Source organism: Rhodococcus mengyinensis, assembly GCF_048381435.1.
In the GTDB taxonomy this organism is placed as follows: Bacteria; Actinomycetota; Actinomycetes; order Mycobacteriales; family Mycobacteriaceae; genus Rhodococcus_F; species Rhodococcus_F opacus_D.
Genome location: NZ_JBLWIT010000135.1, coordinates 112,106 through 166,969, shown reverse-complemented (window position 1 = coordinate 166,969; position 54,864 = coordinate 112,106). Strand labels below are relative to the sequence as shown.

Sequence of the window (54,864 nt, the reverse complement as noted above, 5' to 3'; positions counted from 1 at the left end):
ACGGGGAGCCGGGCGTCGCTGCGGCGGAACGCGACCGCCGACCACGCGGTGGCTGCGGCCGTGCACACGAGAACGGCGAGGTCGACGCGTCCCGCGCTGATCTCGGTCACGTACGCGCCGAACCGTCCGACCGACAGCTCGGACAATCCCAGGGCGTCGGCCTCCGCCGCCGTCATCGACAGCAGCACCGCCTCGGCGAGCATCCACGCACCGGCGACGGCGGTCGACAACCGCCACAGCCGTTGGTCCCGCACGAGGGGACGGCTGTCCGCGCGACTCCACCAGCCCAGTGCGGCGAGTCCGAGCACCGCCGAACCGAGCACCAGGCACAGCGCCCGGACGGCGCTCGACGGTGACGGGTCTTCCGGTTGCGCCAACGCCCAACCGCATGCGACCCCGACGAGCGATGTGGGTACGGCGAACAGCAGCCAGGACTGTCGCGCCGTACCCACCGTGCTCAGTTCTCGCCGCGAGGCTTGCGGAGCGCGAACCACAGTCCGCCGCCGAACACGAGCACACCGGCAACGATGAACGGCCACAGCGGAACTCCGCCGCTGCCGGATTCACCCGAGCTGTCCGCTGCGGCGCCGGGGGTGCCCGACCCCTCCTCGGTGAGGGTGAACGTGCGGGTTCCGCTCACCGGATGCCCGTCGGCGGACGTGACGCGGAACGCGACGGTGTACACACCGGCCGGTCCCAGTTCGCCGAGTTCGGCACTGACCGTGGGCCCCTCGACGGCGGGGTCACCCTTGGTCCACAGGTTGCCGTCGGGCCCCACCACGGTGAGGGACGCGAACGATTCCTGCAGCGCCTCGTTGAACGTGACGCTCACCCGTTCCGGGCCGGACGCGATCTCCGCGCCGTTCTCGGGGGTGGAGCTGATCACCACGGAATGGGCGAGCGCGGTGCCGGCCCCGAGCATGCTCGCGAGCATGGTCAGCAGTCCGACCGCGATCACCTTCACCGACGTGAAGGTGGTGCGTCTTGTCATGAGCGACGGCTCCGGACCATGGCACCGAGACCGAGGGCCGCACCGAGCGCGCCGAGGACCAGGCCGATGCCGCCCAGCCAGCGGGCGGTGTCGTCGGTGCCGGACGCGGTCGTCTCGGTCTCCTCGGACGTCGTGGCGCCACCCGCGTCGTGGCTGTGGTCTTCACCGCTCGCCGCGGCCAGTGTGAGCGTGGGTGCCGGCTTGTCGGGCTCCGCGCCGTCGGCACCGACCGCCTGATCCCAGTTGACGACCTCGCCGTCGCTGTACGTCTGGGCGGCCGGGAACGACACCTCGTCCTGCTCCGGCAGCGGTCCGGCGGACAGTTCGAACTGCTGGAACTGGCCGGGCGTCACACCGACACCGGGGTCGGCGGTCCACGTCACGGACTTCGCGAGCTTGGACGTCGGGTCCTTCTCGACGACGGACGTCCACCCCGGCAGCGGTGTGGTGCGGGCCGACTTCAGGTCGGGGAGCGTGACGGTCAGCTTGGTGGTGGACGCCGTCTCGGATTCGGTGGGAACGCGGAACGTCAGGACGGAGTAGCCGCCCTGCTCGGCGCCGGGGGCGACGACGGTCACGTGGGCGGCCGCGACACCGGCCGCGAGCAGCATGGCGCCACCGGCGGCACCGGCCGTGAAAAGGGCACGGGAAACGAGGGAATTCATCGAAGGTCCTTTGAGGGTCTGAACGGAGAAGAGGTGAGAGTCAGACCGGGACCGGGGGACCGCGACGCGAAATGCTCGCGCGCAGCAGGGCGACCACGGGATTCGCGGGACGCGCGGGGACGTGTGCCGTGGTCACCGCCGAGACGGGCTGCGGTGCGCCGCGGAGCACCACCCGCCAGACGTGCACGAGGGGGCCGTACAGACGCTCGGCATTCGCGACCAGCAGGGCGCAGATCGCGGTGGCGGCCGCGTGCGCGGCGAGCATCGGCACGGCCGGGACCACCGAGTGCACGTGCGAAATGAGCGTCAGTGCGAAGTGTCCGGCCACCTGGCCGACACCGAGGGCACCCATCAGCGCGAGCGGTCCGTGGAAGCGGGCGGGCAGTTGCGCGGTGACCGCACCGACACCGCTGCACGTGACGAGCAGCAGGGTCAGCGCGGCGGATTCGGGAAGGCCGCCCCCGCCGATGCCGTGCGCGGCGACCGCGAGAGCGGCCACGAGCGCGCCGACCGCCGAGCCCCGAAGGGTGGCGGTCGCGGCGGGGCGGGCAGGGGACATTGCGGTGGGTCGGGTCGTTCAGCGCACGCCGAGGCGGGCGAGGAGATCGGCTTCGACTCCGTCGAGTTCGGACGAGATGGCGTGATGAGCGGCCTTACGGCGGGCCTGCGGCATCTGCTCGGCCGCGCGGACGGCGGTGCTCAGATCACCGAGGCGCTCACGGATCGCGGCGGCGAACTTCTGCGTCTCCGCGTCGTCCGGCTTCTGCCCGAGGATCTCCGTGGTGGAGCTTTCGGCACCGGCGATGCGGGCGCTGAGCTTGGCGCCGTGCCCGGTGAAGTTGGCGAGCTGGTCGATGTCGACGCCCATCCGGTCGGCACGGCGGGCATCGATCTGCCCGCGCACGACCGTGGCGGCCCGGTAGGCGATCGGCAGCAGCACCGGCGTCAGCAGGCGTGCGACACCGAGGTACTTGCGGACGGCGGCGACCGTGAAACCCTTCTGGGCCGCGGCCTTCTCCTCGGCCTTCAGCGCAGCGATCTGAGCCTTCTCGACCTTCTTCAGTGACTTCAGCTCGGCAGCCTCGAGCTTGCGGCCGGCCTTGGCGGACTGCTTGTCGCGCTTCCGTTCGTTCTTCGCGCTCAGCTTCGCCTCCACTCCGGCCTTGTGCCTGAGTGCCTTGGCTTCCGCCTTGCGGGTGGCTCGGGACTTACGTTTCTTGAACAACCCCATCGAAAAGACCCCTTTTCCTGGTGTTTCAGCGCAGCCCACGCTACCAACTGCATCCGGTGCTTCGGGATCAGCCTAGGGGAGCACATAATCTTCGTCATCGTGTGTTCCCATATCGGTCAGCAATCAGAACCCGACGCCTCTCCCGGAAAGGCGTCGGGGACGGTGATCGATGCCAGCGCACTGACGCGGTGCCGCCACCGGGTGCACCTCGACGCGGCGTTCCCCGACCAACTCGCGGCCGCGCCCGAGGATCCGGGCGTCCGCCAGCGTCAGGATGCCGCCGCCGCCAAGCGTGAAGACGTCCGCCGGATCCTCACCGGCCACGCACCGGAACGGTGGGTGCAGATCGACACCGAGCAGAGCCTGCGCCTGCGGGCCGAGGACACCCTGGCCGCGTGCGAGGCGGGCGCCGACCGCATCTGGGGAGCCGTGCTCCCACTCGACCGGGACGCCGGCCGGCGGGCGCGCTGCGAGATCCTCATCCGTGACGAGGACCACGGCGGGTACATCCCCGTGATCGTCGTCAATCACAAGGTCACCGATCCCGGCCGCGGCGCGCTGACGTCGGACATGTTCGAGTGGCGACCGCAGGAGGACGCGACGCGGAAGCCTCGCAGCCAGGTCCGCGACCAGATGCGCGTCGCGCAGGTGTATCGGATGCTCGAGCGGCACGGGTTCGCGAGTCCGGCCCTGGTGGCCGGCGCGATCGGCTACGGCTCCGATGTCATCTTCGTGCACGACCTCACCACCATCCTCGACGACTACGACGAACGCTTCGCCGACCGGCTCGCCGTCGCCCGCGGGGAATCGGCGACCGTGCCGTCGAGGATCGGCGAATGCCGTTCCTGCCCGTGGTGGCCCGGGTGCGAGGAGCAGTTGACCCAGACACACGACGTGAGCCTGGTGGCCACCGGTTCCCGCGCCGACATGCTGCGCGACGCGGGCTGCCACACCATCGACGACCTCGCGGCGTGGGACCGCGAACCGCTCGAGGACTGGCCGCACGGCGCGTTCGAGGACGCCGTCGTCACCGCGAAGGCGTGGCTCGCGGGAGCACCGCTGGTGCGACGGTTCCCGGAGATCCGGGTGACCCGCGCGGACGTCGAGGTGGACGTCGACATGGAGAGCTACCAGGAACACGGCGCCTACCTGTGGGGCACGCTTCTCAACGTGGACGGGGTGTCGGCGTACCGGCCGTTCGTCAGCTGGGACCCAGTGCCGACGCAGGACGAGGCGCGGTCGTTCGCCGAATTCTGGACGTGGCTGATGGCCGAGCGGGAAGCGGCGGCGCTGAGCGGCAGAACCTTCGCCGCGTACTGCTATTCGAGGTCCGCGGAGGACAAATGGTTGCTGGACTCCGCCCGCCGGTTCGCCGGGACACCCGGCATCCCCACCGAGGCCGAGATCCGGGAATTCATCGACAGCCCACAATGGGTCGACATCTATCAGGCCATCAGCGACCAGTTCATCTGCCCGGGCGGCAAGGGCCTCAAGAAGATCGCCCCGGTCGCCGGATTCCGGTGGCGCGACGCCGACGCCAGCGGTGAAGCGTCGATGAGCTGGTACCGCGAAGCCGTCGGCTACGACGGCGAACCCGACCTCACCCAGCGCGAACGACTGCTGCAATACAACGAGGACGACGTCATCGCCACGAAAGTGCTGCGCGAATGGATGTCGGATCGGGCCGAGAAGGAGATCCCGCTCGCGTCCGACCTCTAGGCTGCAAAGCAGGCCCGATTCGGTAGGGGTGGTCAGGTGGAGGTGCCGAAGACATCCACGACGCTGCGGTTCGCTCTGCTCCTCACCGCCGCGGGCGGCTTCCTCGACGCCTACACCTACATCAGCCGCGGCGGCGTCTTCGCGAACGCCCAGACCGGCAACGTCATCCTCATGGCCATCGACCTGTCGGAGCGTCACTTCCACGCCGCCCGGGCCCACCTGTGGCCGATCCTCGCGTTCATCGTCGGTGTCGCGTTCGCACACCTGCTCAAGAGCGAACTCGCCCACAGCGTCTTCGACCACCCGATACGGATCGCCATGGTCGCGCAGATCGTCGTACTCGTCGCGGTCGCGTTCGTTCCCGCAAACGTCCCCAACGCGCTGGTCACCGTTCCCATTGCGTTCGTCGCGGCCATGCAGTTCGGCCTGTTCCGCACCATCGGGTCGCTGTCGTACATCGCCGTCGCCACCACCGGCAACCTCATGCGCTTCACCGAGTCGGCGTATGCCGGATTCATCGAGAAGGTCCCCGAATCGCGTCAGCACACCCGGGTGTACGCCGCCATCGTCAGCAGCTTCGCCGGTGGGGCCGTCGTCGGAGCATTCGCCACCCGCTACTTCGGCGGATCCGCCGCCTGGATCCCCGCCGCCCTCCTGTGCGGAGCCCTCGTGCTGTTCTACATCGACGACAGGCGGCGGCGCCGCCTGTGAGCGGTCGACGAGTGCCTGGACTCCTCAACCGCGCACGGGCGGCGAAGCCGGCTACTCGGAATTCGCGGGCCCGATCCACTCCGGATACTGCACGGCAACAGGCATGGTCGGCGGTTCGAACCCGGCAGGCGGCACGAGGTTGCCGGACGCATTCGGGGCGAACGCCGGGAACTGCTGCTGCCACCAGTCCGTGCAGCCCTGTGGAATGACATCACCATTCAGCCGACGCAGGTAATGGAGCTTGGTGATCTTCCAGCCCTCGAACACATTCCACGTCGGTACCCGATGCGCGCGGGGATCGTGCTCAGCGGCGTCGGTGTCAGGAACACCCGGCTGTCCGGGGTCGTCGGCAGTGCGCTCGAGTTCGACCCGGAACGCCATGTTGAGTGGATTGAGCGAGATATTCGTACCGTTCTGCGGGAAAAGGTAGTAATTGCACACCGTTGCCGCAAGTGTGGTCTCGGTGGACTCATAGGCACTGATATGCGCGAAGCTCGTTCCCGGAGCCTGCGAATCGTTCTCGGGTTCGAGTGCGGTCATGAAGGACTCGATGTCGGGATCACCATGATGAGCCTCGCCACCCACCGCTCTGCCGAAACCTGGATACGAGTTCTCGAGACCCACGAATGCCGTGTAGTCGCCGGCCTCGTAGCTTGCTCGTACCAATTCGGCGCCCCGGCCGAACAGGTCGATCCCCTGATCGGCTGACCAGACGTTGGAATACAGCACTTCTCGTCCTTGTGCGGCTGGTGCCGGTGCCGGTTCATTGCTCGGGTTCGTCCCGCATCCTGATGCGAGCATCAGCGTCGCCGCCGCTGACCACCCGATCCGCGCTCCGCGGTTACCCGTCATTGCGGACCACATCGTCGTACCCGTTTCGGATGCGCTCGCCATTGCCGTCAGCCGGATCTCCGAGATGGTTGAACATGTCTTGGTAACCATCTTTCATCCGCAGATCCAGGTCGGGATTCGACCTCACGTCATCCCACGACAGGAGATTTCCGGACCCGTCGAACGCCCATGGGTACTCCTGACGGAATGACTCGGGAAGAACGGGTGTCGCCCGCAGGATGTTGTAGTAGTCGCGGTAGAAGTCAGGAGCCTCCAGGGGAACGGATGGTGCCGGCCCCGGCGCTTTGCCGATGATGGCGTCCTTCAACGGGTCGCCGCCGGCGTCGATCATGGTGTTGATGAACTCCCCGCCGGGCAGTCGGTCCAGGCCTACGGAGCCGACGCTGGTGAGCGCACCGTAGGCCGCGGCCTTGCGGTCGTAGATGGCCTGCGCCTGCTCGGCCTTGTCGCTGTAGCTGTCCTCGGTCGAGAGGAGTAGCCCCCGGTCCATGAGGCCGTGGATTCGGCCGGCGGCGGAGAGGTCGCCACCGGCCAGGGGTGCCGACGGGTCGTGCGCGTACCGGCCCTCGGCGGCGAGGATTTCCTGCATCGAGGACTGTGTGAAATGTGTACCCGCCTCCGGGTCGGTGTTCATGACGGCGAAGACGTTCGCCGAGCCGCCGAAGTGGTTGTTGTCGGCCGGGTCTGCCCAAGTGCCGATGTCGAATCCGGGGTTCTCCGGTCTGCCGGCACCCGCGAGATCGCCGATGTACGGACTCATGCTGTGAGACACGGTCCGAAGGAGGTCCGCATTGATCTCCCCGACGGATTGCCCGTTGGTTCCGGGTATTCCCCTCAGCGTGTCCCAGTCGGTACTCATGTTCTCGGCGACGGCCGACATGATCTGCCCGCTGCGTGTGGCGGATACGACGTCGGCTCGATTGTCGGGGTCCTCGACTGTGGCCTCGGCGACGCCGAACTGGAACATCGAGGCTGCCGATTGCCCGTTGTCGGACCAGTTGTGCGTGAGGACGTCGCGAACCAGGTTCTGGCCGGTGTCGGGATGGGTGACAGCGTTCTCGACGGCGATCTTGTCGTCGCCGACGGCGGTGAAGATGCTTTCGGTGATCGCCGTGTTCTCGGTACCTCGACCGTCGACTGTGAAGTACTCGAACGTGTGGTTGGGGTTCTGCTCGTGCGCAACCTGGGCGTCGAGGTACTGGCGACCCACCTCCAGCAGGTGCTGATCGAGGCTGCTGCCGTTCTTGTATTGCGCATCGCCGGCCTGGACGATGTGCGCGATGGCCTGGTTGTCGGCGACACCGTTCAGTTCGACGCTGGCTGCGCCGGTGGATCCGACCATCTTGAAATCGCGGTTCACGAGGTCGTCGCGGGTCAGCGATTCGCGCATCTTGTCGGGTAGCAGGTTCAGGCCGCCGTTGGTCGGCACCTGCGAGTCGCCTGTGACGGTGGCGGTGACCTTGTCGTTCGACACGATCTGGAGTGGGTTCGCCAGGGCGCGCCCCGAATCCGGGGGCAGTTGGTCGATGATCTGCTGGATCTCCTGCGGGCTTTTTCCATCCAGCGACCGGCTGATCTGGTTCAGATACTCCATCTGAGACGCAGGGACTGTCGCGGTGTTGCCGGAGTTCACGGCGTCGAGTTGTCCGGGTGTCAGTTCCCCGGCCTCAATCAGCCGCCGGACCTGCTCTGGATCCATTCCGGCGGGATCGGACACGAGTTGCGTCCCGTCGGACGCGCCTTGATCGGAGCCCAGTGCCGCGGCTGAAGTGAAGGTGGCCCGTAATCCGTCGCGAGCCGAATTGAGCGCAGCCTTGACGCTCGCGTCGGCGGTCTCCGTCGCCGACGCCGCGTCGACGATCTCGCGTTGCCATCCGGTCATCTCGGTCACGCGATCGTTGTCGGGATCGGGGTTCGCGGGATCGGTGACGGTCAAGTCGTCGGCTACAAGGAAACCCGCAGACTCCGCGGCCGTGATCGCCATCCGTGCGCGCTGCAGGGGCGCGTCCACATCGTGGAAACCCTGTTTCGCGCGGTTGGCGAGAGCTTCGAGTTGATCCACCACCACAAGGGCTGTCGTCTTGTCGGCGTTCGCTCTGTTCTGGGCGGCCTCGGCGGTCTTACCCTCCCAGTAGGCGTCGTTGACCTTGGTCACGCCGTCGACGTATCGAGTGAAGAGATCTTCGACCTTGGTGCCGAGGGCGATCCAGGCGTCACCGATCTCGGTCAGCGTCGAGGGATTCCAGGATTCGATCTGGGTCCGGGTGATGCTCATGCGTCACCGCTCCAGTCGCCCGTTGCGTTCGTGTAGGCAGTAACGAATCGGTCGGCCGACGATTCGTCCTGGCTGCGGTACTCCTGCGCAACGTGGATCATCACGTCCCCGGTCTCGCCGAGTCTTTCCTTGATCGCTGGGACAAGCGCTCCATCAACGAGATCCGCCGAGATCCCGGCCGCCTCGATGACCGAGGACATCACGCCCCCCACGCTCGACATGAACGGTCCCGCCGCCGGGCCGGTTCTCAAACCGCTCGCCTCGTCGGCAAGCCCGTGCAAGGTTCCCCCCAGCTTTTCGAGCTCATCCAGATCAGCTTTCAACGTTCCCACGAAGCCCCCCTCGTCTGTTCGCGAATCGAGAGCAGCCTAGCGTCCCGTGCGTGCTCGACGAGTCCCTGGACTCCTCAACCGCGCACGGGTGGCGAAGCCGCAACTCCGAGGGAATAGGCGCCGACGATCTTCGGCGCGGATGTCTCGTAGAACCGGTCGAGGTCCTGGACGTCGAGTCCGGCGTTCGTCACGAGGGTGGGAATGTCGCGGGTGAGGTGGCACCCACCGGCGACGGCCTTCTGGATCGGTTCGAGCCGGCGCTGCCACCGCTGGACGTTGGCGTCCGGGGCGAGACCGTGCTCGACGAAATGCAGTGTGCCGCCAGGTTTCAGGACGCGTCGGACCTCCCGGAGTGCGGCGTCGACATCCGGGATGGTGCACATCGTCCACGTGGACAGCGCGGTGTCGAAACTGTTGTCCGGGAAGGGGAGTGACTGGCCGTCCAGACCGGACCGCTCGACCGGTGTCGTCGACGCCGCCAGCCGCTTGCCCGCCAGCTTCCAGCCGAGGTCGGCGGGTTCGACGGCGCTCACCGAATCGACGGCGGCCGGGTAGAACGGGACGTTGAGGCCCGATCCGAATCCGATCTCCACCACGCGCCCGTGCAGACCGGCGCAGACGCGTCGCCGCGTCGGCTCCGTGAACTTCATCCCGCAACTGATGTCGACGAGCCGCGGAACGATCCGGTCCGAGTAGAAACCCATGCCCACCTCCCAGCGAAGGGCGCTTCGCGCCCCGTGCGCCTTTGTGGTAGCTGGAGCAACCAAAAAGGCGCACGGGTGGCGGAGCCGCCTACCGCGGCGCCATGCGCAGAGCGCCGTCCATACGAATGGTCTCACCGTTGAGGTAGTCGTGTTCGACGATCATCTGGGCGAGCTGTGCATACTCTGCGGGCTGACCGAGGCGGGAGGGGAACGGCACGCCCGCTTCGAGGCCCTTGCGGTATTCGTCGGTGACGCCGGCGAGCATCGGGGTGTCGATGATGCCGGGGGCGATGGTGTTGACGCGGATGCCGAACTGCGCGAGGTCGCGGGCGGCCGGGACGGTCATGCCGTGCACGCCACCCTTGGACGCGGAGTACGCGATCTGCCCGATCTGGCCCTCGAACGCGGCGACGGATGCGGTGTTGATGATGACGCCGCGCTGCCCGGACTCGTCGACGGTGTCGGTCTTGGCGATGGCGTCGGCGGCGAGGCGCATGACGTTGAACGTGCCGAGCAGGTTGACCGTGATGACGGTGCGGAACAGTTCGAGGTCGTGGGGGCCCTTCTTCGACAGGATGCGCCCGGCCCAGCCGACGCCGGCGCAGTTGACGACGATGCGCAGCGGCAGACCCGACTCGACGATCTTCTCGATCGCGGCCTGGACCTCGTCACCGCTGGTGACGTCGGTGGCGAGGAGGGTCACGCCGTCGGGGACGTTGTCGCCGGCGCGCTCGATGGACTGCTGCAGGTCGAGTCCGAACACGGTGGCTCCGGCGTCGGCGAGACGCTTGGCGGTGGCGGCGCCGAGGCCCGAGGCCGCTCCGGTGACCAGTGCGGCGGTTCCCTGAATTTCCACAGTTCGCATCCTTACTTTCCCGGCGGCCTCCGTTGGCCGACCCTGGTGACCTGCACCATAACGCCCGCTCGGTGTGAGGGCAGCAGCGAGGGAAACGTGGTGGGCGGGGGACCGGGTAGTTTGTCTTCTCGCGCGGATCAGGGGACGCGCAGGACCGTAGGGGGACGGATGAGCGAGGACCGGCTCGAAGTGGATCGCGACGCGTTGGTGCGGTGCATCGCCGCGTGCGAGGTGTTGGCTGCCGACATGCAGGACCTGCGAGAGCGAGCGCATCGCGAACTCGCGCCCGGGAGCTTTGGTCTCGGCGAAACCCATCTGCGGTCGGCGGCAGACCTGGCAGCCCGGTTCCGGGCGACGGCGATCGGCGGCCAGGGCGTCCCCGTCGAGAACTCGGCGGTCGGGACGTTCGCGGCGCACGAGCGTTACGCGCTGGATCTGAAGGCGACGTTCGAAGCGGCGCTCGCCCGGTACGACGAGCAGGATGCGGCGACGGCACACCGCCTCGAGCAACTCTGACCACTCGCGTCAGTGAATGTGCGCCTGCCAGTCCGCCGGAACCCGAGGGGCGGGACCGGGGACGGTCTGGTCGATCGGATGATGTTGCGGCGGGGCAAGATCGGGGCCTTCGAAGGCAATCTCGGTGGCGTAGTTCCAGAACCAGTTCTCGCCCGGTTCGAAACTCCGCACGACGGGGTGCCCGGTGTCGGCGGCGTGCTTGGTGGCGTGCTGTTCCGGGGAGGAGTCGCAGCAACCGATATGGCCGCACTGCGCGCACCGGCGCAGGTGCACCCACCACCCGCCGTCGCTGTCGCACTCGGCGCACCCCTCTCCGCTCGGCGGCACGCTCGGGTCGATTCCCTCCAGCTCACCCATCTGAGGCTCCTTCCGCTGCTGCGACTTCGGGTTCGATCGGAATGCGGACCTGAAACCGGGTGTCGCCCGGTTCGGACTCCACGCGCAGGTCGCCGCGATGTTTCTTCACGACGATCCGCCACGAGATGTCGAGGCCGAGTCCGGTTCCCTCACCCACGGGTTTCGTCGTGAAGAACGGTTCGAAGATGCGCGACCGGATCTCTTCGGGCACACCCGGTCCGGTGTCGCCGATCTCGATGAGGGCCATGTCGCCGTCGCGGCGGGTGCGGACGGTGAGGGTGCCGTGGCCGTCCATGGCGGCGACGGCGTTGTCGATGAGGTTCGTCCACACCTGGTTGAGTTCCGCGGCGTACGCCGGGATCTGCGGCAGCGTCGGGTCGTACTCCTTCACCACCGTGACGGAGTCGCCGATCTTGCGGCCGAGCATCACCAGCGAGCTGTCGAGCAGTTCCCGCAGATCGACGCGCTGGTAGGGGGCACGGTCCATCTGCGAGTACTGTTTCGCTGCGTTCACCAGGGTGGAGACCCGGGCGGTCGAGTCGGCGATCTCGTTCATCAGCAGTTCGGTCTCGATGGTGTAGTTGAGCCAGCGGATCGCGCTCTCGACCATCGATTCGTCGTCGACGCTGGCGACGATCCGCTCGAGCCACGGCACGTCGAGACCTGCCTGCACGAACGTGGGCGCCAGGTCCCAGCCCCCGGAGACGCCGTGGTCGTCGAACCAGTCGCCGAGTTCGTCCTCGCGGTCGGACGCTTCGAGCGGGGTCAGCGTCGGCGCCTTCGCGACCAGTTCGGCTGTTTCCTCCTGCAACCGGATCAACGTGGCCAGCGCCTGCCGGTCGTACACGCCCGAGGCGATCACGCTCAGTTTCTGCCGCATGTGCGACACCCGGTCGCGCAGCGACGCCGTCGCCCGGACCGCGGCGGCCGCCGGGTTGTTGAGCTCGTGCGTGAGCCCCGCCGACAGCGACCCCAGCGCGAGGAGGCGTTCCCGCTGATCGACGACCTGCTTCGCGTTCTGGTTGCCGAAGAACAGCCCCTCCAGCAGGTGCACGGCCATCGGGAACCATTCGCGCATCAGCTGTCCGAAGCGGTCGGCGTCGAGGACGAAGAACTTCGACGGGGCGGTGACGCGCATCGACGCGGTGTACGTCTGGGGTGCGCGGTCGCCGAGATACGACTGCCAGGCCCCGGAGTACACGCCGCGCTGGGACGTCCGGCTGAACTCGATCTCCTCGCCGCCCGACAGTTTGCTCAGCACGAGCTCGCCTTCGATCAGCACGTAGAAGCACGTCGCGATCTCACCCTCCGCGAACACGGGGCCGGGTTCGATCAGTTCGACGTGCCCTTTCTCGCAGAGCTGCTCGAGCTGGTGGGCTGTGAGCTTCTCGAAGAGGAACAACGTCCTCAGCTCGGGGGGATTGCACGGGAGTTGGGTCATGGTCTGCCCCTGGTCACGGTTGGCCGATGTAGCGGTGGACGAGCATCACGGCCATGGCGCCTTCCCCGACCGCCGACGCCACCCGCTTCGCCGATTCGGAGCGCACGTCACCCGCCGCGAAGATCCCCGGGACGCTCGTCTCGAGGTGATGGGGGAGACGGTCGAGGGGCCAGCCGCTCGGTGGTTTCCCGTCGACGACGAGGTCGGGTCCGGACACGACGAACCCGTTCTCGTCCCGGGCGACGACGCCCTCGAGCCATTCGGTCCGCGGGGCGGCGCCGATGAACAGGAACAGGAACCCGGCGTCGACGGTCTCCTCGTCGCCGGTCGCGTTGTTGCGCAGCCGGACCTTCTCGAGGTGACCCTCGCCCTCGACGCCGATCACCTCGGTGCAGGGCCGGACGCGGATGCGCGGGTTCCGTTCGATCTGCTGGACGAGGTAGTACGACATCGAATCCTCGAGCGACTGCGCCCGGACGACGATGGTGACCGACCGGGCGCCCCGCGACAGGTAGACCGCCGCCTGTCCGGCGGAGTTGGCCCCGCCGACGATGTAGACGTCCTGGTCGGTGCAGCGGGCGGCCTCGGTGACGGCGGATCCGTAGTAGACGCCGCGACCGGTGAGGTCGTCGACTCCGGGAGCGGGGTGACGCCGGTAGGAGACGCCGGTCGCCAGGATCACCGTGTGCGCGTCGATGGTGTCCCCGTCCGCGAACCGGACGGTCCGCGCCGATCCGTTGACCTCGAGCGCCACCACGTCGCGGGTGGTGATCAGTTCGGCCCCGAATCGGGTGGCCTGCCTGCGGGCCCGCTCGGCGAGCTGCGCGCCGGACACGCCGTCGGGGAAACCGAGGTAGTTCTCGATGCGGGAACTCTGACCCGCCTGCCCGCCGGTCGCGGTCCGTTCGATCAGGGCGGTGCGCAGACCCTCCGAGGCCCCGTACACGGCGGCGCCCAGACCGGCCGGTCCGCCGCCGACGACGACGAGGTCGTAGAAGTTCTCCGACGGGTCGGTCCGGAGTCCGAGATGCCGTCCCAGTTCGGTGTCCGACGGCTCCACCAGGCATTCGCCGTCGGAGCAGATCACCACGGGCAGGCGCCGGCCGTCCTCGCCTGCGGCGGTGAGCAGCCGCCCGCCCTCCGGCTCGTCCGACATGTACCAGCGGTACGACAGCTGGTTGCGGGCCAGGAACTCGCGCACTTCCGAGGACCGCGGCGCCCAGCGATGACCCACGACCTTCGTCTCCTCGGCGGGGTGGTGATCCGACGACGCCCACGCCTCGAGCAGGGCGTCGACCACCGGGTACAGCTTCTCCTCGGGCGGGTCCCACGGTTTGAGCAGGTAGTGGTCGAGGTCGATGACGTTGATCGCCTCGATGGCCGCGTCGGTGTCGGCGTAGGCCGTGAGCAGCACTCGCCGCGCGACCGGATACAGGTCCATGGCCTTCTCGAGGAACTCGATCCCGCTCATCGACGGCATCCGGTAGTCCGCGAGGATCGCCGCGACGGGATCCCCGCGCAGCTTCATCTGCTTCATCGCGTCGAGTGCGGACTCGCCGGATTCGGCGCGGATGATCCGGTACTTCTCACCGTATCGGCGCCGCAGATCGCGGGCGACGGCGCGCGAGACCCCGGGATCGTCGTCGACGGTGAGAATCGCAGGCTTGCCGCTCGCTACGGGATGGTTCACACACGCCCTCTCGTCCGTGAGAACTGCGAGGTACTCCAAGGCTTCCGAGTATTGCCCGAGGGCGCGGCTTTGTCGACCGGGTTCAGTCCTGGTGCTGCATCTGTTCGGGCTCAGCCGCGGCACCGCGGCGGCGCCGTGACCACACGGCGCGACCGGCCGCACCGGCCAGCGCCAGAACGACGACGGCGGTGCCGGCGATCGGGCCGGCCACGTTGCCGGGGAGCAGGCCCTCGAGCAGCAACCAGATGCCGAACGCGAAGAACAGAACGGCCGCGCCGATGCGGATGACACTCTCGGGCAGATGCTTACCCAGCACGGCGCCGACGACGATGGCGAGGGCGTCGGCCGCGACCATGCCGACGGTCGAGCCGATCCATACGCCGATGGTGTCGTGGTCGGTGGCGAGGGTGATGGTGGCGAGCATGGTCTTGTCGCCGAGTTCGGCGAGGAAGAAGGCGGACGTGACGGCCAGGAACGCCGAGCGGGTGGCCCGCCCTGCCTTGAGCTGCTCGTCCTCGCTGAGGTCGTCGCCGCGCAGCGTCCACGCACCGAAGATCAGGAAGGCCGCACCGCCGACGATGCTGATCGCCGCGGTCGGGAGCGCGACACCGAGGTAGTGGCCGACGGCGACGGACGCCAGGTGGACCACGGTGGTCGCGACGGTGATGCCGGCGATCACGACCCACCAGCGGTAGCGCAGGGCGAACGTCATTGCCATCAGCTGGGATTTGTCTCCTAGTTCGGCGACGAAGATCACGCCGAAGCTCAGTAGTGCGGCGGTCAGCACGGGCATCCTCCTCCTGTGGTCGGTCGGAGGATGACGGGTGGATTCCTCCGGCCTGGCAGACGCGGGTACGTCTGTCCGGCCGAAGGTCTCGCCCACCGGCGCCGAGTGATCCGGCGGCGGTTCGCCAGGCCGGGTCCGGTGCGGTGAAGCAACGAGCCAGTATGTCGACACAGGCGATTGGGGGCTACTCCCCTTCGATGTCCGTAACGTTAGCGTGACTTATTTGAAAAGGCAAAGGCGGCAATAAGTTTGGGGCACCGACCGCAGAAACTTCGGGTACCCTCACGAGGCCAGCAGCATGGCCAAAACGGCAGTGTCGGGATCGCTGATCGGGTCGATACCGACCCGGCTGACCATGGACGTCACCGTCCCGTCCGCTTCTGCCTCCACCCACGCCGCCCGGTGTTCCAGCCCCAGGTGGGGGAGTCCGGGGAGCAGGACACAGCCCGACGCGGCGCCCACGCACTCCGGGAGCGACGGGGTCGTCTCGGACGGCGGGTGCAGCATCATCAGCGCCGGCGGCTGATGATCCGCGAAGCGGCCGGGAGCGAGCGCGAACTCCCCGAGAACTGTGCCCTCGGCCACCACGAGGCCGACGGTCTCGGGTTCGGGCTCCTCGGGCAGGTCCTCGTGCGCGCCGAAGACGGTCGTGGTGTGGAGCAGCCCCGGAACGCACGCCACCCGCACGGCGAGCGCGAGCAACTGGGCCCATTCCTTGGTGGTGTCGGGCCAGCGCCCGGAAATGACGAATCCCCGCAAAGTACCCGCGGCCTGGAAGGGCGAGATGCCGATGTAGCCGTCCCTGTTCATCTCTGCCTCCTCGGTGTGATGACACGCTTCGAACATGATTCGTTCTGCACACCTCGTTGGGTACTTGAAGAATGCGCCCGACAGTGCCTGGCACACAAGAGCAGGGGAGTGCTAACGGGTCTTCACGCGGGCGAACATCTCAGAGAATCCTCAGAATGGTCACAATGTGCCGCTACGAAAGCCACCTACCCTCACCGGAATGACCTCTGAGCGCGCACGGAATTCCGCGAATCACGCCCGAACCGAGTCGACGCGAAAGGTCCTCACTTCGCGGCGCGTCGCCGCGGCCACCATGGCCGGTCTGGTCCTGGCGTCCGCGGGGGGACTCGGGTACGTGTTCCTCGGTGACAGCGCGGCAGACAGCCGGACCGTGGCCATCGTCAACACCGACGCCGGCGCCACCGTGGACGGAAAACCGGTGCGTGCGAGCGACACCCTCATCGAGAAGCTCGAGGCGAACGAGGCCTTCGACTGGAAGGTGGTCGACGCGGACGCGGCGGCGGACGGCGACTGGTTCGCCACGGTGACCGTGCCCGAAGACTTCAGCGAGGCGGTGTCCTCGGTGTGGGGCGCGAAGCCACGGCAGGCGACCCTCGACCTCGACGTCGCGGGTTCCGACACCGGTGCGTCCGAGGAACTCTCCGGAGTGGTGTCGTCCCAGATCGGCGCGGACGGCATCACGGATCTGCTGGCGGACATGTCCTCGTCGCGGACGCGGTTCCAGCAGGCGGGAATGACAGCCGGGTTCCTCGCAGCCGGCACGGCGGCGGCGGACGATGCGGCACAACAGCTCACAGAGGGCGCCGACACTCTGCTCCCATATCTCGAGAAGGCACGCTCCGGCTCGGTGCAACTGCTGGGCGTCGCCGACCAGGTGGCGGGCGTGGTCGACCAGACGTCGGGAACGGCCGACGACCTCGCGGACCGGTTGAGCGCGCTGGGGCTGACGCTGGGCGAAGCGAACGACAGCGCCACCCGGATGCGCACCGGAATCGACGAGGCGATCCGCGTTCTCGACGCCACTCCCGTTGCATCGGACGTGGTCCCGTCGCTCCGGCAGGTCAGTGCCGACCTCGATCTGTTCTCCGCACAGCTGGGTTCGGTGCCCGGTCTGCTGGGCGGAGGAGTCGGCCCCGACACGGACCTGGGCGAACTCGTGCGCGTTGCGATGGGTCAGCTCACCGACGCCAGTAATCAGCTGAGCAGCGGGGCACGGCAACTGAACGACGGTATCGTCCCGATCGCCGATCAGGCACCGGAGATGCTCGAAGGTGCCACCTCGCAGATCGTCGACGGGTTCGCGAAGCTGAAGACGTTGTCGGGGCAGCTGTCCACCGACCTCAACAACGGTGTCGCGGCGATGCCGGTGCGCACGGCGGCTCAGCAGAACCAGTTGGCGACGGTGCTCGCCGAACCGGTTGCGGTGACCCGCACACTGTCCGCGCCGTCACCGATCCTCACCGCCGAGCACCTCGCCGTCGGCTTCGGGATCACCACCGTGCTGCTGGCGGGTGCCGTCGTGTGGATGGGCCTGCGGCGCAGGGCTTGACCGTCAGCGGGCGTCCTGGATACGACGCCACGGTGTGGCCTGCTCGAGCTCGAACGCCAACTCGAGCAGTGTCCGCTCGTCGCCGTGGTCGGCGGAGAAGTGCGACGCCAGCGGCAGGCCGCGGGACGTCTCGTGCAGCGGCAGCGAGATGGCCGGTCCGCCCGAAGCATTGTTGAGCGGCGTGAACGCCGTGTAGGCGATCAGCTTGTCGAACAACTCCTCGAAACTCTGTGTCGGCGAGAGGTATCCGAGCTCCGGCGTCGTGTGAGCCAGGGTGGGCGACAGGATCACGTCGTACTTCTGGAAGATCTGCGCGTACTCACGGTACGTGCGCCGCAACCGGTAGAGCACCCGCGGAGTCTTCGCGATGTTCCTGCGGTACATCGCGGCGAGTCCGCGCGTCAGGTTGTCGGTGGCGTCGCGGTCGAAGTCCGGTCCGAGCATCCGCTTGCCGTTGCTGGAGATGACGAACGACAGGAATCCCCAGTAGATGCAGAAGTCTTCGACGAACGAGGAGTTCACCGGCATCGGGCACTCCTCGACGTGGTGCCCGAGGTCGGCCAGCAGATCGGCGGTCGCGTGGACCGACTTGCGCGTCTCGTCGTCCGTGCGGGAGGCGGTGACCGAATCGACCACCAACCCGACCTTCAGCCGGGTGCTGCTCGGCCCCTCGACCAACCGGATGGGTGGCAGCGCCGGATTGCGGTAGTGGCGTTCGGCGGACGCCATCCACCGTGCGGTGTCCCGCACCGAGCGGGTGACGGCGCCCTGCGCGATGATCCGGATCGGCAACGTCTTGTCCATGGCGTCGGGGACCGTCCGCCCGCGGGACGGTTTCAGGCCGACGAGCCCACACGCGGCCGCGGGTATGCGGATGGAGCCGCCACCGTCGTTGGCGTGCGCGATCGGCACGACACCCGCAGCGACGAGTGCGGCCGAACCACCCGAGGACGCTCCCGGCGAGAAGGCGGGATTCCACGGATTGTGCACGGCCTCGGCGTCCATGAACTCGGTGGACGCGCTGAACCCGAACTCGGGGAGCCGGCTCTTCCCCAGCGAGAGCACACCTGTGGACAGATATTGCGTGACGAAGTCGCTGTCGACCCGGGCGGGCTGTGCGGCGAAGGCGACGCTGCCGTGCTGCGTGGGCAGGCCCGCGACGTCGACGTTGTCCTTGACGACGGTCGGCACCCCCGCGAAGGCGCCCTCGTGTGGGCGGTCCGCTTCCGTCAGTGCACGGTCGAAGTCGGCGAATGCCAGGGCGTTCAGGGCGGGTCCGACCGACTCGGCGCGCGCGATCGCCGCCTCCGTCACCTCGCGAATCGACACCTCTCCCGCGGCGATCCGTGCCGCGAGGCCGGTGGCGTCGAGGTCGCCGAGCGCGTCGTCGCGGAAGGCGTGGACGACGGTGTCGTCCCGGGCGGGGTTGCTGAACTCGGTCACTTCCGAAGCCTATTGGACGCTCGGCCTGCTCGGAAGGAATTCCGGACCCGAAACGAGCACGGGCGCACGGACACACCCGAGAGTGGTCCGTGCGCCCGTGGCTGCGGAGAGGAAACTAGACGATCAGGCCCGCGGTCTGCGTGCGTGCCTTCTCGAAACGAGCGGCAACGTCCGCCCAGTTCACGATGTTCCAGAAGGCCTTGACGTAGTCGCCCTTGACGTTCTGGTAGTCGAGGTAGAAGGCGTGCTCCCACATGTCGAGGAGCAGCAGCGGCGTGAGGCCGATCGGGATGTTGCCCTGCTGGTCGTACAGCTGGACGATGAGCAGGCGCTGGCCGATGGAGTCCCAGGCCAGGATGGACCAGCCGGAGCCCTGGATGGCGTTGGCGTTGGCCGAGAAGTGGTTGCGGAACGCGTCGAAGCCGCCGAACTGGTCGTCGATCGCGGCAGCGAGCTCACCGGTCGGCTTGTCGCCACCGTCGGGCGAGAGGTTGTTCCAGAAGACCGTGTGGTTGGTGTGGCCGCCCAAGTGGAAGGCGAGGTTCTTCTCGTGCAGGTTGACCACGGCGGGCAGGGTGTCCGACTCGCGGAGCTCGGCCAGCTTGTCGAGGGCCGTGTTGGCACCGGTCACGTACGCGGCGTGATGCTTGTCGTGATGCAGTTCCATGATCTTGCCGGAGATGTGCGGCTCGAGAGCTGCGTAGTCGTACGGGAGTTCCGGCAGCGTGTAAACAGACACGAGGGTCCCTTCATCTATGGGCGTGTGAGCCCTTGTGTTTCCGGGTGCCGACGACACGTGGGCACGCGTCTGACACCCGCCTTTGGCGAATCGTTCTCGGGTATATACCCAATCTCATTGGTACACCCTGCGCAACAGTTGGGGTCACCGAGCGATTCCCTCACAGGAAAGTTCGGGCACCCGAAAAAATGCTGACGAGGTGACACTGGATGTCGTGAGAATTCGTCCGACCGGTGAACGGAACCTTAAGCTGACGCGATGCCTTCGCTGATACCTGTTGCAGATTCGCATGCGGCCGCGCCGCGTGTGGAGCTCACGGGCGCGAATCTGCTCCGCTTCTTCGCAGTTCTGGCCGTGATCTACTCGCACATCTCGTTCTATCTGATCGACGACCTCGGAACCGGATGGTGGTTCATCGACGTCGTCTATCAAATCTTCATCGAGAGGGGCGGTCTCAACCAGCATCTGTCCTTTCTCGGGGTCGCCGTCTTCATGATGCTGACCGGGGTGTTGATCACCCGTTCGGCCATTCGTCACGAGCCCGGGCAATTTCTGTTCAACCGGCTCGGACGAATCCTGCCCGCATTCTGGGTGGCCGTTCTCGCCGCGATCGTGCTCGTCCGCCTCGGCATCAACGGCATGTTCAGCGGCCAGGACGGGGTGTCGAATGTCGACGCGGCCCTGAGTTTCGTGCTCGGCGGCTTCTTCCTCAAACCCGAGGTGGCGGTTCTCGGGGTCACCTGGACCCTCGCCGTGCAGATCTTCTTCTACCTCGCCTGCGTGGCCGCGCGCCCCGTGCTGCGCACCCTGCCCATCGCGATGCCGATGGCCGGCGCCGCGGTCTGCGCGCTGATCCTGCTCTACAACCTGTACGCGCCGCAGCCGTACACGGTCCCGATGCTGTCCAAGATCGCCGCGACGCTGCCTGCCGTGTTCCTCGGGCAGATCATCTACCTCGGCTGGGCCCGGCTCGCGGACTGCCGGTGGATCGTCGTCGCCGGGCTGGCCCAGGTCGAGGTCATCCGCCTCGCCACCGACTTCCGCGTGTACTGGGCGGGCGATCACTACCTCTGGACGTTCGCCGTCGTCACCGCGTGCGTCGTGCTGGTGGGCCGGTACGACGGTCCCGCGGCGCACTGGGCCGTCGTGCGGTGGACCGCGACGCGCAGCTACGCGATCTACCTCGTCCACACCCTGATCCTGTACCGCGTGTACGAGCACACGGTCGGCTCGTTCGGCGAGACCGGGGCGGTGATCGCATTCCTCGTGGTGACGGCACTGGTGTCGGAGGCGATGTACCGGTGGGTGGAGGTCCCCGCCACGGGGTGGGTGACCGCTCGCGTCGAGCGGATGCGCAGACAGTCGGCGCTCGCGCGGGAGACCACTCCGGCACCGCGCGTAGCATCGAATCATGTCTTGGTACGACGAGCTTCTGGGTCGAGCAGCCGCTAAGTCCGTGATGGTCACCGCCGAGGATGCCCTCCCCGGACGTAGTCAGCCGATTCCCGTTCCGGCGACGCACTTCGTCAACGGTCACCCCCTGCAACCCCCATTCCCCGAGGGCATGCAGACGGCGGTGCTGGGCATGGGATGTTTCTGGGGCGCCGAGAAGGAGTTCTGGCAACTCGACGGCGTCTACACCACCGCGGTGGGATACGCCGGCGGCTACACGCCCAACCCCACCTACGAGGAGACGTGCTCCGGTCGCACCGGTCACACCGAGGTCGTGCTCGTGGTCTTCGATCCGAAGGTGATCTCGTACGCCGAGATCCTCAAGGAGTTCTGGGAGAACCACGACCCCACGCAGGGCATGCGGCAGGGCAACGACCAGGGAACGCAATACCGTTCGGCCATCTACACGATCGACGAACAGCAGGTGGAGATCGCCGAGGCCACCGGTGAGGCCTTCGAGAAGAGGCTCGCCGACGCTGGATTCGGGGCGATCACCACGGAAATCGCCCCGCTCACGCAGTTCTACTACGCCGAGGACTACCACCAGCAGTACCTCGCGAAGAACCCCGGCGGTTACTGCCCCGTGCACGCCACCGGCGTCAGCTGCCCGGTCGGTCTGCTGAAGCAGGACGAGGTCCCGGCGCAGACCGACATCCTGCCGCCCTCGTAGTCCCTCCCGGTCTCAACCGCGGGTCGCGGACCATGTGAGCACCGCGGACGCCGCGATGGCGCTGACGGTGCGCACGTGGTTCCACCCGGTCCATCCCGACACGTAGTCGCGCCAGTACGCCGCCGAGTCGGCCGCGGTGGGGTCGATTCCGTCCAGCGCGTTGTTGTGCGGCACGTGATAGACGATGGTCAGCACGATTCCCACGAGATACAGCGCGCACGCGATCACCGCGTAGACGGCCGAACCGTCGTGCCGCACCACACTGACGACCGCGAGCACGATCGACGTCAGTGCGGTGCCGAACAGCGCCGTCATGAACCAGAAGTTCGGCGCCTCGCGGTTGATCGCCTGCATCGCCGCGATGCCCTGAGCCGGCTCCAGGCGACCGAGCCCGGTCATGATGAACGTGGAGAACGCGAACATCACGCCGCCCACCACGCCGGCGCCCACCGCCGTGACGATCGTCAGATAACGCTCCATTGGTCAGACCCTCCAGACACCGGCCGCTGCAGCGGCGCGGACGTAGTCGGTGAAGTCGCGGGGCGCGCGCCCCAGTGCGCGTTCCACCCCGTCGGTGAGTGACGCGTTGCGCCCGTCCAGCACTTCGTCGAACAGGTAGGTGAGCAGGCCGATCGCGTCGGACGGTACCCCCTGCCCGGCCAGCGCCGTCGAATACTCTTCCGAAGTGACTGGGGTGTACCGGATTTCACGACCCGTTGCCTTCGCGATCTCGGCGACGGCGTCACCGAACGACAACAACCGCGGCCCGGTCAGTTCGTACAGTTCGCCGGCGTGGCCGTCCCCGGTCAGAGCGGCGACGGCGATCTCGGCGAGATCGTCCGCGTCGACGAAGGGTTCGAGCACGTGCCCGTCGACGGGCAGTGCGAGGTCGCCCGCAAGCAGTGAGTCGAGCATGAAGCTCTCGCTGAAATTCTGGCTGAACCAACTGGACCGGAGGATCGTCCACTCGGCTCCCGCCTTGCGGATCGCGAGTTCGCTGCGCTCCGCCTCGGCTTCGCCGCGACCGGAGAGCAGGACGAGTCGCCGGGCGCCGTTCGCGACGGCCAGGCCCGCGAACTCCTCGACGACCTCCGCCGCTCCCGGCACCGCGAGATCCGGGTAGTAGGCGATGTACACCGAGGTGGTTCCTTCCAGCGCGGGCCGCCACGTGTCCCTGTTCTCCCAGTCGAACGGGGGACGGCCGGAGCGGGAACCGCCCCGGGAAGGTACTTCCGCGGCGGCGAGCCGGGTGAGGACGCGGCTGCCGATCTTGCCGGTGCCGGTGAGGACGAGTGTGTGCGGTGTCGTTGTCATGTCTTTCAGTCAAGACGGCGACGCCGAGACTTTCCATGGTTGAAACCCGCTGATCCATACGCGAGCGTCTACGGTGGATGTGTGGATCCCCTCGCCGGTCTCATCAGTGGTCCCCGCGCCGCAGGCGCGTTCGTGCTCCGCTCGATCATGGAACCGCCGTGGTCGCTGCAGATCGACGACCACGCGCCGCTCAGCCTCGTCGCGATGGGCCGGGGTGAGGCGTGGATCCTGCCGCACACCGGCGACCCGGTGCAGCTCACCGAGGGTGACGTCGCGATCGTTCGCGGACCCGAGCGCTACGTCGTCGCCGACCATCCGGACACTCCGCCGCACGTGATCATCAACCCGGACCAGAGCTGCACGACGCTCCGCGGGGAACCGCTCGCCGAGGCCATGGACCTCGGCGTGCGCACCTGGGGAAACAGTGCGGACGGCCGCACGGTCATGCTGACCGGGACGTACCAGACCCCGGGCGAGATCAGCATGCGACTGCTGACCGCGCTCCCGGAACTCGTCGTGCAGCGCCGCGCCGACTGGGACTCGCGGCTGGTCACCCTCATGCACGACGAAGTGGTGCGGGACGAACCCGGACAGGAAGCGGTGCTCGACCGTCTGCTCGACCTGCTGCTGATCGCGGTGCTGCGCGCCTGGTTCGCGCGGCCGGCGGCCGAGGCGCCGTCGTGGGTGCGGGCGCAGAGCGACCCGGTGGTGGGCAAGGCGATGCGCATCCTGCAGAACAACCCCTCCCGCCAGTGGACGGTGGAGTCGCTCGCCGCGGAAACCGGCATGTCGCGGGCAGCCCTCGCGCGACGATTCACGGACCTCGTCGGCGAACCGCCCATGACATTCCTCGCCGGCTGGCGGCTGTCCCTGGCCGCGGATCTGCTCCGCGAACCCGACGCCACGGTCGCGTCGGTGGCCCAGCGGGTGGGGTACGGGAGCGGATTCGCGCTGAGTGCGGCGTTCAAACGCGTGCGCGGAGTGAGCCCCAAGGAGCATCGTGAGATGGCGGGGAGCAGATGAGTGTATTACGGCACAGTGCCCAAAGACACACCGGATTGACTTGATCTTGTTTGCCTTGCGTACGACCCTGGATGGTAGGGAATTGTCGGCGAGAGGACCGGATCCGGAATGTGGAACAACTCTCAAGCACGGGCACTGCGTAAGCGGTCGGCCCGTCAGCGGCACAACCCGCTACTCCGGCGCTCGGACCGGATCGAGAACATGCTCACCCTCGCGGTCGTGGTGCTCGCGTTCGCGATGCTCCCCCTGGCCATCCTCGTGGGTGCCCGGACCATCGACAGTCAGCTGACGCTGGCGGAGAAGCAAGTCGCGGACTACCGCACCGTCTCCGCCACCACGCTCGCCGACTCCACCGGCGTGTCCGTCACCTCCGACGTCGCACCGTCGGGCGTCGACACCGCCCCCGCCAAGTGGACGTGGGGCAACGAAACCCGCCACGCCGACATCACCGTCGACCCCGCCACGCCTTCGGGAACGAAGGAAGACATCTGGGTCAACGCCGACGGCAACCTCACCACCGAACCGATGTCGCCGTCCGCGGCACGAGTCGCCGGCGTGATCGCCGGGATGTTCACCTGGTTCGCGGTGATGATGATCGCGCTGTCCGGCTTCCTCATCTGCCGCGCCTCCCTGAACCGCGCCCGCGACGCGCAGTGGGACCGCGACCTCCGACAGTTCCTGGATTCGACCACCCGGCACTGAGCCCGCTCAGCTGATCGAGCCCCTGAACTCGACCGCCTGCTGCGCAGCCTGCGTGGTGACAGCGATGTCGGCGACCGGGTAGACGTGAAACTCGAAGAAAGGTCCGAATTTCGTCGGACCGTCCAAGATGTCGTTCGGGTCATCCGCCTCGACGAAGGCGAATCCCCCGGTTCCGTCCAGGCGCCCGAGGAAATGATGGAAGGTCGCCCCTTCCGCCGGCGTCCATCTCGCGAACACTTCCAGGCTCCGCCGCGCAGCTGCCTCGTTCTCGGCGGCGGACCCACCGTCACGCAGCGTCCAGGTAATCACGTACTTCATTGCACCCTCCCGAGGGCGTGCCGGGATCAGCTCGCAGGGACCGCGCCGAGCTGCTGAAGGAATCCGAGTGTGTCCCACACCTGCCAGGCCTCGGCGATCTTGCCGTCCGCCAGACGATGGATCTCGTTCTTCCGATCGTTGTTCATCTCCTCGTAGAATCGACGCACTACCGCTTCTTCCGCAGAACCCATGACAACCTCCGGCGCACTCGAGTGACACGGCCGTTCCGGCCGTACTTCGAGCTTTCCACCGGTGGAAAGGGAACGGAATGTTGCTGAGCACGCCGAATGACCCGGGCAGTCGTCGAGCGGAGGGGTGATGGGCGCGGAGTCCCGACTACGTGATCTGGGGCTGGTGCTGCCCCGCGCCGTCCAGCTGCCGCCGGGGGTGGAGTTGCCGTTCAGCTGGGTACGCGTGCACGGCCGCAGAGTGCTCGTGTCCGGACACGGGCCGCTCGCCGAGGACGGCACACCCGCCGGACCGTTCGGCTCCGTTCCCGCCGACGTGTCGGCCGCCGACGCCACGCACTCCGCCCGGCTCACCGCCCTCGCGGTGCTGGCAGGGGTTCGCCGCGCGGTGGGCGATCTCGACCGCATCGGTGCGTGGCTCACCGTCACGGGGTTCGTCAACGCCGAACCGGGCTACGACCACACGACCGCGGTGCTCAACGGATTCTCCGAGGTAGTGCTCGACGTATTCGGCCCGGACGTCGGCGACCACGCCCGGACGGCGATCGGGGTGGCCGCGCTGCCCCTGAATCTTCCCGTCGTCGTGGCCGCCGAACTCGAGCTCGCCTAGCTCAGTTGCGGAACAACCTCACTGGCGACCAGTTCCAGGTGGTCGAGGTCGCTGAGATCGAGGGTCTGCAGGTAGATCCGCTGTGACCCGGCCTCGGCGTAGCGGCCGATCTTGTCGACGAGCTCGGCGGGCGACCCGGCGAGTCCGTTCTCCCGCAGCTCGCTCACTTCGCGTCCGATGTTCATGGCGCGTGTCGCGATCTCCTCCTCGGTGCGCCCGCAGCACAGGACGAGCGCGTTGGAATACACCAACTCGGTGGGGTCGCGATCGATGGACTTGCACGCGAGCCGGACCCGTTCGAACACGTCCCGCGTCTCGTCGACGGACTGGAACGGGACGTTGAATTCGTCCGCGTACTTCGCGGCCAGGGCGGGCGTCTTCTTCTTGCCGGTGCCGCCGATCAGGACGGGCGGACCCTGCGGCTGTCGCGGCTTCGGGAGCGCGGGCGAATCCTTGATCGTCAGGTGCGTCCCGTCGTAGGAGAAGGACTCACCGAGCGGAGTGCGCCACAGCCCCGTGATGACGGCGAGGGATTCCTCGAGCCGCTCGAACCGCTCCTTCAGTGGCGGGAACGGGATGCCGTACGCCTGGTGCTCCTCCTCGTACCAGCCGGCGCCGATGCCGAGGTCGACGCGGCCGCCGCTCATCTGATCGACCTGCGCCACCGAGATCGCCAGCGGTCCGGGATGCCGGAACGTCGCGGACGTGACGAGGGTGCCGAGACGGATCGTGGACGTCTCGCGTGCGAGACCCGCCAGCGTGATCCACGCATCGGTCGGTCCGGGAAGGCCCTCGGTGTTCATGGCCAGGTAGTGATCGGACCGGAAGAACGCGCCGTATCCGAAACGTTCGGCGGCCTGCGCCACCGCCAGAAGATCGTCGTAGGTGGCACCCTGCTGGGGTTCGGTAAAGATTCGCAACTCCATGTGAACCACTCTGCCCGATCCGTGATCGGTACGCTGATTTCATGGCGAAGATCCCACTGAACCTGCCGAAACCGCTGGCCGACAAGCTGCCCGACGCGTTCGGGGGCAGCAGCGCCGGCGTGGTGCCGGTGGTCCGGCTGCAGGGCATGATCGCGTCCGGCGGAGCAGGTTTCGGGCGCGTGCTGAGCGCGGAATCCGTCGAGGAACCGCTGCGCCGCGCGTTCACCACGCACGGTGCGAAAGCGGTGGCGCTGCTGATCAACAGTCCCGGCGGGTCGCCGACGCAGAGCGAATACATCGCCGCCCGCATCCGTCAGCTCGCCACCGAACACGAACTGCCCGTGCTCGCGTTCTGCGAAGACGTCGTTGCGTCCGGCGGCTACTGGCTGGCCTGCGCGGCCGACGAGATCTACGCGACCGCCACGTCGGTGGTCGGCTCCGTCGGTGTGATCTCGGCGGGCTTCGGGTTCTCCGAACTGATCGACCGCCTGGGCATCGAACGGCGGCTGCATTCGGCCGGCGAGGCGAAGGCCCGCCTCGACCCGTTCTTCGCGGAGAAGTCCGAGGACGTGCAGTGGCTCGAACAGATCCAGGAAGGTATCCACGACGAATTCCGCGACTGGGTGGTCGGCCGCCGTGGGGACAAGCTGAAGGCGGACGGGGCCGAGCTGTTCAACGGCGACGTCTGGCTGGGGCGCCGCGCCGTCGAGCTCGGCATCGTCGACGGGATCGGCACGCTGCGCGAGGTGGTGGAGAAGCGGTTCCCCGACGCCACCCTCGAGATGACCGGGCCGCGCCGCTCGTTGTTCGCGAAGCTCGGGCTGCCCGCCGCGAGCTGGGACGAGGTGGCCGCCGCGATCGTCGGTGCGGCCAGTGCCCGTGTCGCGTGGTCGCGGTACGGGCGGTAACTACTTCGGCACGACTACCCCGACCGGGCCCGCGCCGATGCACAGCGACAGGTCCGGGGTCAGGGTGCTCACCCGCACGCTCTGCCCGCCGCCGGTGAGCCGCACGAACACCGAATTCGGGCCGCGCTGCACCGGCACCCGCACCGGGCTGCCGACCTCCATCGCGACGGCGATCTCACCGTCCGCGGTGGCCATGTAGTTGAGCTGCGCAGTCCACTCCCAGCCGGTCAGCGGTCCGTCGAGGGGAAGGGACACGAAACTGCGCTGATCCACCAGGTTCCCGCAGTCCGGGACGGGTCCGGGCTCGATCGCGCGCACCCACGTGACCTGGGCGTCGACCACCGAACCGTCGTCGTCGATCATCCGGAGGTCGGGGGTGCTGTCGGAGAACTCGGGGCGGTCCCGCAGCGGGGCGAACACCCGGCTCACCAGATTGTTCGGGTACGCCACCGGCAACAGCACCCAGATGGACGCGGGCTGCTGGAGGATCGGCGCGTCGTCCCGTTCGGCGAGCGACGCACGCGCGGTCGCGAGGTAGGCCGTGGTCGGGTTCTCCTCCCAGCTGCGGGTGAACGTGTACGTCGACCACAGGCTGCTCGCGACGAACGCGACCACGGCGGTGACGGCCACCAGCGGCCGCACCCGGACGGGGTCGGCGCGTCGTCGGGGTGCGCGGGCGATCAGCGCGACGGCGATCGCGAGGATCACCGCGGTGTCCGTGAAGTAGCGCAGCGTCTGCGCGAGTTCGTAGGTGGTGTCCGCGCCCCACCGGGTGACGACCATCGCCGTCACCGACAGCAGAAAGTACGCGGCCGTGAGGATCCACACCCAGCCGATACGGCGCTTCAGCCGGGCCGTCGTGACCACCGCCGCGACGAGGACCACCCAGCCGACCACCTCCAGCGCCGTCGACGGGGACGCCCACGGGGGACTCGGAATCCACCGGTCCCACGTCCACGGCCCTCCCACGAACGTGGGCAACAACCCGAGCGACGTGCCGTGGTGGAACAGTTCGAACGCACGCGACGCGCCCGCCCATTCCCACTGCGACGCGACGGTCGAGAAATAGAACGCCGCCCACACCGCCAGCACCGCCGCCGACGAGACCCAGAGGGCCGCACCTCGCCGCAGCGTCGACCGCACCGGCCGCTCCCGCTCCCCGACGTACGCGAGCAGCGCCACGGTCGCGAACGCGACGAACGGGACCACGACCGACTTCTCGAAGAACAGCAGCGACGCGATCAGCACGAGCGTGCCCGACACCGCGTACCGCCGCCGCCCGGTGCGGCACAACTCGAGGGCGTCGCGCGCCACCCACGCCAGCGCGATCTGCAGCGGCAGTGCGTTGAGCGCCGCCGCCCACCACGCGAACGCCGGCACGGTCAGCGGAGAGAACAGATAGATCGCCAGCGGAACCAGCAGGACCGGACGTGGCCCGAGGATCGTGCGAAGCAGCCGGAAGACCGCATACGACGCCACCGCCTGCAGCGCGATCATCGTCAGCATCGGCAGGATCCACTCGTACGGCGCCAACCGCGTCGCGATACCCGCCACCAGGAAGGCCCCGGGCATGAGGTGACCGTCGTGGTCGTAGAGCAGCAGGTCGGCGGTGAGCAGCGGGAGGCTTCCGCCGCGCCCGGCGAGGATCAGATCGTCCCAGTAGAAGTCGCTGTTCGCGGCCACCCACGTCCGCACGAGAAGTTGCACCACGACAAGGGCGGCGGCCACCTGGAGGACACGGGCGGGCCCGAGGTGCCACCGCGATCCGACGTCGTCCGTCATCGTTTTCCGAGATTACAGATCAGGTGGAACCAAACCGCGCCGGGCTGCGTCAGATCAAGTGTCGGGGCATTTTCGCCCCGGCACAGGTGGGGGAGACGACGGCCGGTCCGGAGTTCTCGGGTCGCTTCGCGGGCGATCCGAACTGGAGGGGTAATTCCGGGCCGAGCCGTCGGCCACCGAGTGGTGATTGTTCACCGAGCTGCGATGTCAAATTCATCCACCGTTGTGGACCGTTCATCCGAAGCTGTCAACAATCACGGATTCGCATGCGCTCTGACCTGTGTATGAGCACTCCTCACACTGTCCATAACTGTGTATGAACCTGTGGAAACTGTGGATAACTCGGCATTTTCCGTGGTGCAGCTCACACATTCTCCCCAAAAAGGACGATTCGGTCGTGGGCTGCCCGCATTCGCGGGTCGTGACAGAATCGGCAATGTGAAGTGGGTGCGGAGGGGATGAGCGTCGTCGTTCAGGTGTGCGCGCGATGCGCGGCTCGGTGGCCGGTCCTCGGCTCCCCGGCGCAGTGGTGCCCCCGCTGCCACGGTGTGCTGCTCGCCCCCGTTCGCACCGACCAGCACCAGCCACCCGCGAGCCGGGGATTCCACTGGATCGCGCGATCCCCGCTGCGGCGGAGCGGCCTCGCGGCCGAGCCGTCGGCGCCGAGCCCCACCCCGCACTACACCGAGATCCCCCGCTGGGGACTCCACGATCACGTCGAGACCGCCTCCGCGCGCCGCGACTGGCCGGAACTGCTCGCCGGCAAGGCGGCCTTCTTCCTCGCCCTCACCGCCGGTCTGTACGCGTTCGCCGTGTTCGCCGAACTGGGCCGATACGCCGTGCTCCTTCGCAACCGGACCCGGCTGATCGATCCCACCCTGCTCGTCGTGTCCGACATCGCGGTGTTCCTCGGCCAGGCCGGCGGGATGCTCCTCGCGCTGCTGTCGGGCATCGGCGGTGTGTGCTGGTTGCTGCGGATGCGTCGCCGCACGTTCGCCCGTGCCAAGACGTCCGACCCGCGCACCCCCACCGAGGTGATCGTCGGTTGCGCGGTGCCGGGCCTGAACCTGGTGATGCCGGGTGTGTACCTGCTCGAGGTGATTCGCCGCGACCCCCGCGCCGTCCTGCTCGTCCGGGCCTGGTGGAGCCTGTGGGTATTCGGCGCGGTGCTCGTCGTCTTCAACTGGTTCTGGCGGTCCAGGCCCGGACTGCAGGCCATGGCGGACGGTGTCCTGCTGGCCGCCTTCACGGCGCTGGTCGCCTCCGCGACGGCCGTACTCGCACTGATGGTGCTCCGACGACTCGAGGGCCGGACGCTGAAGGGTGCGAAGGAACCCGTCACCCACTGGGTGATCGCCACCGACCCGCCGCAGCAGAAGGACGCGGAGAAGGCTACCGAGAAGTCCGTGGAGAAGACTCCCGCGGCCGGCGACCGGGAAGCCGTCGCGTCGTGAGCCCCGACCGGCGCGGACCCCTGGTCGTGGCGCACCGCGGCGCATCCGCGGCCATGCCGGAACACACGCTCGCCGCGTACGAGCTGGCGCTGGAAGAGGGCGCGGACGGACTGGAATGCGACGTGCGGCTCACCCGCGACGGCCACCTCGTGTGCGTCCACGACCGCACCGTCGACCGGACGTCCACCGGAACCGGCGTCGTCAGCGAGATGACCCTCGAAGAGCTCGCGGAATTCAATTACGGCACGGAAGACGAGCCGGCTGAACTCCTCGAGCTGAGTGCGCTGATCGCACTCACCCTGGACTGGTCGGCGCGCCCGGTGAAACTCTTCATCGAAACCAAGCACCCCGTGCGTTTCGGCGGCCTCGTCGAGAGCAAGGTGCTCGCCGAACTGCAACGCTTCGGCATCGCAGCGCCGCCGTCCGCCGACCACTCCCGAGCCGTCGTGATGTCGTTCTCCGCCGGAGCGGTGTGGCGGATCCGCCGGTCGGCGCCGATGCTCCCGACCGTCCTGCTCGGCGAATCCGCCCGGTACCTCGGCGGGGGAGCCGCGACCACCGTCGGCGCCACCGCGGTCGGTCCGTCGGTGAAGACGCTGCACGAACACCCGGACATCGTCGACAAGGCCGCCGCCGCAGGACGAGCCACCTACTGCTGGACCGTCGACAACCGCAGCGACGTCGAACTGTGCCGCGAACTCGGGGTCAGCTGGGTGGCCACCAACCACCCCGGCCGCACCAAGAAGTGGCTGGCGTCCTGACCGGACCGGCGTCGGCGTGTAGGTTTTGGCGTCGTGGCAAAGAAGAGCAAGAGAAACAGTGGTCCGAAGCCCGGTAGTGCCCGCGCCGAGAAGCTCGCGCAGCGGCAGGCGGAACGGGAGAGCGCCGCAGCGGCCGTGACCCGGCCGTTCGAAGGCCTCGCCGCCGAATGCGATCTGGTGGCGCTGCGCGAGTTCGTCCCGTCGGCGACCGCCCCGCTGCCCGTCAAGGATTCGTCCCGCCCGGTGACCCTCGCGACCGTGCTGCCCGGTGCCGTCGCGGCGCTGGTCCGCGACGAGGGCGACAGTGCAACCGGGTTCGTCGGTGTGCAGGTCCAGGCGCATTCCGCGGATCTCGGCGCCGATCTGGCCGCGTCCGTCGCCTGGGTCCGTGACGCCGCGGCCGGTGAATCGCTGGCCTCCGCCAACCCCGGATCCGACACCCCGGCACTGGCCGACGTGATCGACGCGGACGCACCGCTCGACATCACCGTGCACCAGGATTTCAACTGGTGGATCCCCGAAGGCGTGGAGCCGGCCCCCGAGGTCGCGACCACCGTGCAGCACGCGAATGCGGCGATCATGCCGTCCGCGCGCGTCGAGGCCGAGGGTGTCGTCGCGGCGTGGTGGGTCGATGCGGGCGAGAAGGCGCACATCCGCTGGGTGCGCCCGGAGAACGAGGACGATCTGATGCTGGCCCTGGCGCGCGTGCACGCGACCGGCGGCCTCCACCTCGGTGAGGGTTCGCGCTACGCCGGGTCGTTCCGGACACACGGACTGCTGGTCCCGGTGTTCGACCTGGACCGCGAAAAGCACGCGAACGAGTGGGCCGCCGCCACCGTCGAACTCGGTCAGCGACTGGCCGAAGCGCTCGCCGTCGACGCGCCGCTGACCACCGAGGAGCGTCGCGCCCGCGACGGACTGCGCGGCCGTCAGGTCACGTTGCGATAGGGCCTTCGGGCCCGTGCGCCTTTCTGGTAGCAACCACAACCAGAAAGGCGCACGGGCGGCGGAGCCGCCTAGATGGAACCGCCGGCTGCGTGCGGTGCCCCGGACGTGTCTGCGGGGCCGCTCATCTCACGTGCGACGAACTCCTCCAGGTCGAACAGGTTGCTGCCCGCGCGGTCGGCGATGGTCAGCAGCGTCGTCATGCTGGCGACCTCCTCGACCTGCTCCTTGAGGAACCACTGCATGAACTGCTCGCCGAGGTAGTCGCCCTCCTCGCGGGCGGTGCTGGCCAGCTGCACGATCTGCTCGGTGACCGTCTGCTCCTGCGTCAGGGCGAGGGCGATCGGCTCGCGTGCGTTCTCGAACTGGCCCTTCGCCGCGTCGACACCCGACAGTTCCACGGAGATGTCGCGGTCGAGGAAGTACTGGACGATCATCATGGCGTGGTTGCGCTCTTCGACGGCCTGCTTGTAGAAGTGCTTGGCCAACTGCGGCAGGTCCGCATTGTCGAAATAGACGGCAGTCGCGATGTACTGGTGTGACGCGTTGAATTCGTTGCGAATCTGGTCGTGGAGCAGAGCATGGAATTTCGTCTTGTGCGCGTCAGTGGAAGTCATGAAATGGATAATATCGCTGGTCAGAGCGGGTGTCATCCAAGTTCGACCTAATTTTGGGAAGCTTGTCCAAACTAAAGTCAACCTAATTTCGGGACCATTCTGATGTCATTTTCCTAACCTGAACTGGCGGCGGATCCCCGACAGGAACGAGGCAAACCACGTCGGCGGGGCCTCGCCCGTGTATAAAATTCACAGCGTTCTGACGGCGCGGCCCGGAGGGGCAGACACATGGTGAGTCGATCCGGTGCGTGGCTAGCGTTGATTCTCGGTGCCCTTTTCCTTGGGGCGGCGATTCCGGCCCCGGCGCAGGCCGAACCGTTGTATCCGTGGCCGGATCCCGACCCGTTCTATCTCGCTCCGGCCGACCTCGGGGTCCTTCGTCCCGGCGACGTCGTGCGGACGCGGCGAATCGACACCTGGATGTACGCGAACTCGGACGGGTGGCAGGTCGCGTTCCGGTCGACGAATTCGACGGGACATCCGATCCTGGCCGTCACCACGGTTCTGCTTCCTCGCGGTGTTGCGAATCCTCCGCTCGTGTCGTATCAGGCGATCGTGAATTCGCTCGGAACCAAGTGCGCTCCGTCGCGGTCGTTGTTCAATCTGGAACTGCAGGAGTCGCCGGGCCTGTATCTGGGTCTGCAACGCGGCTGGGCGGTCTCGGTGCCCGACCATCTCGGCCCGACCGGCGCCTACGGTGCCGCGAAACTCGGCGGCATGATCACCCTCGACAGTGTCCGGGCGGTGCAGCGTGTGGCCGAACTGGGGTTGTCGCACAGCCCCGTAGCGCTGGCCGGGTATTCGGGTGGGGGAATGGCCAGCGCGTGGGCCGCGGCGCTGGCCCCGAGTTATGCGCCGGAGCTGAAACTCGACGCGGTGGTGGCGGGTGGGATTCCCGCGGACCTCGAGCAGATGGCCCAGGGCCTGGGATTCAATCCGCACCCGGGGTTCGGGCTCGCGTTCGCTGCCGCGATCGGCTTGGAAAGGGAATACCCGGAACAGCTACCGATTTCGTCGCAGCTGAACGCGACCGGACTGTGGCTGCGCGAGTGGATGTCGAACGAATGCCGCCGGTTCCTACTGTTTCACGGCGCCTTCCGCAGCGCCGGACAGCTGGCCGCATCGACCAGCCTCATGGCGAGTTCGGGCGCGCATCAGGTGCTGCGCGACAACAGTCTGCGGTACTTCGAAGGTGTACCGACCGCACCCCTCTACCTGTGGCACGGCACCCTCGACGGGCTGACGCCGTTCGATTCGATTGCCGAGACCGCGCACCGCTACTGCGCCGCCGGCGCCAGACTGACGTTCGTCCCGTACGAGATATCCGAGCACATGACGACGGCAGTGGTGGGCTTTCCGGACGCGTACGAATACGTGGCCGCGCGGTTCCGCGGCGAACCGGCGCCCACCCGCTGCTGACCCGACAGGGTCAGACGCCGCCGCCCGCCCTCTTCGGCGCACCCGGCCGGATCGGTGAGTTCCCGCTCATCTCGCGGGCGATGAAATCCTCGATGTCGAACAGGTTGTCGCCGGCACGCTCGACGATGGTGAGCAGGGTGTGCATGCTCGCGACCTCCTCGACCTGTTCCTCCAGGAACCACTGGATGAACCGCTCGCCGAGGTAGTCGCCGGTGTCGCGGGCCGTACGGGCGAGCTTCGTGATCTGTTCCGTGACGACGCGTTCCCGTTCCACCGCCAGAGCGACGGGGGCGCGCACCGAATCGAAATCGGTGACCACGTCGTCGATGCCGGGGACGGTCACTTCGAGGTTGTTGTCGATCAGGTACTGGATCATCATCAGCGCGTGGCCGCGCTCCTCGGCGGCCTGCGAATAGAACCGGCGAGCCAGTTGCGGCAGATCGTGCGAGTCGAAATAGACGGCCACCGCGATGTACTGCTGGGACGCGGTGAACTCGTTGCGGATCTGCTGCAGCAGGAGGGCGTGGAACTCGGTGGGGGTCTTCGTCGCCGATTGAGACATGAGTGTCAGTTTACGGGCGTCGGTCACGGTCCGGTGGTGACCAGTTCGGCCGGGACCTGACGGTCGTTCGCCAGCGCGTCGAAGAACTGCGACGCCCGGTCGTGATCCCAGAGCAGCACGTTCCCGGCACCGTCGACGTCCTCGAAACCGCCCACGGGGACGGTGGTGGTGACCATGTCGCCGCGTACCGCCCAGGCGAGTGCGGCGAGGTGCCAGATGTGGTCGCTCTCGTCGACACGCAGCGATGCGGCGGTGTCGGTGACGAGCGGCCAGACGCGGAACGGGTTGAGCCACGTCGCGGGGCTGGTGGCCTTCGACATCAACGCCGCCATGAACATCCGCTGATGGTTCATCCGGTCGATGTCTGCGAGCGCGGTCGCGCGGCTGCGGACGAAGCCGAGGGCCTGCGCCCCCGTCAGTTCCTGGCAGCCGGATGCGAGGTTGATCCCCGCGAGCGGATCGTCGATGGCGGTGTCCAGGCACATGTCGACGCCGCCGATCGCGTCGACGATGCCGGCGAAACCACCGAATCCGATCTCGGCGTAGTGGTCGATGTGCAGACCGGACGCCTCCTCGACCGTCTGGGTCAGCAGTTGCGGACCGCCGAACGCGAACGACGCGTTGATCTTGTCCTCGCCGTAGCCGGGGATCGACACGTACGAGTCGCGCGGGATGCTCACCATCGTCGCCGGGCCGCCGCCGCTGGGGACGTGCACCACGATGATGGTGTCGGTGCGGTCGGGGCCGCTGTTGCCGCCGGTCGACAACTCCTGTTCCTGCTCGGGGGTCAGCCCGGTACGGCTGTCCGAACCGACGAGCAGCCAGTTCGTGCCGGGGGTGTCGTCGATCCGGCCGGGGTAGTCGGCCACGGCGTCGATCCGGTTCAGCGAACTGTCGAGGTAGTACGTCATGCCCGCGAGCGCCAGGACCAGTACCAGGAACAGGATGCCGATGCGCCGGCCCCAGTTCCGCTTGCGCTTGGGACGTCGCTGCCCCGGGGGCTCCGGGGTCCGTGGCGGTGCGAGCGGCGGCGGCGGTGGTGGCGTGCGAGGGGGACGCCGGTCGGGCACCCGAGGCGGCGGTGGCGGCGCGTCGCGGTACGGCTGCGGCGTCTGGGTGGGCGCATAGCCGCGCGGACCCTGCGGCGGTGCCGACCGGGACAACTGCGGTTCGGGGGCCTGCGACCACGCCTGCTGGGGCGGCGGGGCGCCCCGACCATCGCGGCGGATCACCTGGGTGCCCTCCGGCGGCGGCGCCGGGGGACCCTGCCGGGGAGCGGGGTGTCGCGGGCGGGGCGCAGGAGGTCCCTGTTGCGGGGGACCTTGCGGTGGCACCCGCCGCGTCTGCGGAGGAATCCGCTGGTCAGGCGGCGGCATTCGGCGGTTCGGGGGCGGCGGCACCTGCTGCCCGCCCTGCGTCCGCCGGGGCGGACGGGGCGGCAGCGGAGGATAGGGGGCGTCGCCGGTCACCCACGCGACTTTACTGGTCCCGCCGGATTACGGAATCCAGCCGACGTGCCCGCGCAGGGCGGCGTAGCCGACGAACGCGACCGAATCGATGGTGGCGTGGGCGATCACGAGAGGCCACAACCGTCCAGTCTTCTGCCAGTACCGGCCGAACACGAGACCCATGGCGACGTTTCCCAGCCCGCCACCGAAACCCTGGTAGAGGTGGTACGTCCCGCGGAGCACCGCCGACGCGAGCAGCGACGAATTCTCGCTCCACCCGAGTTGCCGCAGCCGGGTGATCAGATATGCGACGACGAGCACTTCCTCCGCGCCGGAGTTCGCGATCGCCCACAGGATCAGGGCCGGCAGCCGCCACCAGTGATCCCCGATCGTGCTGGGCACGACGGTGAGGTTGGCGCCGATTGCGCGGGCCAGCAGGTAGAAGCCGAGCCCGGGCAGACCGATCAGTGCGGCGAGCCCGACACCCTGCGTCGCGTCGGGACGCCACCGGGGCCGGCCGAGCCCGACGGCGCGCGGGCCGAGGCCGCTGCGCCACAGGAGGTACAGACCCAGCGCGCCCCAGGCGAGAAGTTTCACGACGCCGAGCAATTGCCGGGCGACGTCGATGATCTGGTTCTCCGCGCGGGAGACATTGAGGGCGACGGCCTGATCGGCGAGGTTGCCCGGGGTCAGCAGCGATTCGGACAGCGACAGCAGTCCCGACAGTCCGCTCGTCCCGAACGTGACGAGCAGGACGATCGTGATCTCGATCCACAGGGCCCGCCGCTCACTCCCGGTGGCCGGCGGAGCGGCCGGTTCGGGTGAGGCGGGCCGTAGCCAGGAGGCGAGCGTTGCACGCGAGATCACGCGGCACACGCTAGCGCGCGCCGAACCGGAATGCCGATCAGCCGCGCGCGCGGAGTCCGTTCACGAACGGGCATCCCACCAGCAGCCGGATCGCCCTGCTCAGCGCGACGGCGTCGTCGACCGGCGCGGAGAACGGCATCCAGATGTCGCGGTCGCCGTGGTCGTTCTCGACGCGCAGTCGCAGTCCGTACCGGTCGATGCCCAGCGGGCGGACGCGTCCGCGTCGCATGTGGGGCGGCAGTTTGCGGGACAGCATGTCGATGAGGTCGCGGTGGTCCTCGTCGAGGTGCTGGAGCCAGGCGGTCTCCATTTCCCAGAACGGGTCGGGCCGGGCGGCGAGCAGGTCGTCGAGGGCGACGGGTTCGGCGCCACTGGAATCGGCGACCACCGCCGATTCGAGGCGGAGTTGCAGCAGCGTCGCATCGTGCCCGACGTCGAGGAGTCCGGGGTGCGGGTACTCGGAGGCCACCTCGTCGGCCAGCGTCCGGGTGTGTGCCTCGCAGAGCGCGTGGAGGTTGCCGCGCAGCCAGACGAGTGACCGCACGGGCTCACGCAGCGCGAGTGGTGAGTTGTCGGTCAGCTCGAGCACAGCGGGGATCCCGCCGCCACCGGCGAGCCAGGACAGCGTGGCGGCCGCCGATTCGGTGGGCACGGCGACCACGACGTCGCCGCTGGACCGCAGGTGGTGTACCGACGTGACGGTCGGTGCGCTGCCTTCGACGGCGAGTACCGCGTCCTGGGTCCGTGCGCACGAGCTACGCACACGCTCGGCGGTGGACGGACCGGTGGTCGTGACGGGCATGGAGCCTCCTTCAGGGTTCCGCAATACTGAGGTAACCCTAACCTAATGTGGGCCGGTCGGCGATGGCAAGACCCCGAGACGAATCCGGTCCACGAGGTGGGCATTACGGTGGGGAGGTGGCTATACCTCTCTCCCTCGGTGTCCCGCGCTCCCGTGGACCGCAGTCGTTGCTCGCCGAACTTCTCAGCGGATCCCAGGACACCGGCCCGGCCGCAGGCGGCGCGCTCGGACCGCGGGTCGTTCCGGCGTCCGCACTGCTCGACGCCGCCGGGACCGACGCCGGCCGCATCATCGTGGGTCTCGACGTCGACCCCGCCGTTCTCCGCACCAGCGAGCAGGCCTCCTACGAGGCGGTCCGGTTCCACCTCGACTGCCCCGCGGGCCAGCTCGGCGACGCGGTCGCGCTCCGGCTGCCGTCTCCGCTCGCGGTGTTCGTCACCGCCGACGGCAGCGACGACCCCGGTCTCGCCGAGACGGCGCAGCAACTCGCGGACGCCGGCCGCATCCCGGGCCTCGCGAGCGGGCGCGGCATCGGCGAGGTCGCCGACTTCCTGGCCGTCCTCGCGCACGCGGACGTCGGGTATGTGGCGAGGGCACGCGGCACGGCCGAGGTGCTCGCGCTCCTGTCCGGGACGGTCGCGTCCCTTCGCGGCGACGATGTGCGGGCGGCGCTCGCGGCACCGGATCCGACGAGGCTCACCTCTCTGATCCCCGAGGCCGCGGAGGCCGTCCGCGAGGTCCTGCTGGGGGTCGAGGTACACGACCCGGCGCTCGTCGCCCGTGAGCTGGCGGACACGGGTCTGCGGTAAAACATTCACCGCCAATGCGCCGGTCCGTCAACGCTCGGTGCGTAATCTCGTAGGCGTGCCAAAGATCGCGTATTTCGGACCCTCGGGAACCTTCACGGAGATGGCGCTCGCCCAGCTCGAGGCCGCGGGTGCCTTCGACGGCCCGGTCGAGCGGGTAGCCGCGACGAGTCCGCCCGCCAGCCTGGCCAAGGTGCGCGACGGCGTCGTCGACGGCGCCGTAGTTCCCATCGAGAGCTCCGTCGAGGGGGCCGTGGTGCCCACCCTCGACTCGCTCGCGCTGGGCGACCGCCTGCAGATCGTGGCCGAGACCGAGCTCGACGTGGCGTTCACGATCCTCGGCGGGGCCGGCATCGAGCGGCTCGATCAGGTGCGCACCGTGCGGGCGTACCCGGTGGCGGCCGGCCAGGTGCGAATCTGGCTGGAGGAGAACTGCCCCGGCGCCGAACTCCAGACGGCGTCCTCCAACGCAGGCGCCGCCGAGGACGTGGCGAACGGCCTCGCCGACGCCGCCGTGTCCACCGCCCTCGCCGGCGAACGGCTCGGGCTGCGCAGCCTCGCCGACGGCGTGGCGGACGAGAAGAGCGCCCGCACCCGGTTCGTTCTCGTCACCGCGCCGACCCAGGTGCCCGCACGCACCGGCGGCGACCGCACCTCGGCCGTGCTCGAACCCCACAACACCCCCGGCTCCCTCGTCGGTGTGCTCTCCGAGTTCGCGACCCGCGGAATCGATCTCATCCGGATCGAATCGCGCCCGGTGCGCACCACCCCCGGCTTGTACCGCTTCTTCGTCGACTGCATCGGGCACATCGACGACCCGCTCGTCGCCGAGGCGTTCCGTGCGCTGCACCGCAAGTCGCACGTGCGGTTCCTCGGGTCCTGGCCCGCGGCGAACCCCAGCGGCCCGCCGCCGCCGTCCGACGGAGACGCAGCGGACTGGATCGAACGAATCCGTCAGGGAGAGAGGGAATCGTGAGCGGCAAGCTGATCCTGGTCCGGCACGGGCAGACCGAGGCCAACGTCGAGCGCAGGCTCGACACCCGGCTGCCCGGTGCCCGGCTGACACCCGAAGGGCTCTCCCAGGCCGAACGACTGGGCACCGACCTCGCCGCGAAGGCGACGACGGTCGCCCTCGTGTCCTCGCAGGCACTGCGCGCCCGGCAGACGGCGCGATTCGTCGAACTGGCGTCGGGCATCGCCGTCCAGGTGCGGGAGGGCCTGCACGAGGCACAGGCCGGTGAACTCGAGGACCGCAGCGACGAGGAGTCGCACAAGCTGTTCATGAAGACGTTCCACCTGTGGCACACCGGCGAACTGGACGCCCGGGTCCCCGGCGGGGAATCCGCCCACGACATCCTCGAACGGTATGTGCCGGTCGTGGACTCCTTGCGTGAGCAATACCTCGACGACCCGGCGGAATCGGGAGACGTCGTGCTGGTCAGCCACGGCGCCGCCATCCGGCTCGTGGCAGCGCAACTCGCCGGAGTGCCCGGGTTGTTCGCCGCCAACAATCATCTGGCCAACACGCAGTCGGTGGAGCTGACACCACTCGCGGGCGGCGGCTGGGAGTGCGTGCGCTGGGGAACCGTCGAGCCACCGTTCGAACACCGGGTGATCCCCGGCGCCGACGACCCGATGGGGTGACGTCGTTGCGCGCACCCTGGGGTTGCGCGACGATGGAGGAAACCGTCCTCGAGGAGTGACGGCGGTGGATTGGTTCGTTGGCGATGACTATTCGCTCGGTCGGCTGCTCGTCACCGAGGGGCTCGCCGCGATCTATCTCGTCGCGTTCGTGGCTGCGAGAAACCAGTTCAGGCCGCTCGTCGGCAGCAACGGGATGCTGCCCATCCCGAACTTCCTCCACGCCGTCACATTCGGACGTTCACCGAGCATCTTCCATTTCCACTACTCGGACCGATTCTTCGAGGCGGTCTGCTGGACCGGCGCCGGACTGTCCCTCGCCGCGCTGCTCGGTCTGACGCAGGTCATCCCGCTCGCGGCGTGCATGTTCGTGTGGTTCGCCCTGTGGGTGCTGTACCTCTCGATCGTCAACGTCTCCCAGATCTGGTACAGCTTCGGCTGGGAGTCGTTGCTGCTCGAAGCGGGTTTCCTCGCGATCTTCCTGGGCAATGCGTCGGTCGGTCCGCCGATTCTCGTGCTGCTCGTGCTGAGGTGGTTGCTGTTCCGCCTCGAGTTCGGCGCCGGGCTGATCAAGATGCGCGGCGACCGATGCTGGAAGGACCTCACCTGCCTGTACTACCACCACGAAACCCAGCCGATGCCCGGACCGTTCAGCTGGTATTTCCACCAGCTGCCGAAGCCGCTGCACAAGGTGGAGGTGCTCGGCAACCACTTCGCCCAGTTGGTGGTGCCGTTCGGGCTGTTCGCGCCGCAACCGGTCGCCGCCGTCGCCGCGACGATCATGATCGTCACCCAGCTGTGGCTGGTGGCGAGCGGTAACTTCTCGTGGCTGAACTGGACGACCATCGTGCTGGGACTGTCCGTCATCCCGGACAGCGTGTACGAGAAGGTGCTGCCCGTCGACGTCCCGGCCGCCGGCGACTCGGCGCCCATGCCCTTCGTCGTGCTGGTGATCGCGGTGACGGCTCTCGTCGTCGTGTTGAGCTACTGGCCGATCCGCAACTTGATCTCCCACGGGCAGCGCATGAATGCGTCGTTCAACAAGTGGCATTTCGTCAACACGTACGGCGCGTTCGGCAGCATCACCCGGGTGCGTTACGAGGTGATCGTGGAGGGCACGTCGGACACACACGCCAGTGTGCGTTCCGAGTGGAAGGAGTACGGGTTCAAGGGGAAACCGGGAGACGTTCGCCGGCGACCGCGGCAGTTCGCGCCGTATCACCTGCGGCTCGACTGGTTGTTCTGGTTCACGGCGATCTCGCCCGGCTACGCCGAACCGTGGTTCCGGGGTTTCGTCGAGAGGCTGCTGCGGAACGATCGCGACACCCTGAAGCTGTTGCAGTACAACCCGTTCCCGGAGGAACCGCCGAAACACGTGCGTGCGCGCATGTACCGGTACGAATTCACCACCTGGAAGGAGCGCCGCGAGACCGGCGCGTGGTGGAAGCGGCAACCGGTGTAGGTCAGCGGAGCCGGTCGGCCAGCGACTCCAGCGCCTGCCGCAGGCGCTGCGGGGTGCCGGGGCTGAGCGACGACCACGCCACCCCGTGCGCGGAGACACTGGACGTGCCGACGATGCGTCCCGCCGACGTGTCGAAGACCGTGACGGGCCCACCCACGGGGTCGTACCGTCCGTCGCCGTAGACGATTCCGACGATCTCGGCGTAGGTGGTGCAGGCTGCCATCGCGTTGCCGAGGACGGTCGCGTCGACCGCGCTCACCCCGAGTGCGGTGAGGGCGGCGGCGAGCGACTTGCCGTCCCCGCCCTGATCGAAGGCTTCGCCGAGCTGCACCGTGGGTGCGTTGACGACGCCGACGTTCATCGGGTCGGCGGCCCCCAGCGCTCCGATGACGGGGGCGAAGATGTCGGCGCCCGCATCCTGCACGACATACGTGTCGCCGGCGCGCAGGGCCAGCACCGAGAGGGTTTCGCCCTGGGAGATGCACAGCCTCGAGATGATGCCGTCGACGTACCAGCGCAGGGCGATCTCCCACAGCGGTCGGGCGAGAACCCGGAGGCGGTCTGCGAGTTCGGGGTGAACCCCGCCGCCCGGGAGCAGATCCCGGGCGGCGAGGGTGTCGACGGCGCCGCGGAACGCTGCGTCCCTGGCGTCGTACGTGTCGTACCGCGGGGTGGCGTCGAGCACCACCGGCAGCACGTCGAGTGCGAGCGTGTCGACGAGATAATCCATTTCGTCGAGGCTCAGGGTCACCGCCGGGAGGGTCGGTACGCCCGGCTGGGTGCCCAGATCGATCACCGTCCGGACTCCCGGTGGTCGGGGTTCGCACCGATGACCGACGGTATGACGGTGCGCCCGTCGGAGAAGTGCTCGAAGTTCTTCAGGTAGTCGGGGGTCTCCCGCTCGTCCTCGTCCTGTGAACCCGCCCCGGCCGCGCCGCGCCCGACCGTCATCGGTCCGCTACCGGTGGCGCCGCGCGCCGCCGCAGCCGGGTTCACTTCGGCGCGAACGTCTCCGATCACCCCGCCGGGTGCGGTTGCCGGTGCGCCGGGCCGCGCGCCCTGGCCGCCGTCCGTCTTACCCCAGCCTTCCGGCAGGGTCGCCCCGCCTACGGCGCCGGCGCCGATCGCACCGACCGAGGTGCGGGCTGCCGCAGCACTGGTCGAGGCAGAGCCGCCGCCGTACGCGCCACCGGACATCATCGGCGCACCGCCCACCATCGGGGTGACGCCGCCACCGGTGACCGCGGACAACGCCGCGCCACCGATGTTGCTCGCCGCCGACGTGGCGGTGGAGACCGTGGTGCCCGCGATGCTGCCGACCTGCGACGCGGCCGTGGTGACGGCCGGGTTCTGGCCGGCGGCCATCAGTGCGGCAGCCGCGGCACGGGTCGGATCGAATTCACCGTCGGACGGGATTTCGTCGAACGTCCCGACCTCCTTCGAATCGGCCTTCGTGACGATCCGAGGGGGCTGCCTGTACGTGCGTTTGAGCGCCAGGATGTTCGACGCGGCCTCGTAACCCTCCATCACGAGACCGGCGCGAATGTCCATCGCGCGGTCCGCGGCTTCCGCGGCCGCGGCGGTGCCGTTGAGCGCGCCACCCGTCGAATACGCGGTGGCCTTCGCGGTCTTCACGGCGACGATCTCGGGGATGCTGGGCATGATGAGCGCGGCAGTGGTGTAGGCGCCGGCTTCGAGCCCCGCTTTCGCTGCGGTGTCCGCGGCGAGTTCGGCGCATTCGGCCGTCCACACCGTGAACGGCGTGATCTTCGCGAGCGCCGCGACCGCCGAGACACCCTGCCAGCCGGCCGCGAGTTCGGCCATCACGCGGACCAGCGTGAGGTTGGCGTCGACGAAGCTCGTGGACAGCGCCGTCCACGCCGCGCTCGCCACGCTCAGCGGCACCGGGCCCGCGCCGGCGGCGAGGGTGGTCGAGTTGACGGTCGCCCCTCGGGGCAACCAGATGACACCTGTCAGTCCCATGGTCATGCTTGATCTCCTAGTGGTCTCGAGGCGCCGGCCGTCACATGCCCGCAGCGAGGGACGCGCCGAGCGCGAGGTCCTCGGCGACGTACAGCGCGGCCTGGGTGCGGAGCGTGTTCGCGGTCTCGCGCATCTCGAGAATGCCCTGGGCGACAGCGGGAGTGAACGTGTTGGCAACGGTGTTGAAGTAACCTGCCGCGTGCAGAGACACCTCTTCGCTCCCGGAGGGCAGCACGCGGATGGCCGCGGAGTTGAGAGCGACCGCGGTCTCGAGACGCGCGGCGAGCGCGTCGAGTTCCACGGCGGCGGCGACAAGAGCTTCAGGTGCGACGTGCAGAGCTGGCATGGCGTCGAACTCCTTCTTGACCTAGGCAGGCGGAAGGCAGTTGCCCCCCGGCAAACGAACTGCATGTGCAGCTGTCCCTACACACTTGGACGCTGCAACGCGCTCTTCGGTTCCCCCCGATCCCGAGAATTTCTTCTCGGGAAAACCGTTCATCCCCAGCCGAGCTCGTGCAAGCGATCTTCTTCTATCCCGAAGTAGTGCGCAACCTCGTGTATCACGGTGACGGCTACCTCGTGGACGACTTCCTCCTCCGAACTGCAGATTTCGAGGAGGGCGTCGCGATAGACGGTAATCGTATCGGGCAGCGATCCGCCGTAATGGCTGTCCCGTTCCGTCAGCGCGATCCCGTGGTAGAGGCCCAGAAGATACGGGTCCTCGTCGTTGCGGTCGTCGACGAGGACGACGACGTTGTCGATCGCGGCCGCGAGCTGGGGTGGGATCAGATCGAGTGCGTCGCCCACCAATTCCTCGAATCGGTCGGGCGTCATGCTCACCGCCACATCAGTTCCCGGGGACCGGCGCGGCGCCGGGAAGCGGCGTCGGTATCGACCTGCCCTCCGGGACCGGCGGCGGCGGCACGGGTGCCGCGCCGTTGATGAGGATCTCGCCCTTCGCCGAACCGGTGATGGTCGAGAAGCCGCCGGCGTCGGTCTCCTTGCCCACCGAGCAGTTCACCCGCCTGCTGCCCGCGAGCCAGCTGTCGAGTTCCAGGTTGTCCCAGAACAGCGTGAGCGTCTTGTTCCGCAACGCGTCGGCGGAACCGAGGTACTCGTTGGCGGCCTGCGTGCACACACCCTCGAGGTACTTGTCCTGGTCTTCGACGGTCGGCATCGACGCGGGGAACTGGGTGGCCAGGTCGACGACGGAGATCACTTCGAAGGCGTGGGGTTGCGCGCAGTCGACGGGATCGGTGGGCACGTTCTGGTTGATGCCGATGCAGGTGCCCGGATCCCAGATGTTGGATTGGTCCTGCTCGGCCACCTTGCCGGTGAACGGCAGCAACGTCCCTGCGGTGCTGGAGAATTGGAGACCGCACCGTAGTGTCCGCTCGCCCGCCGCCCAACCGGACTCGCTGGGGAACATGAGACCCACGCTGAACTTGCCGTACGGATCGAACTTCGCGCCGAGGTAGGTGTCGACGGCGGGCACACAGTGTTCGTCGCGCAACGCGGCGAACCGCAGCGCACCCGGGTAACGCGAACCCGGACCGAACTCGGCGCCCGGGTACACGCTGAGATCCAGCGGCGCCGCCACCTCGAACCGGTGTTCCTCCGAGCAGTCGACCTTCGCGACGTCCTTCCGGTCCTCCTGCGGATCGTTCGACGGCGTCCAGTCGAGGCAGTCGCCTGCCGCCGCCGAAGCGAACGCGTCACCCTCCACCGAACCCGTCGCCTGCGGTCCGGAACCGGTGGAGTGCGCGGGGAGATTCTCGCTGCGGTTGAAACCGCCGGCGATCGCGAACGTGGCGATCGCCGCCACCACGGCACCTGCCGCGACGGCCGCGAGCGCGCGACGCGTCGTGGTCGCGGACATGCTGCGGGGCGCCTTCTCCGGTTGCCCGGCATTCTTCGGCTGGGGTTCGGCGCCGTTCGACTGATCTGAGGACATCGATTTCCATAATGCCTGTTCCGATCGTGGAAGCAGAACAACTCCCGCAATCGGCTCGAACCTGGCGTAACTTCGACGACCATGAGTGACGATCCTCAGCAGTCCGCCGAGCCGGTGGATCCTGAACTGCAAGAGCTCGCCGGGCGCGTGTTCGACACGGCACGATCCGGTGACGCCGTGTCCTTGGCCACGTACCTCGACGCGGGCGTCCCGGTGAACCTGGCCAATGAGAACGGCGACACCCTGGTGATGCTGGCCGCCTACCACGGTCACGCCGTGGCCGTTCAGGTCCTGATCGACCGCGGCGCCGACGTCGACCGCCTCAACGACAAGGGACAGTCTCCGCTGGCAGGGGCGCTGTTCAAGGGTGAGGACGCCGTGGTGCGGACCCTCGTCGCCGGCGGTGCCGACGCCACGGCCGGCCACCCGACCGCCGTCGACGCCGCCCGCATGTTCGGCCGCGAGGACCTTCTGAGCCTGCTGGAACCGAAACCGGAGTGAGCCGCTCAGCGGCGCCCGGTAGGGTTTGAAGCCGTGATTGACCTGAAGTTCCTCCGCGAGAACCCCGACGCCGTCCGCGAGTCGCAGCGCACCCGTGGCGAAGATCCCGCCCTGGTCGACGCATTGCTCGAGGCCGACGCGTCCCGGCGCGCCGCCGTTCTCGCCGGCGACAACCTGCGTGCCGAGCAGAAGGCGTTCGGCAAGAAGGTCGGGCAGGCGTCCCCGGAGGAGCGTCCGGCGCTGCTCGAGGGCTCGAAGGAACTCGCGGCCAAGGTCAAGCAGGCCGAGGCCGAGCAGCACGAGGCGCAGGCCGCGCTCGACGCCGCGCACCGGGCGATCTCCAACGTCGTCCAGGAGGGCGCCCCCGCGGGCGGCGAGGACGACTTCGTCACCCTCGAGACGGTGGGCGACATTCCCGCGTTCGACTTCGAACCCAAGGACCACCTCGAGCTGGGTGAGTCGCTGGGGCTGATCGACATGGAGCGCGGCGCGAAGGTTTCCGGCGCTCGTTTCTACTTCCTCACCGGCTTCGGCGCGATGCTGCAGCTGGGAATGCTGCAGCTGGCCGCGCAGAAGGCGATGGCCAACGGCTTCCAGATGATGATCCCGCCGGTGCTGGTGCGGCCGGAGATCATGGCGGGAACCGGGTTCCTCGGCGCCCACGCGGACGAGATCTACCACCTCGCCGACGACGACCTGTACCTCGTCGGCACGTCCGAGGTCCCGCTGGCCGGGTACCACTCGGGCGAGATCCTCGACCTCGCCGACGGCCCCAAGCGGTACGCGGGCTGGTCGACGTGCTTCCGCCGCGAGGCCGGCAGCTACGGCAAGGACACCCGCGGCATCATCCGGGTCCACCAGTTCGACAAGGTGGAGATGTTCACGTACTGCAAGCCCGAGGACGCCGACGCCGAGCATCAGCGATTGCTCGCGTGGGAGCGCGACATGCTCGCCGCCATCGACGTGCCGTACCGGGTGATCGACGTGGCCGGCGGCGACCTGGGGTCGTCGGCGGCCCGCAAGTTCGACTGCGAGGCCTGGGTGCCCACGCAGCAGTCGTACCGCGAGCTCACCTCGACGTCCAACTGCACGACGTTCCAGGCGCGTCGTCTCGGTGTGCGGTACCGCGACGAGAACGGGAAGCCGCAGACGGCCGCGACCCTCAACGGCACCCTCGCCACCACCCGGTGGATCGTCGCCATCCTGGAGAACCACCAGCAGTCCGACGGCACCGTGCGGGTGCCCGAGGCGCTCGTGCCGTTCGTCGGGACGGATGTCCTGAAGCCATAACGCAGGCTCAGGATTTTTGGGAAGGCTACCCTTGCGCGAACGACGAAATGATGTAACCCTTACCTAATCGAGTTGGTAAGGAGCTCCACATGTTCGTGTGCATCTGCAAGGCAGTGACGGAAGACGAAGTGCACGAGCACTGCGCCGCCGGAGCTGACAGCGCGGATGCCATCGGTGAGCGTTGCGGCGCCGGATGGGGATGTGGGACCTGCGTCGATCGGTTGAAGGAGATTCTGGAGCGGTCGGCCGCGAACAGCGTGGCCGCGTGACGAAACCGCAGCACAACTGAATCCCGCGATTCTCTACATCGCGGGATATTGCCGGTGGTACGTTCGCCTCAACCGGGGCGAACGGAGAAGTCATGCGCGGCGACGACGAAGTAATTGCTCTTCTCAACGAACAGTTGACCAGTGAGCTGACTGCGATCAACCAGTATTTCCTGCACTCCAAGATGCAGGCCAATTGGGGCTTTACCAAACTGGCGGACAAGACTCGGGCGGAGTCCATCGAGGAGATGAATCACGCCGAGATCCTCACCGACCGGATCCTGTTTCTCGAGGCGCTTCCGAACTATCAGAAGCTGCTGCCGCTGCGTATCGGGCAGGACCTGCGCGAGCAGTTCCATTCCGACCTCTCCATCGAAGTCGAGGTCGTCGAGCGCCTGCGTCCGGGCATCCAGATGTGCCGCGACAAGGGCGATGCCACGTCGGCGAAACTGCTCGAGACGATCCTCGGGGAAGAAGAGGATCACATCGATTACCTGGAGACGCAGATCGAACTGATGGACAAGATGGGCGACCAGCTCTACATGGCCCAGCTCGTCGATCAGCCGCCGACCGTCGGATAGGCCGAAAACGGGGTGACACCCCCGGTGCGGAGTGCGAAACTGGGCGCGTGAGATATCCCGCCGCCCAGCCTTGACCCAGTTCGCAGCGTTCTCTCGCCGTCCGCGTGGTCGGCTACGTGTCCACGCGCGACCTCATCCCGCTCTACGGTCTGTACGACCTGCTGTTCGCCGACCACGGACTGAGCGTCGGTCAGATCTCGTCGCTGTTCGTCATCTGGTCGGTCGTGTCCTTCGTCGCGGAGGTGCCGTCCGGCGCGTGGGCCGACACCGTATCTCGACGTGGCCTCCTGGTGTTCGCATCCGTGCTGTACACGGCCGGATTCACTGTATGGATCGTCGTGCCGTCGTACGCGGGATTCGCCGCCGGATTCGTGTTGTGGGGCATCAGCGGCGCCATCCAGTCGGGCACGTTCGAGGCGCTGCTGTACGACGAACTCGTGGCGCGCGGCGCTGCCGGTGACTTCGCGAGGTTGCTCGGCTACGCCAACTCCGGCGCCATGGTGTGCAACCTTCTCGCGACCCTGACGGCGGCGCCGCTCTACATCCTCGGCGGATATCCACTGGTCGGGTGGGTCAGCGTCGGCGCGACCGTGGTCCACGGCTGTTTCGCCCTGCTGCTGCCCGCGGCGCCGAAGGTCGAGGAGGCGGACGAGACTCTCGAAGCCACGGACGAGCGACGGGGACTCGGTGCCCGGTACGCCTCGATGCTGCGGGCCGGCCTCGGCGAGGTGACGCGCGAGGCGGTGGTCCGGCGCGGAGTGCTGCTGTCGGCAGTGCTGATCGCGTTCCTGGCGTTCGACGAGTACTTCGGGCTACTCGCGCGCGACGGTGGAACGGCGACGGCGTCCGTACCGCTGCTCGTCGCGATCACGGTGAGCGGTCAGGTCGTCGGCACAGCACTCGCCGGACGCACGGCCTCGATGCGTGCCGTGACGATGGGGCGGGCCGTCGCCCTCGCCGCGATCCTGCTCGGCGGGGGAGCGCTGCTCGGCGGTGTCCCCGGATTCCTCGCGCTCGGCGTCGGCTACGGCATCCTCGGCAACGCGATGATCGTGTCGGAAGCGCGCGTGCAGGACGCGATCACCGGTCCCGCACGCGCCACCGTCACATCGGTGGCCGGACTGTTCGGTGAGGTGGCCGCGGTGCTGATCTACGCGGGCGTCGCCGTCGGATCCCTGTGGCTGACGGTCACGACGCTCGTCGCGGCACTCGCCGTTCCGGTGCTGCTGTCGGCGGTCCTGGTACGTCGGTGGCTGCCGCCCGTCCGAGCCGACGCCCCCTCAGCCGGGTGAATGTACCCTTCGACGCCTCAGGTGCGCCGAAGGATACATTCGCCCTCACACGAGGGCGTAGGCACGAACCCGCACCGCCGCGCGAGCGGGTTTCATACTGTCGAGAGTGCCGACGAACACGCGCTGGTTCAGCCAGCCGTGGGGGCCCTCGGGCGCCGACAGTGAGATCGACGAGAAGGCGTACCGGTTGCCTTCCCCGGTCTCGTCCACCAGCACCTGATTGCGGACGGTGACGACGGCGCCGTCGTCGGTTCGGAGTTCGTACAGCGCGTCGAGTTGCTCGAGCCCGTCGGGCCGGATCAGTTGCCGATCCGCCCCACCTGCGACCACCGTCCCTCTGACTCGAGGGCCTTCGAACGATCCACCGGTGATCGGGACGAGGCGACGCTCACCGAGCGATGACATGCCGAGCAGCTGCCGCTCACCGACATCGAGGATCGCTTCTAACGCGAACTCCAAGCCTGATCGTCTGCGGCGGTCAGCGGCAGTCGAAACTTTCGGCTCGCTCGATATCACCGGATCCGGCGTAGCGCGCTACCTGCGGGAACGGGCACAGCGGCCGAGTCCTACCGGGGTTCCACGACGGTGGCACTTCGGGGTTTGCACCGCCAGGATTCCCGACTCCGCGGGCAGTCGCGATGATGGAGTCGGGTGCTCGACCATTCTCGACCCAGTCCACCAATGCGGACAGCCCGTCGTACTGGTCGGTGGACGGTCCACCTCGTGAATGCCCCATTCCGGGGACCCGGAAGAAACGCGCGAAGTCCGAGGTCGTATCGCCGTACTTCGCTGTCAGAGATTCGTACCAGCGAGTGGTGTCGTCGACAGAGAAGACCGGGTCCGAAGCCCCGTGCACGACAACCATTTTGGCTCCCCGCCCGCGGAGTTCATCGAGGTCGGTGGGGTCCGGCGGAGTCATGAACGACATCGCGCTCTCGGTGTATGTCGAGTCGGTATCGCTGATCTTGCCGGCGTCGGCGTCCATGTCGAACCCGAGCGCTATCGCCCGGGTATCGGCCAGCGCGCCGGGTTCGGAGGGTGGTGTGGTGAAGATGAATGCTGCGGAGGGGTCGCGGTTGGTGATGGAGTTCACGAACTCCCACTGTGCCCAATCCTCGCTGATCAGTCCCGGATCGTAGGGGAAGGTGGAGTACAGCGCCTCGCCGCGGGAGTTCACGGCGCCTGCGAAGACGTTGGACACGGCGAGCGTCTGCTCCCGGGAGAGGCAGGCACCGTCGAATTCACCTGTGCAGGTGGGTACGTCGGTAGCGAGGTCGAATGCGGTGGCGCATCCTCTGACGTCGTGGACGAGCCCGTCGTCGGCACCGTCCAGGTTGTCGCATTCGGCCAGGATGGCCTGCGCGACAATCGCACGTGCGGTGGGGTCGAAGGCCGACTCCAGATTGTCGGGATCCGTTGCCGCGGCGGCATACTGCTGGGCACCGTACATCTGGGCGACGCTCGCCTTGGGAAGGTTGAATCCAGGTGCCCCGGCGAGATATCCGTCGTACTGATCGGGCAGACGGCTGGCGGCGACCATGGTGTGTCGACCGCCGTTGGATGTTCCACCGATGTACGAGTGGTCCGGAGCCTTGCCGTACGCCGTTGTGATCAGGGCCTTCGCCATGGGAGTCAGGGAGGCCACGGCCTGATACCCGTAGTCGAGCCGGGCCTGGGGGTCGATGCCGAAAAGCGGGTTCTGTTCGGCGGTGTGGCCGGCATCGGAGCTGATCACCGCGAATCCCAGGTCGAGGGCATTAGTGGTGGGACCACCGCCGCTGACTGCGCCTACCGCGGGAGGGACATTCCCGTCGATGCCGCCGTTTCCCTGATAGAAGAATCTGCCGTTCCAGTCTTCGGGTAGTCGCATTTCGAACCCGATGGCGTAGCGCTGGCCGTCGACGGGGCTGACCCGTTCGTTCATCTTTCCGGTCACCGTGCAGTGGGCACGGATGTCGTGGCCACCGACGGTCAGTTCTCCCGCCGGAGTCGGCTTCGACTCTGTGAGAGTGGTATTGGTGAATTCGAAGCGAGTGCCGAGGTCCGCGCATCCGGTCAGGACGGCGCCGACCGCGGGTGACATACGTGGAATGGAGCCCGCCGCCGCGTCCTCCGCCGGATCGCCGCACGAGACGGCGACGAGGGACACGACGGCAAGCGCGGTCAACACGGTTGATCTGCCCATGGAAGTCCTTTCCAGGCAACTCTCGCAGAAAGCGATGGTGTCGATACGAAGGGACAGCCGAAAACCGTTCAGGCTGCGGGGATGTCGTAATTCGGGCTCGCATCGGAGATGAGGTAGCTCATGGAAAAGGGGCACTCCTTTGCGACACGGATCACACTACACGTCAATGATTGAGAATGTTAACAATTGAGAGCAATCATCGATATTTGTCGACGCGGATGCTGTGGAGCGGAGTGAAAGCCGGCAGATACCGGAACGGGGCAGGCGAACGTACCCTTCGACGCCTCAGGTGCGCCAAAGGGTACGTTCGCCCGCCGGGATCAGAGCTTCGTGGACCGCAATTCGTGGCCCTTGGACGTCTTGCAGCGCCCCGATTCGAGGTCCCACTGCCAGCCATGCAGGTTGCAGGTGAGGTTGGTGCCGTCTACGACGCCGAACTTCGACAGGTCGGCCTTCAGGTGCGGGCACCGACGCTGGATCTCGTACCCGCCGAGTTCGATCGACGCGGAGTCGTCGTGGGCCTCGGCGAACCAGCCGTCGGCGTACGCGATGCGCTCGTCGGTGAGGCACTTGAAGAACGTATAGAGGAACTCGTTGTATCCGCCGACGCGCCACGCCTCGAAGCGGGTGGACAGGAAGATCGTGTTCACCCAGTCGGGCTCGTCGTCGCGCAGCACCGTGCGCACCAGCTCGGGGGCGATCCGGAAGCCGTAGCGGTACTTGCCGTCCTTCTCGCCGCGGGGGCGGACGGTGCGCTGCGGGAAGTCGAGGACGACGGTCTCGTCGCCCATCACCAGGCCGACGGGGTAGCCGATGCCGTCGCAGATCAGGTCGGACTGCTTCATGATCGGCTCGAACTTCGCCTTGAGCGCCTCCAGCAGCGGCTCACCCTCGGCGGGGGCCCACGTGGCCTTCTCGGCGGCGAGGACCGGCGCCATGCGCTTCGCCATGTCCTCGATGTACGCGGCCTTGTCGGCGAAGATCTTGTCGACCTCGGCGTCCGGGATCGGGTGCGTGAGCGTCAGCTCGCCGCCCTTCAGGTCCGCGGTCGACCCCGGGATCATCAGGATGCCGCCGTCGTTGCCGTGGATCCGCATCTGCTCGAGGAACGTGATCTGGTCGGGGAAGATGTTGCCCTCGTCGCCCCGGTCGTCGTTCAGGTAGCGCAGCGCGTCGTCGAGGAACACCGGCGGCCCGGCGGACGGCACCACCCACGTGGCCGCGACCTGCTCGATGTAGCTGCGGCAGCGGTCCATGCCGCGCTGACGCTTCTGCTTGCCGAAGTTGGCCTTCGTCTTGGTGGGGATGTCGTAGACCATCGGGTACCAGATGGCGCCCGAGTACTGCAGCAGGTGGATGTCGATCTTGCCGAACTCGTCGTGCAGGACGTCCATGTCGACGGGGCGTGCGTCGTTCATGTTGAAACACGTGGTCTCGCCGTCGGACACCACGAGACCCGAGTCGCCGATCGGACCGTCCGCGGGGGCGCGCAGCGCGATGATCATGATGTCGAGGTCACCCTTGGGGCCGGTGACCTTGTGTTTGACCGAGTCCTCGGTCTCGAAGAACTTGTGGAAGCCCAGCGCCTCGAGTTCACGCTTGAGGTCCGGCACCGGGTAGTCGGGAAGCAGGACCGTCGCGTCCTTGTTGACGTGCTTGCTCAGGTTCTCCGGGTCGAAGTGGTCCTTGTGCAGGTGCGACACGTACAGGTAGTCGCAGTTGCCCAGGGTGTCCCAGTCGAGCTGGGTGTTGTCCGGGAACGGGAACCAGGACCCGAAGTACGCGGGGTTCACCCAGGGGTCGCACAGGATCGAGCCTGCCTCGGTCTGGATGTGGAATCCGGCGTGTCCGACGCTGGTGACCTGCACTGGTATGCCTCCTGGGAGCTGAGCGACTGTTCCAGAGTAGGCGTTCCCCCCAGGTGAGTGGCAATGCGCGCTCCAGCACACCGTGCCACTCACGTGCGGTCAGGTCACTTCGCCCAGGCAGTAGCCGTCGGGGCCGATGGACAGCGTGACCTGCCGGGTGTTCGTCACCCCCGACACGTCGGTGACCGGAACGGACACTTCCAGGTAGTCGCCGCGGACCGGCGTGGCGGTCATCGCGTCGGCGGCGAACGCCGTGGTCCCGGCGAGGACGTCGGGGTCGAGCTGGAGTGGCGGCCGGCCTCCGTTGCCGGTGCCGGACGGGTCCCAGGGGCTGAAGCCGGGGCAGATCAGCGGGTAGGCGGTCTCGGTGTCTGCCCTGTTCACCGGCGCGCCCGACTCCCGCGACAGGAATCGGGCGACGGCGTACTCGGCGTCGGCGGGGGTGTAGAAGTCGACGGTCCCGGCGGGGTGGACGTGCGGGCAGGCGTAGCCGGAGGCGATCTCGCTGCGTTTGACGGACACCGTGGTGCCGCCGCCGGTCCACGACACCGCGAACTGTCCGTCGACGCCGGGTTGCGCGAGCGCCCCGAGGATCGCGG

General features: G+C 67.9%; 60 protein-coding genes (2 of these 60 only partly in view). 23 read left to right on the top strand and 37 right to left on the bottom strand.

What is annotated here, in order from left to right:
• The 5 genes in view from ACNJ7E_RS33540 to ACNJ7E_RS33520 are tightly spaced (at most 40 nt apart) and all read right to left on the bottom strand, a layout consistent with a single transcriptional unit that may run on beyond the window.
• On the bottom strand, nt 1–452 hold the 5' portion of the coding sequence (locus tag ACNJ7E_RS33540) for a CopD family protein (RefSeq protein ID WP_280781929.1). 487 nt of this gene lie to the left of the window's left edge; 452 of the gene's 939 nt are visible here — the first part of the coding sequence; its start codon is at nt 450–452; the stop codon falls past the left edge of the window.
• 5 nt (nt 453–457) lie between these two features.
• Entirely contained in the window at nt 458–991 is a 534-nt protein-coding gene (locus ACNJ7E_RS33535) for a copper resistance CopC family protein (RefSeq protein WP_280781928.1), read from the bottom strand.
• The gene (locus ACNJ7E_RS33530; protein WP_280781927.1) at nt 988–1,656 is read right to left on the bottom strand and encodes a YcnI family copper-binding membrane protein; all 669 of its coding nucleotides are present in this window, start codon (nt 1,654–1,656) and stop codon (nt 988–990) included. Before ACNJ7E_RS33530 ends, ACNJ7E_RS33535 begins: the two co-directional genes overlap by 4 nt.
• Nucleotides 1,657–1,696: 40 nt before the next feature.
• Nucleotides 1,697–2,215, bottom strand: a complete 519-nt coding sequence (locus ACNJ7E_RS33525) for a hypothetical protein (RefSeq protein WP_418341931.1) — start codon at nt 2,213–2,215, stop codon at nt 1,697–1,699.
• Nucleotides 2,216–2,233: 18 nt separating this feature from the next.
• Nucleotides 2,234–2,887 carry a DUF6474 family protein gene (locus ACNJ7E_RS33520; RefSeq protein WP_280781925.1) on the bottom strand — a complete coding sequence of 218 codons (654 nt, stop codon included), beginning with the start codon at nt 2,885–2,887 and terminating at the stop codon, nt 2,234–2,236.
• A gap of 162 nt (nt 2,888–3,049) precedes the next feature.
• Here ACNJ7E_RS33520 and ACNJ7E_RS33515 point away from each other — a divergent pair, with 162 nt between their 5' ends.
• Both ACNJ7E_RS33515 and ACNJ7E_RS33510 read left to right on the top strand, forming a co-directional pair.
• Nucleotides 3,050–4,606 carry a TM0106 family RecB-like putative nuclease gene (locus tag ACNJ7E_RS33515; protein WP_418341930.1) on the top strand — a complete coding sequence of 519 codons (1,557 nt, stop codon included), beginning with the start codon at nt 3,050–3,052 and terminating at the stop codon, nt 4,604–4,606.
• A 36-nt stretch (nt 4,607–4,642) separates the two neighbouring features.
• Complete coding sequence (locus ACNJ7E_RS33510; RefSeq protein WP_280781924.1) at nt 4,643–5,317, top strand: YoaK family protein; 675 nt, start codon at nt 4,643–4,645, stop codon at nt 5,315–5,317.
• 51 nt (nt 5,318–5,368) lie between these two features.
• On the opposite strand, the gene ACNJ7E_RS33505 is transcribed toward ACNJ7E_RS33510, so the two are convergent.
• The 5 genes from ACNJ7E_RS33505 to ACNJ7E_RS33485 form a co-directional block, all read right to left on the bottom strand.
• Nucleotides 5,369–6,046 (bottom strand): hypothetical protein, encoded by a 678-nt coding sequence (locus ACNJ7E_RS33505; protein WP_418341929.1) that lies wholly within the window; start codon nt 6,044–6,046, stop codon nt 5,369–5,371.
• Nucleotides 6,047–6,158: 112 nt separating this feature from the next.
• Nucleotides 6,159–8,444 (bottom strand): TPR repeat domain-containing protein, encoded by a 2,286-nt coding sequence (locus ACNJ7E_RS33500; protein WP_418341928.1) that lies wholly within the window; start codon nt 8,442–8,444, stop codon nt 6,159–6,161.
• Complete coding sequence (locus tag ACNJ7E_RS33495; RefSeq protein ID WP_280781921.1) at nt 8,441–8,776, bottom strand: hypothetical protein; 336 nt, start codon at nt 8,774–8,776, stop codon at nt 8,441–8,443. The genes ACNJ7E_RS33500 and ACNJ7E_RS33495 overlap by 4 nt, the downstream gene beginning before the upstream one ends.
• A 74-nt stretch (nt 8,777–8,850) precedes the next feature.
• Entirely contained in the window at nt 8,851–9,480 is a 630-nt protein-coding gene (locus ACNJ7E_RS33490) for a class I SAM-dependent methyltransferase (RefSeq protein ID WP_418341927.1), read from the bottom strand.
• Nucleotides 9,481–9,568: 88 nt separating this feature from the next.
• Nucleotides 9,569–10,336 (bottom strand): SDR family NAD(P)-dependent oxidoreductase, encoded by a 768-nt coding sequence (locus tag ACNJ7E_RS33485; RefSeq protein WP_005562584.1) that lies wholly within the window; start codon nt 10,334–10,336, stop codon nt 9,569–9,571.
• Between the two features lie 168 nt (nt 10,337–10,504).
• On the opposite strand from ACNJ7E_RS33485, the gene ACNJ7E_RS33480 reads away from it, so the two are divergent.
• Entirely contained in the window at nt 10,505–10,852 is a 348-nt protein-coding gene (locus ACNJ7E_RS33480; RefSeq protein WP_418341926.1) for a hypothetical protein, read from the top strand.
• Nucleotides 10,853–10,861: 9 nt separating this feature from the next.
• Here ACNJ7E_RS33480 and ACNJ7E_RS33475 read toward each other — a convergent pair whose 3' ends face one another.
• The 5 genes from ACNJ7E_RS33475 to ACNJ7E_RS33455 all read right to left on the bottom strand — a co-directional run bounded on the left by ACNJ7E_RS33475 (nt 10,862) and on the right by ACNJ7E_RS33455 (nt 15,937).
• The gene (locus tag ACNJ7E_RS33475; protein WP_418341925.1) at nt 10,862–11,209 is read right to left on the bottom strand and encodes a UBP-type zinc finger domain-containing protein; all 348 of its coding nucleotides are present in this window, start codon (nt 11,207–11,209) and stop codon (nt 10,862–10,864) included.
• Nucleotides 11,202–12,650 (bottom strand): ATP-binding protein, encoded by a 1,449-nt coding sequence (locus ACNJ7E_RS33470; RefSeq protein WP_418341924.1) that lies wholly within the window; start codon nt 12,648–12,650, stop codon nt 11,202–11,204. The genes ACNJ7E_RS33475 and ACNJ7E_RS33470 overlap by 8 nt, the downstream gene beginning before the upstream one ends.
• Before the next feature lie 13 nt (nt 12,651–12,663).
• Complete coding sequence (locus ACNJ7E_RS33465; RefSeq protein WP_280781916.1) at nt 12,664–14,340, bottom strand: NAD(P)/FAD-dependent oxidoreductase; 1,677 nt, start codon at nt 14,338–14,340, stop codon at nt 12,664–12,666.
• Between the two features lie 82 nt (nt 14,341–14,422).
• Nucleotides 14,423–15,133: a TMEM165/GDT1 family protein gene (locus tag ACNJ7E_RS33460; protein ID WP_418341923.1), complete on the bottom strand. Its 711-nt coding sequence runs from the start codon at nt 15,131–15,133 to the stop codon at nt 14,423–14,425.
• 276 nt (nt 15,134–15,409) lie between these two features.
• A complete protein-coding gene (locus tag ACNJ7E_RS33455) occupies nt 15,410–15,937 on the bottom strand; it encodes a hypothetical protein (RefSeq protein WP_007298283.1) in 528 nt (175 codons plus the stop codon).
• Between the two features lie 199 nt (nt 15,938–16,136).
• On the opposite strand from ACNJ7E_RS33455, the gene ACNJ7E_RS33450 reads away from it, so the two are divergent.
• Nucleotides 16,137–17,486, top strand: coding sequence for a YhgE/Pip domain-containing protein (locus tag ACNJ7E_RS33450; protein ID WP_317569617.1), 1,350 nt, complete (start codon nt 16,137–16,139; stop codon nt 17,484–17,486).
• A 3-nt stretch (nt 17,487–17,489) separates the two neighbouring features.
• Here the strand turns inward: ACNJ7E_RS33450 and ACNJ7E_RS33445 are convergent, their stop codons facing one another.
• Both ACNJ7E_RS33445 and ACNJ7E_RS33440 read right to left on the bottom strand, forming a co-directional pair.
• A complete protein-coding gene (locus ACNJ7E_RS33445; protein WP_418341922.1) occupies nt 17,490–18,929 on the bottom strand; it encodes an amidase in 1,440 nt (479 codons plus the stop codon).
• Nucleotides 18,930–19,044: 115 nt separating this feature from the next.
• Nucleotides 19,045–19,668 carry a superoxide dismutase gene (locus tag ACNJ7E_RS33440; protein ID WP_012691075.1) on the bottom strand — a complete coding sequence of 208 codons (624 nt, stop codon included), beginning with the start codon at nt 19,666–19,668 and terminating at the stop codon, nt 19,045–19,047.
• Nucleotides 19,669–19,926: 258 nt separating this feature from the next.
• Between ACNJ7E_RS33440 and ACNJ7E_RS33435 the strand changes: the two genes are divergently transcribed.
• Nucleotides 19,927–21,120 (top strand): acyltransferase family protein, encoded by a 1,194-nt coding sequence (locus tag ACNJ7E_RS33435; RefSeq protein WP_280781912.1) that lies wholly within the window; start codon nt 19,927–19,929, stop codon nt 21,118–21,120.
• Entirely contained in the window at nt 21,080–21,790 is a 711-nt protein-coding gene (gene msrA, locus ACNJ7E_RS33430) for a peptide-methionine (S)-S-oxide reductase MsrA (protein ID WP_418341921.1), read from the top strand. The genes ACNJ7E_RS33435 and msrA overlap by 41 nt, the downstream gene beginning before the upstream one ends.
• A 12-nt stretch (nt 21,791–21,802) precedes the next feature.
• Here msrA and ACNJ7E_RS33425 read toward each other — a convergent pair whose 3' ends face one another.
• Together ACNJ7E_RS33425 and ACNJ7E_RS33420 are read right to left on the bottom strand one after the other, a co-directional pair.
• The gene (locus tag ACNJ7E_RS33425; RefSeq protein WP_418341920.1) at nt 21,803–22,270 is read right to left on the bottom strand and encodes an anthrone oxygenase family protein; all 468 of its coding nucleotides are present in this window, start codon (nt 22,268–22,270) and stop codon (nt 21,803–21,805) included.
• A gap of 3 nt (nt 22,271–22,273) precedes the next feature.
• Nucleotides 22,274–23,104: a Rossmann-fold NAD(P)-binding domain-containing protein gene (locus ACNJ7E_RS33420; protein WP_418341919.1), complete on the bottom strand. Its 831-nt coding sequence runs from the start codon at nt 23,102–23,104 to the stop codon at nt 22,274–22,276.
• Nucleotides 23,105–23,185: 81 nt separating this feature from the next.
• On the opposite strand from ACNJ7E_RS33420, the gene ACNJ7E_RS33415 reads away from it, so the two are divergent.
• Both ACNJ7E_RS33415 and ACNJ7E_RS33410 read left to right on the top strand, forming a co-directional pair.
• Nucleotides 23,186–24,127, top strand: coding sequence for an AraC family transcriptional regulator (locus ACNJ7E_RS33415; RefSeq protein WP_037228289.1), 942 nt, complete (start codon nt 23,186–23,188; stop codon nt 24,125–24,127).
• A gap of 108 nt (nt 24,128–24,235) precedes the next feature.
• A complete protein-coding gene (locus ACNJ7E_RS33410) occupies nt 24,236–24,829 on the top strand; it encodes an Rv1733c family protein (protein ID WP_280781908.1) in 594 nt (197 codons plus the stop codon).
• Nucleotides 24,830–24,835: 6 nt separating this feature from the next.
• Here the strand turns inward: ACNJ7E_RS33410 and ACNJ7E_RS33405 are convergent, their stop codons facing one another.
• A complete protein-coding gene (locus tag ACNJ7E_RS33405; protein ID WP_005562556.1) occupies nt 24,836–25,147 on the bottom strand; it encodes a DUF3303 domain-containing protein in 312 nt (103 codons plus the stop codon).
• A 26-nt stretch (nt 25,148–25,173) separates the two neighbouring features.
• Complete coding sequence (locus ACNJ7E_RS33400) at nt 25,174–25,338, bottom strand: hypothetical protein (protein WP_280781907.1); 165 nt, start codon at nt 25,336–25,338, stop codon at nt 25,174–25,176.
• A 127-nt stretch (nt 25,339–25,465) separates the two neighbouring features.
• Here ACNJ7E_RS33400 and ACNJ7E_RS33395 point away from each other — a divergent pair, with 127 nt between their 5' ends.
• Nucleotides 25,466–25,945, top strand: a complete 480-nt coding sequence (locus ACNJ7E_RS33395; protein WP_418341918.1) for a RidA family protein — start codon at nt 25,466–25,468, stop codon at nt 25,943–25,945.
• Here the strand turns inward: ACNJ7E_RS33395 and ACNJ7E_RS33390 are convergent.
• Nucleotides 25,942–26,871 carry an LLM class F420-dependent oxidoreductase gene (locus ACNJ7E_RS33390; RefSeq protein ID WP_418341917.1) on the bottom strand — a complete coding sequence of 310 codons (930 nt, stop codon included), beginning with the start codon at nt 26,869–26,871 and terminating at the stop codon, nt 25,942–25,944. The genes ACNJ7E_RS33395 and ACNJ7E_RS33390 overlap by 4 nt on opposite strands.
• A 41-nt stretch (nt 26,872–26,912) precedes the next feature.
• Here ACNJ7E_RS33390 and ACNJ7E_RS33385 point away from each other — a divergent pair, with 41 nt between their 5' ends.
• Nucleotides 26,913–27,779: a S49 family peptidase gene (locus tag ACNJ7E_RS33385; protein WP_105414054.1), complete on the top strand. Its 867-nt coding sequence runs from the start codon at nt 26,913–26,915 to the stop codon at nt 27,777–27,779.
• Here the strand turns inward: ACNJ7E_RS33385 and ACNJ7E_RS33380 are convergent, their stop codons facing one another.
• Nucleotides 27,780–29,561, bottom strand: a complete 1,782-nt coding sequence (locus tag ACNJ7E_RS33380; RefSeq protein ID WP_418341916.1) for a hypothetical protein — start codon at nt 29,559–29,561, stop codon at nt 27,780–27,782.
• Between the two features lie 458 nt (nt 29,562–30,019).
• On the opposite strand from ACNJ7E_RS33380, the gene ACNJ7E_RS33375 reads away from it, so the two are divergent.
• The 3 genes from ACNJ7E_RS33375 to ACNJ7E_RS33365 are packed head-to-tail and all read left to right on the top strand — an operon-like array spanning nt 30,020 to nt 32,724.
• The gene (locus ACNJ7E_RS33375; protein WP_418341915.1) at nt 30,020–31,015 is read left to right on the top strand and encodes a DUF4328 domain-containing protein; all 996 of its coding nucleotides are present in this window, start codon (nt 30,020–30,022) and stop codon (nt 31,013–31,015) included.
• Nucleotides 31,012–31,776 carry a glycerophosphodiester phosphodiesterase gene (locus ACNJ7E_RS33370; protein ID WP_037228268.1) on the top strand — a complete coding sequence of 255 codons (765 nt, stop codon included), beginning with the start codon at nt 31,012–31,014 and terminating at the stop codon, nt 31,774–31,776. The genes ACNJ7E_RS33375 and ACNJ7E_RS33370 overlap by 4 nt, the downstream gene beginning before the upstream one ends.
• 33 nt (nt 31,777–31,809) lie before the next feature.
• Nucleotides 31,810–32,724 carry a DUF5926 family protein gene (locus tag ACNJ7E_RS33365; protein WP_120659927.1) on the top strand — a complete coding sequence of 305 codons (915 nt, stop codon included), beginning with the start codon at nt 31,810–31,812 and terminating at the stop codon, nt 32,722–32,724.
• 68 nt (nt 32,725–32,792) lie between these two features.
• Here ACNJ7E_RS33365 and ACNJ7E_RS33360 read toward each other — a convergent pair whose 3' ends face one another.
• Nucleotides 32,793–33,338, bottom strand: coding sequence for a ferritin (locus tag ACNJ7E_RS33360; protein WP_280781901.1), 546 nt, complete (start codon nt 33,336–33,338; stop codon nt 32,793–32,795).
• A 228-nt stretch (nt 33,339–33,566) separates the two neighbouring features.
• Between ACNJ7E_RS33360 and ACNJ7E_RS33355 the strand changes: the two genes are divergently transcribed.
• On the top strand, nt 33,567–34,757 hold the full coding sequence (locus ACNJ7E_RS33355) for a lipase family protein (protein WP_280781900.1): 1,191 nt from the start codon (nt 33,567–33,569) through the stop codon (nt 34,755–34,757).
• Nucleotides 34,758–34,767: 10 nt separating this feature from the next.
• Here the strand turns inward: ACNJ7E_RS33355 and ACNJ7E_RS33350 are convergent, their stop codons facing one another.
• From ACNJ7E_RS33350 to ACNJ7E_RS33335, 4 genes are all read right to left on the bottom strand, one after another.
• The gene (locus ACNJ7E_RS33350) at nt 34,768–35,319 is read right to left on the bottom strand and encodes a ferritin (RefSeq protein WP_280781899.1); all 552 of its coding nucleotides are present in this window, start codon (nt 35,317–35,319) and stop codon (nt 34,768–34,770) included.
• 23 nt (nt 35,320–35,342) lie between these two features.
• On the bottom strand, nt 35,343–36,551 hold the full coding sequence (locus tag ACNJ7E_RS33345; RefSeq protein WP_418341914.1) for an LCP family protein: 1,209 nt from the start codon (nt 36,549–36,551) through the stop codon (nt 35,343–35,345).
• 264 nt (nt 36,552–36,815) lie between these two features.
• Nucleotides 36,816–37,634: a CPBP family intramembrane glutamic endopeptidase gene (locus tag ACNJ7E_RS33340; RefSeq protein ID WP_418341913.1), complete on the bottom strand. Its 819-nt coding sequence runs from the start codon at nt 37,632–37,634 to the stop codon at nt 36,816–36,818.
• Between the two features lie 37 nt (nt 37,635–37,671).
• Nucleotides 37,672–38,436 (bottom strand): DUF2470 domain-containing protein, encoded by a 765-nt coding sequence (locus tag ACNJ7E_RS33335; protein WP_007298301.1) that lies wholly within the window; start codon nt 38,434–38,436, stop codon nt 37,672–37,674.
• 116 nt (nt 38,437–38,552) lie between these two features.
• Here ACNJ7E_RS33335 and ACNJ7E_RS33330 point away from each other — a divergent pair, with 116 nt between their 5' ends.
• From ACNJ7E_RS33330 to ACNJ7E_RS33315, 4 genes are read left to right on the top strand one after another with little or no spacing between them, the layout of a single operon-like run.
• Nucleotides 38,553–39,245 carry a hypothetical protein gene (locus ACNJ7E_RS33330; RefSeq protein ID WP_280781896.1) on the top strand — a complete coding sequence of 231 codons (693 nt, stop codon included), beginning with the start codon at nt 38,553–38,555 and terminating at the stop codon, nt 39,243–39,245.
• 55 nt (nt 39,246–39,300) lie between these two features.
• Nucleotides 39,301–40,218, top strand: coding sequence for a prephenate dehydratase (gene pheA / locus ACNJ7E_RS33325; RefSeq protein WP_105414044.1), 918 nt, complete (start codon nt 39,301–39,303; stop codon nt 40,216–40,218).
• Nucleotides 40,215–40,886 carry a histidine phosphatase family protein gene (locus ACNJ7E_RS33320; protein WP_009477110.1) on the top strand — a complete coding sequence of 224 codons (672 nt, stop codon included), beginning with the start codon at nt 40,215–40,217 and terminating at the stop codon, nt 40,884–40,886. The genes pheA and ACNJ7E_RS33320 overlap by 4 nt, the downstream gene beginning before the upstream one ends.
• A 55-nt stretch (nt 40,887–40,941) precedes the next feature.
• A complete protein-coding gene (locus ACNJ7E_RS33315) occupies nt 40,942–42,345 on the top strand; it encodes a lipase maturation factor family protein (protein ID WP_280781895.1) in 1,404 nt (467 codons plus the stop codon).
• A gap of 1 nt (nt 42,346) precedes the next feature.
• Here the strand turns inward: ACNJ7E_RS33315 and ACNJ7E_RS33310 are convergent, their stop codons facing one another.
• The 5 genes from ACNJ7E_RS33310 to ACNJ7E_RS33290 form a co-directional block, all read right to left on the bottom strand.
• Complete coding sequence (locus tag ACNJ7E_RS33310) at nt 42,347–43,141, bottom strand: ESX secretion-associated protein EspG (RefSeq protein ID WP_418341912.1); 795 nt, start codon at nt 43,139–43,141, stop codon at nt 42,347–42,349.
• Nucleotides 43,138–44,334 carry a PPE domain-containing protein gene (locus ACNJ7E_RS33305; RefSeq protein WP_418341911.1) on the bottom strand — a complete coding sequence of 399 codons (1,197 nt, stop codon included), beginning with the start codon at nt 44,332–44,334 and terminating at the stop codon, nt 43,138–43,140. The genes ACNJ7E_RS33310 and ACNJ7E_RS33305 overlap by 4 nt, the downstream gene beginning before the upstream one ends.
• A 34-nt stretch (nt 44,335–44,368) precedes the next feature.
• Nucleotides 44,369–44,674 (bottom strand): PE family protein, encoded by a 306-nt coding sequence (locus tag ACNJ7E_RS33300; protein WP_144284647.1) that lies wholly within the window; start codon nt 44,672–44,674, stop codon nt 44,369–44,371.
• 149 nt (nt 44,675–44,823) lie between these two features.
• Nucleotides 44,824–45,174 (bottom strand): metallopeptidase family protein, encoded by a 351-nt coding sequence (locus ACNJ7E_RS33295; protein WP_009477115.1) that lies wholly within the window; start codon nt 45,172–45,174, stop codon nt 44,824–44,826.
• A gap of 1 nt (nt 45,175) precedes the next feature.
• Complete coding sequence (locus ACNJ7E_RS33290; protein ID WP_418341910.1) at nt 45,176–46,282, bottom strand: septum formation family protein; 1,107 nt, start codon at nt 46,280–46,282, stop codon at nt 45,176–45,178.
• Between the two features lie 81 nt (nt 46,283–46,363).
• On the opposite strand from ACNJ7E_RS33290, the gene ACNJ7E_RS33285 reads away from it, so the two are divergent.
• The 5 genes from ACNJ7E_RS33285 to ACNJ7E_RS33265 all read left to right on the top strand — a co-directional run bounded on the left by ACNJ7E_RS33285 (nt 46,364) and on the right by ACNJ7E_RS33265 (nt 50,212).
• On the top strand, nt 46,364–46,783 hold the full coding sequence (locus tag ACNJ7E_RS33285) for an ankyrin repeat domain-containing protein (protein WP_418341909.1): 420 nt from the start codon (nt 46,364–46,366) through the stop codon (nt 46,781–46,783).
• A gap of 33 nt (nt 46,784–46,816) precedes the next feature.
• The gene (gene serS, locus ACNJ7E_RS33280) at nt 46,817–48,073 is read left to right on the top strand and encodes a serine--tRNA ligase (RefSeq protein ID WP_418341908.1); all 1,257 of its coding nucleotides are present in this window, start codon (nt 46,817–46,819) and stop codon (nt 48,071–48,073) included.
• Between the two features lie 89 nt (nt 48,074–48,162).
• On the top strand, nt 48,163–48,342 hold the full coding sequence (locus ACNJ7E_RS33275; RefSeq protein WP_009477119.1) for a (2Fe-2S)-binding protein: 180 nt from the start codon (nt 48,163–48,165) through the stop codon (nt 48,340–48,342).
• A gap of 92 nt (nt 48,343–48,434) precedes the next feature.
• A complete protein-coding gene (gene bfr / locus ACNJ7E_RS33270; protein WP_280781890.1) occupies nt 48,435–48,920 on the top strand; it encodes a bacterioferritin in 486 nt (161 codons plus the stop codon).
• Nucleotides 48,921–49,024: 104 nt separating this feature from the next.
• A complete protein-coding gene (locus ACNJ7E_RS33265; protein WP_418341907.1) occupies nt 49,025–50,212 on the top strand; it encodes an MFS transporter in 1,188 nt (395 codons plus the stop codon).
• Nucleotides 50,213–50,257: 45 nt separating this feature from the next.
• Here ACNJ7E_RS33265 and ACNJ7E_RS33260 read toward each other — a convergent pair whose 3' ends face one another.
• The 4 genes from ACNJ7E_RS33260 to ACNJ7E_RS33245 form a co-directional block, all read right to left on the bottom strand.
• Complete coding sequence (locus ACNJ7E_RS33260; protein WP_418341906.1) at nt 50,258–50,671, bottom strand: DUF3237 domain-containing protein; 414 nt, start codon at nt 50,669–50,671, stop codon at nt 50,258–50,260.
• Nucleotides 50,672–50,690: 19 nt separating this feature from the next.
• Nucleotides 50,691–52,397, bottom strand: a complete 1,707-nt coding sequence (locus ACNJ7E_RS33255) for a tannase/feruloyl esterase family alpha/beta hydrolase (protein WP_418341905.1) — start codon at nt 52,395–52,397, stop codon at nt 50,691–50,693.
• Nucleotides 52,398–52,717: 320 nt separating this feature from the next.
• Nucleotides 52,718–54,265, bottom strand: coding sequence for a Rieske 2Fe-2S domain-containing protein (locus tag ACNJ7E_RS33250; RefSeq protein ID WP_418341904.1), 1,548 nt, complete (start codon nt 54,263–54,265; stop codon nt 52,718–52,720).
• 99 nt (nt 54,266–54,364) lie between these two features.
• Nucleotides 54,365–54,864 carry the 3' portion of a hypothetical protein gene (locus ACNJ7E_RS33245; RefSeq protein WP_418341903.1) on the bottom strand. 328 nt of this gene lie beyond the right edge of the window, so the window shows 500 of its 828 coding nt (coding positions 329–828); its start codon lies off the right edge, out of view; the stop codon is at nt 54,365–54,367.

Excerpts from the sequence above, each read along its gene's own strand:
- ACNJ7E_RS33535 (WP_280781928.1), bottom strand. The coding sequence starts at position 991 with ATGACAAGACGCACCACCTTCACGTCGGTGAAGGTGATCGCGGTCGGA.
- ACNJ7E_RS33530 (WP_280781927.1), bottom strand. The coding sequence starts at position 1,656 with ATGAATTCCCTCGTTTCCCGTGCCCTTTTCACGGCCGGTGCCGCCGGT.
- ACNJ7E_RS33525 (WP_418341931.1), bottom strand. The coding sequence starts at position 2,215 with ATGTCCCCTGCCCGCCCCGCCGCGACCGCCACCCTTCGGGGCTCGGCG.
- ACNJ7E_RS33520 (WP_280781925.1), bottom strand. The coding sequence starts at position 2,887 with ATGGGGTTGTTCAAGAAACGTAAGTCCCGAGCCACCCGCAAGGCGGAA.
- ACNJ7E_RS33500 (WP_418341928.1), bottom strand. The coding sequence starts at position 8,444 with ATGAGCATCACCCGGACCCAGATCGAATCCTGGAATCCCTCGACGCTG.
- ACNJ7E_RS33490 (WP_418341927.1), bottom strand. The coding sequence starts at position 9,480 with ATGGGTTTCTACTCGGACCGGATCGTTCCGCGGCTCGTCGACATCAGT.
- ACNJ7E_RS33480 (WP_418341926.1), top strand. The coding sequence starts at position 10,505 with ATGAGCGAGGACCGGCTCGAAGTGGATCGCGACGCGTTGGTGCGGTGC.
- ACNJ7E_RS33475 (WP_418341925.1), bottom strand. The coding sequence starts at position 11,209 with ATGGGTGAGCTGGAGGGAATCGACCCGAGCGTGCCGCCGAGCGGAGAG.
- ACNJ7E_RS33470 (WP_418341924.1), bottom strand. The coding sequence starts at position 12,650 with ATGACCCAACTCCCGTGCAATCCCCCCGAGCTGAGGACGTTGTTCCTC.
- ACNJ7E_RS33460 (WP_418341923.1), bottom strand. The coding sequence starts at position 15,133 with ATGCCCGTGCTGACCGCCGCACTACTGAGCTTCGGCGTGATCTTCGTC.
- ACNJ7E_RS33455 (WP_007298283.1), bottom strand. The coding sequence starts at position 15,937 with ATGAACAGGGACGGCTACATCGGCATCTCGCCCTTCCAGGCCGCGGGT.
- ACNJ7E_RS33450 (WP_317569617.1), top strand. The coding sequence starts at position 16,137 with ATGACCTCTGAGCGCGCACGGAATTCCGCGAATCACGCCCGAACCGAG.
- ACNJ7E_RS33435 (WP_280781912.1), top strand. The coding sequence starts at position 19,927 with ATGCCTTCGCTGATACCTGTTGCAGATTCGCATGCGGCCGCGCCGCGT.
- msrA (WP_418341921.1), top strand. The coding sequence starts at position 21,080 with ATGTCTTGGTACGACGAGCTTCTGGGTCGAGCAGCCGCTAAGTCCGTG.
- ACNJ7E_RS33425 (WP_418341920.1), bottom strand. The coding sequence starts at position 22,270 with ATGGAGCGTTATCTGACGATCGTCACGGCGGTGGGCGCCGGCGTGGTG.
- ACNJ7E_RS33420 (WP_418341919.1), bottom strand. The coding sequence starts at position 23,104 with ATGACAACGACACCGCACACACTCGTCCTCACCGGCACCGGCAAGATC.
- ACNJ7E_RS33410 (WP_280781908.1), top strand. The coding sequence starts at position 24,236 with ATGTGGAACAACTCTCAAGCACGGGCACTGCGTAAGCGGTCGGCCCGT.
- ACNJ7E_RS33405 (WP_005562556.1), bottom strand. The coding sequence starts at position 25,147 with ATGAAGTACGTGATTACCTGGACGCTGCGTGACGGTGGGTCCGCCGCC.
- ACNJ7E_RS33400 (WP_280781907.1), bottom strand. The coding sequence starts at position 25,338 with ATGGGTTCTGCGGAAGAAGCGGTAGTGCGTCGATTCTACGAGGAGATG.
- ACNJ7E_RS33395 (WP_418341918.1), top strand. The coding sequence starts at position 25,466 with ATGGGCGCGGAGTCCCGACTACGTGATCTGGGGCTGGTGCTGCCCCGC.
- ACNJ7E_RS33390 (WP_418341917.1), bottom strand. The coding sequence starts at position 26,871 with ATGGAGTTGCGAATCTTTACCGAACCCCAGCAGGGTGCCACCTACGAC.
- ACNJ7E_RS33385 (WP_105414054.1), top strand. The coding sequence starts at position 26,913 with ATGGCGAAGATCCCACTGAACCTGCCGAAACCGCTGGCCGACAAGCTG.
- ACNJ7E_RS33380 (WP_418341916.1), bottom strand. The coding sequence starts at position 29,561 with ATGACGGACGACGTCGGATCGCGGTGGCACCTCGGGCCCGCCCGTGTC.
- ACNJ7E_RS33375 (WP_418341915.1), top strand. The coding sequence starts at position 30,020 with ATGAGCGTCGTCGTTCAGGTGTGCGCGCGATGCGCGGCTCGGTGGCCG.
- ACNJ7E_RS33360 (WP_280781901.1), bottom strand. The coding sequence starts at position 33,338 with ATGACTTCCACTGACGCGCACAAGACGAAATTCCATGCTCTGCTCCAC.
- ACNJ7E_RS33355 (WP_280781900.1), top strand. The coding sequence starts at position 33,567 with ATGGTGAGTCGATCCGGTGCGTGGCTAGCGTTGATTCTCGGTGCCCTT.
- ACNJ7E_RS33350 (WP_280781899.1), bottom strand. The coding sequence starts at position 35,319 with ATGTCTCAATCGGCGACGAAGACCCCCACCGAGTTCCACGCCCTCCTG.
- ACNJ7E_RS33335 (WP_007298301.1), bottom strand. The coding sequence starts at position 38,436 with ATGCCCGTCACGACCACCGGTCCGTCCACCGCCGAGCGTGTGCGTAGC.
- ACNJ7E_RS33305 (WP_418341911.1), bottom strand. The coding sequence starts at position 44,334 with ATGACCATGGGACTGACAGGTGTCATCTGGTTGCCCCGAGGGGCGACC.
- ACNJ7E_RS33300 (WP_144284647.1), bottom strand. The coding sequence starts at position 44,674 with ATGCCAGCTCTGCACGTCGCACCTGAAGCTCTTGTCGCCGCCGCCGTG.
- ACNJ7E_RS33290 (WP_418341910.1), bottom strand. The coding sequence starts at position 46,282 with ATGTCCTCAGATCAGTCGAACGGCGCCGAACCCCAGCCGAAGAATGCC.
- ACNJ7E_RS33285 (WP_418341909.1), top strand. The coding sequence starts at position 46,364 with ATGAGTGACGATCCTCAGCAGTCCGCCGAGCCGGTGGATCCTGAACTG.
- ACNJ7E_RS33275 (WP_009477119.1), top strand. The coding sequence starts at position 48,163 with ATGTTCGTGTGCATCTGCAAGGCAGTGACGGAAGACGAAGTGCACGAG.
- bfr (WP_280781890.1), top strand. The coding sequence starts at position 48,435 with ATGCGCGGCGACGACGAAGTAATTGCTCTTCTCAACGAACAGTTGACC.
- ACNJ7E_RS33255 (WP_418341905.1), bottom strand. The coding sequence starts at position 52,397 with ATGGGCAGATCAACCGTGTTGACCGCGCTTGCCGTCGTGTCCCTCGTC.